We start from the raw sequence: 44,687 nt of genomic DNA, 5'->3' as shown, positions 1-44,687 counted from the left end.
CTACTCCCCTACTCCCCTACTCCCCTACTTCCCCTACCTCAACCAACGTCGAGGACGATCTTGCCGATATGCTCACCCTCTTCCATACGCTCATGCGCCCGCCAGGCTTCGGTCAGCGGAAAGATCATGTCCATGACGGGTGCCACCTTGCGCGTGCCGAGCAGCGGCCACACCTGGGCCTCAAGCGCGGCGGCGATCGCCGCCTTGAACTCGACGGTACGCGGCCTGAGCGTCGAACCCGTGTGGGTCAGGCGCTTGACCATGAGCGTTGCGAAATTGGTGCTTGCGACAGCACCGGCCTGCACGGCGATCTGGACAATGCGCCCCTCGACGGCCGCGGCCTCGTAGTTGCGCGCGACATAGTCGCCGCCGACCATGTCGAGGATGACGTCGACGCCCTTGCCACTGGTCGCATCCTTCACCGCGGCGACGAAATCCTCCTCGCGATAGTTGATCGCCCGGTCGGCGCCGAGCTTGAGACAAGCGTCGCATTTCTCCTTACTGCCTGCGGTGGTGATCACAGTGGCGCCGAAAGCAAAGGCCAGTTGGATGGCGGTGGTGCCGATGCCGGACGAGCCGCCATGGACAAGCAGGGTCTCGCCCTTCTTCAGGCCGCCGCGCTCGAACACATTGTGCCAGACGGTGAAATAGTTCTCCGGCACGGCGGCGGCCTCCGAATAGGTGAAGCCGGCCGGGATCGGCAGCACGCTGCCGGCATGGACTTTGACATATTCGGCGTAGCCGCCGCCCGGCGTCAGCGCGCAGACCCGGTCGCCGAGGCGCCAGCGCGATATCTCGTCGCCGAGCACCGCGACTTCGCCGGCCACCTCGAGGCCGGGCAAGTCCGAAGCGCCGGGCGGCGGCGGATAGGCGCCCTTGCGCTGCTGGACGTCCGGCCGGTTGACGCCGGCCGCATGCACGCGGATCACCACCTCGCCCGGACCAGGCGCGGGCACGTCGCGCGTCTCCGGCTTGAGCACTCTTGGCCCACCGGGCTGCGAGATCGCGATGGCTGTCATCGTCGCCGGAATCTTCTGACTTGCCATGGCTTGCCGTCTCCTTATGTCGATCTGTTGTCGGCCGTTTGCATCGGCGCCCCTGCCCTATGTATTCTGATTGCCAAATCAGGCAAATGGCCAAGCAAGGGAGAAGCGACGATGGCGATCTTCGACGACGAACCCAGGAAGAAGCCGCGCCCGCACGAGATCGGCCAGGACCTCTCGCTGCTTTCCGTCGACGAATTGTCCGAGCGCATTGCGATGCTGCGCGACGAGATCGCCCGGCTGGAAGAGGCACGGGCCGCCAAGGGCGCCACCAAATCCGCGGCCGAGGCGCTGTTTCGCAGAGGATAGTTCCGCCGGCGCGCCAGTCCGCCCCGGAAAAGCCTGATTGCGACTGCCAGACGCTGAAACAGACCTGCGCCCGAAATTCCAGCCGGATCAGCCCATGTTTGCAACCTACAGACCGATCCTCTCGCTGCTGCGCGGCACGGCGTTCCTGCTCGCCGCATCCGGCCTGCATGGACTGCTCCTGCCGCTGCGCGGCCAGGTGGAAGGCTTTTCGACCGCTTCGCTCGGCCTGATGGGCACGGCCTGGGCCGGGGGCTTCGTCGCCGGCTGTTTTTTCGCGCCCCGCCTCGTGCGCCGTGCCGGCCATGTCAGGGCCTTCGGCGCCTTCGCCGCGTCCGGCGCGATTATCGCGCTGCTCACCGGCCTCATCATCGACGAATATGTCTGGATCCTTTTGCGCGCCTTCACCGGCTTCACCATGGCCGGCGCCTTCATGGTGATCGAGAGCTGGCTGAACGAGAAGGCCACCAACGAGAACCGCGGCACCGTCTTCGGCCTCTACATGATGGTCACCTATGCCTCGATCATGGGCGGTCAGATGATCGTCGCCGGCGGCGACGTGCGGTCGGCCTCGCTGTTCATGATCACCGGCATCCTGTTTTGCCTGTCGCTCATCCCGACGGCCGTCTCGACGCAGTCGCATCCGAAGCCCCTGCAGGACGTCAAGCTCGACATCAAAGGCCTCTATGCCAATTCGCCGGTGTCGGCGGTAGCCTGCCTCCTGATCGGCATCGCCAACGGCGCCTGGGGCACGCTCGGCGCCGTCTATGGCGCCCGCATCGGCATCTCCACTGCCGAGATCGCACTGATGATGAGCCTTGTGGTCATCGCCGGCGCCGCCATGCAGCTTCCGGCCGGGCGCCTGTCGGACACGACCGACCGCCGCTTCGTGCTGGCGGGCGCTGCGTTCGGCGCCGCGCTGGTCGCGGTGCTGATCTTCCTGTTCGCGCCGCGTTCGGGCGTCTTCGTCATCGTGATGACCGCCGCCTATGGCGCCTTCGCCTATACGCTCTATTCGATCGCCGTCGCGCATGCCAACGACCACGCCCGCGCCGAGGACTTCGTCAAGGTTTCCGGCGGCCTGTTGCTGCTCTACGGCTTCGGCACCATGATCGGCCCGCTTTTGGCAGCGGCCTTGATGGGTTCGGTACGTCCGGAAGGGCTTTTCCTGGCAACCGCGCTCGCCCATCTCGGCCTCGCCGGCTACACGCTGCTGCGCATCCGCGCCCGCGCGCCGGTGCCCATCGAAAACCGCGATGCCTTCAAGACGCAGCCCGCGGACCGCGCGGTCACGCCCGAGGCGACGCGGCTCGATCCGCGAAGAAAGGTTGAAACCAATAGTTGAGATTCGCAAGACTTTGCCTCACAAATAGAGGCATGATGTTTTCTGACGCCTTCGTGGCGATAGCCGATCCCAATCGGCGCTATCTCTTGGAAGAACTCCGGCGCGGCCCGAAGACGGTGAACGAATTGGCGGCCGGGCTGCCCGTCTCACGCCCGGCGGTTTCCCAGCATCTGAAGGTTCTGCTCGATGCCGGCCTGGTCAACGCCAAGGCCGAGGGCACAAGGCGCGTCTATACTGTCAGCAGCGCCGGCTTCCTGAGACTTAACATCTGGCTCGACCAGTTCTGGGAAACAGCGCCGGGCGAATAGTCCGCCGGCTGGAGGCTCAACTCGCCGCCAGTGCCGTCCCGAGCGCGTCGAGCAACTCGCCGGTGCCGTGCTCGCGGATGGCCGGTGAGTCGATGCCGTCGAAGAAGGCGCCCTGCTCCGTCAGGATCAGCCGCGTACCCTTGCCTTCGGCGATGAGCTCGATCGTCGCGAGCGACACCGAAACCCGGGTCTCGCCGAACAAGAGCTCGTAGCTGTAGACGATGCGCCGGTTGGGCACGATGTCCTGATAGACCGCGTTGTAGAAATGCATCTGCCCATCGCTGGGACAGCCGGCATTCACCTCCTTGCCGCCGACACGGAAGTCCATCTCATGCCGGCTGGGCATCGGGTTGTCGGGATCGAAGAACCAGCGTTTGTTCGCCGCCGAATCGCTCAACGCGAAATAGACCTTCTCCGGCGCCGCGGGATAGACGCGCTCGATGACGAAGGTGGAATGGACGACGGATCGTTCAGTCATGACGGCTTCCTTCAGCTTTCATCCTTGGCTTCAGCGAGAAAATCGCCGAGCCGGTCGGGCCGGCGCTCCCAGGCGAGCCGCCGCTCATTGATCCAGTGCTCGGCGGCCCGAAGCGCCTGCGGCTCGATTTGGCAGGTCCGCACCCGGCCAAGCTTTTCGGTCCTGACCAGGCCGCTTGCCTCGAGCACGTTGAGATGCTGGACGACGGCCGAAAGCGACATCGCCAGCGGTTCGGCCAGTTGGCTGACCGATGCCGGCCCGCGCGACAGGCGGTCTACCATCTGGCGCCGCGCCGGATCGGCAAGCGCCTGGAACATAAGGTCGAGCTGGGCCGGATCGTGCATCATCGCCGGCTAGCCGTTATTATACGGAAAGAACTTGAAATAAGGTCCCGCTTCCTCGATCACGCGGGCGAAGGACGGGCGCGCAAGCAGCCGGTCGTGATAGGCTTTGATCGCCGGAAACTTGTCCCCGAACGGCTCGACCTTGTTGGCATAGAACAGTGCCGGCGAGGCGGCGCAGTCGGCCATGGTGAAGCCTTCGCCTACAGCCCAGATCCTTCCCGCCATCTCCTCTTCGACAATGGCGTAGGAGTTGCGCAATTGCGCACGAGCCTCCTCGACCCCGAACGGATCGGTCTGATCCTTTGGCCGCAGGCGGTCGCCGACGATCTTCTGCATTGGATGCTGCACGTAGAAATCGTAGAAGCGGTCGGCCTGCCGGACTTGCAGGGCAAGATCGATATCGGCCGGAACGAGCGCCACCGGCCCGGGGTAATGCGCGGCGAGATATTCGACGACGATGGTCGATTCCAGCACCGTGCGATCCCGCGCGTCGTCACGCAGCGCCGGCATCTTGCCGGTCGGCGACACCTTCAGGAAAGCCGCGCGGGAAGCTTCGTCGCCGAGATCGACGATGACCGGCTCGAAAGGCGTGTCGTTCTCGTAGAACGCGATCAGCGGCTTCCAGCAGAACGAGGCCAGCGGGTGGAAATGCAATGTCAGGGACATTCTCGCTCTCTTTCGATACTTAAGTACTCACTTCACTATTGCTGCGAACGGCTTGAGTCAAGGCAGCTTCCTATCGGTTAGCCGTGTTCGGCGATGGCTTCGATGATCTGCGGCCAGTCATTGCGGTGCAGTTCGTGGCCACCGCCTTCGATCTTGACCAGCCTTGCGCCGGGAACAGCCTTGGCGAGCGCCTCACCGTGTTCGATCGGGAACAACGAATCGGCGCTGCCGTGGATGACGAGCAGCGGTGCGCGCAGACCCCGCACCGTGCGCTGCGGGCCGCCGCCCTTGAGCAGGAAATGGTTGGTCGCGCTGGCGAGACCGCCGGACCGGTCGTAATCCTCCTCGATCATCTTGCGCGTCCGCTTCTCGTCGAACGGATGCAGCGTGCTCGCGATCACGCGGGCGTCCTTGACCATGAAGTCGAGCACCTGCGACCGCTTCGACCAGTCGACATTGGCGCCTTCCGCCGAATGTTCCCTATAGGCCTCGGTCGTTCCCGGCAGGCCGGACGTATCGAAGCCGAGCGGCGAACAGGAGATCACAGTGAGCGCGCTGACGCGTTCGGGATATTTCAGCGCCATGCTCTGCGCGAGCATGCCGCCCATCGACATGCCGGCGACATGCGCCTTGCCGACGCGATGGTCGTCGAGCACGCGGAGGGCGTCGTCCACCATGTCCTCGAATGTGTAGGGCGGCGCGCCCGGCGGATATTTGGTCGACAGGCCGGTGTCGCGATTGTCGTAGCGGATGACGAAGCGGCCGCGCCCGGCAAGCTGCCGGCAGAAGGCTTCCGGCCACCACAGCATCGACGCCATTGCGCCCATGATCAGAAGGATCGGCGGATCTTTCGGACTGCCAAAGCTTTGCGAAACGATGTCGGGGCGCCGCGTTTCGGGGGTCATCTGCTCCTCCAATCTGATTGCATTTTGCAATCAGTTGCACGATAATAAAACCGATATCATAATGCAACTGGTTTTTCTGGAGAGTGCTATGAGCATCGACCGCCGGTCCGGCTGCCCGATCAATCTGTCGCTCGAGGTGTTCGGCGATCGCTGGAGCCTGATCATCCTGCGCGACATGATCTTCGGCGGCAGGCGTCATTTCCGCGAGTTGCTCAACGGCTCGCTGGAAGGCATCGCCTCCAACATCCTGGCCGACCGGCTGAAGCGGCTGATGGAGCTCGGCCTGCTGACCAAGGCCGACGATCCCAGCCACAAGCAGAAAGCGATCTACAGCCTGACCGAGATGGCGATCACGCTCGTCCCGATCATGGCGCAGGTCGGCGCCTGGGGGCGCGTCTGGCTGCCGGTCACGGAAGAATTGTCGATCCGCGCCGAGCTGCTCGAAAAGGGCGGTCCGCCGCTATGGGAGCAATTCATGGACGAGTTGCGCCATGAGCATCTCGGCGCGCCGTCGAAGACGCCGCCGGGTACGCCGACGGTGCGCCAGCAACTGCGCGCTGCCTACGACGAAGTGGTCGCGCGAAAGGCTGAGATGCCGTCAGTTTAAGTTGATGTCGCGACTGGCCGACCGCATCGACACCGAAAAGCCGGCCAGCACGTCGAACAGCGCGATGATCATCAGCGTGAAGAAGACGGAATGCGCCGCGCCCTTCACCAGCAGGAATTCGACCAGAAAGGCGATGAAGACCAGTGTCGAGAGCAGGTGGTCGAGGATCGAGGCATTGGTCGTGCGCACCGATTTCGAGATCTCGATGAACAGGAAGATCAGCCCGATCAGCACCATCAGGTCGCCGAGCGTCATCGAAAAGACGCCGCCCGACATCATGCGGAAGGAGAACATCTCGATCATCCACGGCTCGTCGCCACCGCCGAACAATCCGAGCAGGCCGAGATTGTAGAGGACGAAGGGCACGATCAGCAGCGGGACGGCACCGAACATCTGGGTGACTCCAATGGGCACCCTTTTGTAAAATCCGCGGCAAGCGCGCCGTCAAGGCTTTTCGCCGGCAACCGCGAACACGCTCTAAGACCTAATGAAATAACGATGTCAGCCGGTTGCCCTGGCTTTTCTGCAGCTCGCGACGCCAACCGGGGCCATACGCAAAAAGACCGGCCCGAGGCCGGTCTTTCGAAAGTCGGAAACCCTTGGAAGCCTCTCAGCTTTCCTTCGGCTCCAGCACCTGGCGGCCGCGGTACATGCCGGTCTTCAGGTCGATGTGGTGCGGGCGGCGCATTTCGCCGGAATTCTTGTCCTCGACATAGGTCGGGGCCTTGAGGGCGTCGGCCGAGCGGCGCATGCCGCGCTTCGACGGAGAGGTTTTTCTTTTTGGAACGGCCATGGATATGCTCCACTACATGGTCAAAATGCCCCGGCAACCCTCGCGAAAGGGCCGCATCGAGGCCATAATCTGAGAAAGTCGGGTGCCTATACACGCCTTGCGCCCTTTTGGCCAGCGCTGGCCGCGAATTTTTTTGAGCCGGCGCCGCTTCGTCCTAATCCAGGCAACCGACATACGCGCCTGAGCGACTGGCGCGCCGCTCGATCAGCGAGGCCAACCGCCGCAATCCCGGCCCGGGCTTCGCCGGATTGCGCGCGATGGGATTGGGCAGGCTGACGGCGAGCAGCGCCGCCTGCCTTCGCGACAATTGCTTGGCCGAGACGCCGAAATGATGCCGGGCGGCGGCCTCGATGCCGTAGATGCCCGGCCCCCATTCGGCGATGTTGAGGTAGATCTCCATGATCCGCCGCTTCGACATCACCGCGTCGAAATAGATGGCTAAAGGCAGCTCGACCACCTTTCGCACGCTGCCCAATGGCCGCGACCACAGAAAAAGGTTCTTCACTGTCTGCATGGTGATGGTGGAGGCGCCACGCGTCGCCTCGCCGGCCAGCGCATCGTCGACCACGCCGCGCAATTCGCCGAGGTCGACGCCGCGATGGAAGCAGAACTGCCCGTCCTCCGACATGATCACCGAATGCGCCAGCACCGGCGCTACGTCGTCGATCGACACCCAGCGCCGGTCGTAGCCCGAAAAGGTCACGAGGTCCTTCAGCATCAGCGTCGAGACCGGATGCACGAAGGACGGCAGGTAAAGGAAGGTGAGCACGACCGGTATGGCCGCCAAAACGATGGCGACGACCAGGCAGCGCCGGCCGAGGCGCCTCAGACCGGCGCGGTTCAGGCGCCGCGGCCGCGCCATGTCCAGCCCTTCGCTTCCATGTTCGACGATCGGTTCCGTCACGCCGTCCCACCCGTGCCTCGCCCCCATCGGCATAAAGGCGCGCGCCTGCTTGCGCAATGTCTGAGTGTCGGCTACCGGTCCCGGCCATGAGCAAAGACGACCAGATCGCCTTCGAAACCGCGCTTTTCATGCGCGCCGCCGCCGTCGAGACCGAGCTGCGCCGGATCCTCGACGCGCGTCCGCTCGCCGGCGAGATCGCGCGGCCGGAGCGCCTGATGGCGGCGATGCGCCACGGCGTGCTCAATGGCGGCAAGCGGCTGCGGCCTTTTCTGGTCCTGGAAAGCGCAGCTCTTTTCTCCGCCGATGGCGAGGCGGCGCTCCGTGTCGCCGCCGCGCTCGAATGCGTGCATTGCTACTCGCTGATCCATGATGACCTGCCTTCCATGGACGACGATGATCTGCGCCGCGGCCAGCCGACGGTGCACAAGGCCTTCGACGAGGCGACCGCGATCCTCGCCGGCGATGCGCTTTTGACTTTGGCCTTCGACATCATCGCCGACGAAGCGACCGCGCTGTCGGCCGAACGCCGCGCCACCCTCATTCTCGCACTTGCCCGCGCGGCCGGCGCCGGCGGCATGGTCGGCGGCCAGACGCTCGACCTTGAAGCCGCGCGCAAACGGCCGGACGAGGCCGGCATCATCACCCTGCAGGCGATGAAGACCGGCGCGCTGATCCGCTTCGCCTGCGAGGCCGGCGCGATCCTTGCCGGCGTGGCGCCCGCCGACCGGGAGAGGCTGGCGGAGTTCGGCTCGGCGATCGGCCTTGCCTTCCAGCTCGCCGACGACCTTCTCGACCTCACCGCCGACGCCAAGCAGATGGGCAAGGCGACCAACAAGGACGCCGCCGCCGGCAAGGCGACGCTTGCCGCGCTCAACGGCCCCGGCTGGGCGCGCGAGCAGCTCCACGGCCTGATCGAGCAGGCGCATGCCCTGCTCGAGCCCTATGGCGAAGCGGCCGAACTGCTCAAGCAAGCGGCGACCTTCGTGGCGACGCGCAGCAGCTGAACTGCGGCACGGGCGGGCGGCCGATGCCGACCCGGCACTAATCCTCTGCCCTCGGCGAGAATGCGCGATGCCGGCTTCCGGAAAGCGTAGCCACGAAGGAGCTGCCGGCTCTGTGTAGAGGCCGACAAAGGCTCCGATTGTTCGCTCCAGCCGAATACTGCTGTCGATAGCCGGGTGATTATCCGGGATCGGCAGCAGTCTATATCCGCTCCAGGACAACGAACGGAGATCGGTCCGGCCGATGACGCCTCGCCGGCCGCCTTCGTCCGGAGCTGTGATATCCAACCCGAAAGGAACCTGGAAATGCCCTTCGCCAACTTCAAGATGCCTGAGGCCGCCCTCACAAAGGCGCAGAAGGAGGACCTCGTCCACAAGACCACGCAGATGTTCGTCGACTATTTCGGCGAAGGCGTGCGTCCCTACACCATGGTGCTGATCGAGGAAGTTCCCGACGGAGGCTACGGCCGCGCCGACGAGGTCTTCATTCTTCCCGACGCCTACCGGGCCAAGGATAATGCCTGACTTGAACCGGGCGAGTCGCTTGCCGAGCAGCACGCCCAACTTTCCGTGTCGGGGCCGATACTCGCTTTGCCTCGGATCAGCTCTGGTTCGGCAAGCTCTGGAGGAAATCGATCATCGCGGCGTTGACCTCGTCCGGCCGCTCCTGCTGGGTCCAATGCCCGCATCCCGGCAGCATGAGGGTATCGCGGATTTGCGGGACGAAATTCCTGAGATTGGCCAGCAGTTGATCCATGCCGGGGAAGGCGACCACCAGGTCGCGGTCGCCCGCAATGTAGAGTGCTGGAACCCTGACCCGCGCGCCTGCAAAGGGCGCCATCAGTTCCCAGTTCCGGTCGATGTTGCGGTACCAGTTGAGACCCCCGGCAAAGCCGGTGCGCCGAAACTCGCCGGCGTAGAAATCGATGTCGCCTTCATTGAGCCAATGCGGCAGGCTCGCAGGCGCCTCGAGGGCTTGCAGAAGACCTCCGCCGTGCGGGACCATGGCCATTCCTGCGCCGCCGTCTGACGCATCTCCCGACACAGCGTAGAGCATGGTGCGAACCGTGGCCCGCGGGTCTCGTTCCAGCTCTGCCTCGGCAACGCCGGGCTGTTGGAAATAAAGCTGGTAGAATTGGGAATCCGCCGTTCGCGGCATGAGGCTGGTCGGGCGCGCCTTGGCGCGCGGCCGGAACGGCACGCTGAGGCCGATGACGGCGCGGAAGCGGTCCGGTCGCAGCAGCGCCGCATGCCAGGCCACGGCCGCGCCCCAGTCGTGGCCGACGATGACGGAGGTGGAGGCGTCGAGGGCGTCGAGAAGGCCCACCATGTCGCCGACCAGATGAAAGAGCGTGTACTGGTCGATCGCTTCCGGCCGATCGCTCTTGCCGTAGCCCCGCATGTCGGGGGCGACGGCGCGAAAGCCCGCCGCCGCAAGCGCGCTCAACTGATGGCGCCAGGAATACCAGGATTCGGGAAAGCCATGGCACAAAAGCACAAGAGGCCCGTCTCCGAGCTCCGCGATGTTGAGGCGGATGCCGTTGGTCTCGACTATTCGCTGTGCAGGTTCGCTCACGGCCGCCTCGCGTGCTGGTTTCCACCTCCGATACATGGCGGCTGGCCAGAGGCCGCAACGGCCGGCTGACCAATGGCGTGCCAAGTTTCGGAGGAGCGCATCTTGTTTGACTGTCTCAGGGACGGTCGCGGCAGTCAACGTCCGGTGTCAGGGAGCGCCAGGACGTCCATACGCTCGAATGGGTCTGGTGCTGCGCATCCATTCGTGCAAGATCGCCGGCTGACAAATGCCGGAGGATGCCGGGAACCAATGCTTAAGCTGCAAGCCTGGCTGGCCGACTATTGGGTCATTGGTGCAGGGTTCATGGCAGCATCGCTTATGGCGGCCGCGCCTGTTGTATCCCTTCCTCTGCCGGTGTTCCTGATCTTCCTGCACAGCCCGGTCTACATGGCCCATCAGGTCGAAGAGCACACCGGCGACCGGTTCCGCAAATTCGCGAACGAGCATGTCTTCAGCGGCCGCGACGCCCTTACCGTCGCCTCCGTTCTCGTCATCAACCTGCCGTTTGTCTGGGGCATCAACCCCTTGGCTCTTTATGCGGCATTCCTATGGGGACCCGCTTGGGGCCTGGTTGCCCCCTATGTCATGGTCGTGAACGCGCTCGCGCATCTCGTCACATCGGCGCGGCTCGGCAAATACAATCCCGGCCTCGTCACCAGCGTCGTTTTGTTTTTGCCGCTGGGCGTCGCAACGATCTGGATCATCGGCTGGACGGAAGGTCTTGCCCCGCCATTGGTCGGTGCAGCGCTCGCGATCCTGCTTCACCTGGCGATCATTGCGGTGGTGGCCGCCCGATACCGCTCTCTTGTCGCCGCCTCGTAGCATCTCCGGCGACGTCCAGCGCAGCAGCCCGGCCGATCAGCCTTGATCCCCGGCAAAACGTCCCTTTGTCCTCAATGGCACCACATTCGCGCTGGCCGGCTGTGTTGGCTCCGCGCCCGGTGCGGCGGCCGCCATATCGGCCCGCGGCAAATAGATCGTCACGGTCGTGCCCTTGCCAACTTCGCTGTCGATCGTGACCGCGCCGCCGGACTGCTGCGCGAAACCGTAGACCTGTGCGAGGCCGAGGCCTGTGCCCTTCTCGGGCCCTTTGGTCGTGAAGAACGGTTCGAAAACCTGCGGAAGCAGGTCTGGCGCAATTCCGATGCCTGTGTCGGTCACCCGTAATGCGACGAATTCGCCTTGCAGGCCGGCTGCGTTGTCGCCGCCGGATAGCAGCATGTTCTCCGCCGTGATCGTTACCAGGCCACCGTCAGGCATGGCGTCCCGCGCATTGAAGGCAATGTTGACGAGACCAAGCTCCAGTTCGCCAGGGTCGACCTTCACTGGCCAGGTTTCGGGTCCGACAGCGGCAACCAGCTTCACCGACTTGCGCATGGAGCCCGCTATCATTCCACGAACGGCTTCCACCCGCTCTGCCAGTGATACGACCTCGGCGCGGGCAGCATGCTTGCGCGAGAAGGCCAGCAGCTGGCGCGTCAATCCGGCGCCGCGCTGGAGCGCAAGCTCCACGGATTCGGTCGCCCGCTTCATTTCGGGATCGACGCCGGCGTTCTTCACCTTGCGGACGTAGCTGTCGACCACCGTGAGCAGGTTGTTGAAATCATGCACGATGCTGCCGGTCAATTGACCGAGCGCATCCATTTTCTGGGCATGAGCGCGTTGCGCTTGCGCCTGCCGGAGTGCGACCTCCGCATCGCGTCGACCAGTGATGTCGCGCGTGATCTTGGCAAAACCGATCAGCTCTCCTCGCTCGTCGCGGATCGGATCGATCACGACATTCGCCCAGAACAGCGTCCCGTCCTTGCGGACGCGATGGCCCTCGGTTTCGAAGCGTCCGTCGCGCGTTGCCGTATAGAGCGCGCGGCCAGGTAAACCGGCGGCGCGATCATGCTCCGTGTAAAAACGGGAGAAGTGCTGACCGATGATTTCTTCGGCCGTATAACCCTTGATGCGCTCCGCACCGGCGTTCCAGCTGGTCACCAGCCCGTTGGGATCCAGCATGAAAAGCGCGTAGTCGGTCACGCCGCTCACCAGGAGGCGGAACTGGCGCTCGCTTTGACGCAATGCTTCGTGCGCCGCACGGCGTTCGGTGATGTCGCGCGTAACCTTGGCGAATCCTTCGAGCTGGCCTGCGTCGTTATGAATCGGGGTAACGACAACCGACGCCCAGAAATGGCTGCCATCCTTGCGTACGCGCCAGCCCTCGCCTTCATACCGCCCGTTCTGCATGGCTGCTTCGAGGACGCGGAGCGGCGTGCCTTTTGCGCGTTCTTCACGGGTATAGAATTTGGAGAAATGCTGCCCCACGATTTCCTCGGCGGTGTAGCCTTTCAGCCGCTCGGCGCCAACGTTCCAATTGGTGATCGTGCCGCTTGGATCAAGCATGTAGATGGCATAGTCGGTCACGCCGTCGACTAGGATGCGGAAGCGCCGCTCGCTCTGCAGCAGCGACTGATGCGCGGCCACCCGCTCGGTGATGTCTCGCGTGATCTTCGCGTAGCCCAGGAGAACGGCGTTCCGGTCCACGACCCGTTGAACAACGCTACTCGACCAGAATCTGGTCCCGTCCTTGCGCACCCGCCAGCCCTCGGCCTCGTACCTTCCCTCCTCCTTTGCCGCGGCAAGCATCTTGTCAGGAACGGCGTTCGCCTGATCTTCGGCCGTGAAGAACCGGGAAAAATGCTGCCCCAGGATCTCCGGGGCCGCATAGCCCTTTATTTTCTCGGCGCCGGCGTTCCAGCTGGTGATGAAGCCCTCCGCATCAAGCGTATAGATCGCATAATCGGCAACAGCGTCGATGAAGAATTCGAGGCGATGGCTGTCGGAAAGATGTTGCGCGTCGGTTGTGGTCAGTGGCATTGTCCAACCCGCGTTCTACGCTCGCATAAGCAGTTCGTCCGATGACGCGTCAGCACCATAGGCGCGCCTATCCGGCATAGCAACAGGCTTGGACAATGGCGACACATTCATCCGCTCTCGCATCCAACCTGAGAAACCCGGGTTATTTGTACAGCTTTGCTCCGGAAAACGAGCCTGGAGACGAAGACGAGAATCCCGTCCCCCATGAACTCGGATCTGCCGAGCATGACGAACTCCCGTATAGGGTCGAGTTGTGGAACGCCGCCAAGAACGGGGTCGAACAAGTTCTTGCTGTCACGGCCAATGCCAGCATCGGCTACGCCGCTTACTACGCAGCGACGCGTGAGCATCCGGACCGCTACGTCACTTTACGACACAAGAACAATTTCGTTTCGAGATGGAACGGTCCGACGAATTAGGCAGAGGCCTGTCTATGACACGGAGCGCCAACTCTTCCCGTTCGGCAGAAGCGCTGCCCTATCGTGTCGAACTCTGGCACGCCGAAAGCCACGAGATCATCGAACGGGTTCTTGCACGCGCCGTTACAGCCCAGCTTGCCCGCGCCATTTTTCAAGCTGCGAGAGACGAGCATCCTCAACGGCGGATCACACTGCGCAAAGGAAACCGGATCCTCTCCGATACGTTGGATTGACGATCCGCCGGCCGGCTGCAAAGCACTGCCCGGATTCGCAATACGCCTGACTAGCCTGTCGCGGAAGCGATCCGTCGCCTTTGTATCGAGAAGCTGCAAGGGTCCGCCGCCCTGCCACACCAACGAAATCTTAATGTAAATCAAGCGTAATCCCGGCCATTAAAATTGTGCGTATGTGTTGGGGTTGCGCATGCCGGAATATTCTTCCTTTCTCCGGTCGATCCGGATCCGCTACATTTCGGGACTGCTTGTCTTCGCGCTGGCCTCGGCCGCCATCATGTTCGCGCTCAACCGTGTGAATTCGTACCGTCACGAGGTCGATGCCCTCAGCGGCAATTTCGTCATCTTCGCCCGCGACCTGCGCAACGCCACCAATTTCGCCGAGACGACCGGCACCGCCTGGCGCAGCGAGACGCGCGATGCGTTGACCGCCGCCGCGCGCGGCCATTCCGAACGCCTGATGGCCGAGATAGGCATCCTGAACGCCCAGCTTGCCACGATCAGGCCGCGCCTGTCGAAGGGCACCCTGAACGCGCTCGATACGTCTTCGGTCAACGGCGACCTGTTCTGGTCGGCGCGCGACATGGTGCGCAACTTCAACCTGATGGCGGTCGCCCAGAAAGTCGACGAGTGGAGCTACCGCGAAATCCGCAACCAGAACGACCTTTTCGCCCAGCCTATGCTGGTGAAGGTACGCACCGCGCTGGATGAGGAGCGTCGCCTCGCCGATGCCTCCAGCGACCGGCTGCTGCTGTGGGCGAGCGGCCTTTTGTTCGCCGTGCTCGCCATCGCGGCGGTTCTGATTTTCCGGCCGATGGAGAACGCTATCCGCCGCGCCTTCGCCGAGACCGCTGCGTCCTTGTTCAAGGCCGAGGCCGCCGACCGCGCCAAGTCGGAATTCCTCGCCAATATGAGCCATGAGATCCGCACGCCGATGAACGGCGTGCTCGGCATGGCCGAGCTGCTTGCCAAGACGGATCTGACGCCGCGCCAGAAGACCTTTACCGACGTCATCGTCAAATCCGGCAACGCGCTGCTCACCATCATCAACGACATCCTCGATTTCTCGAAGATCAATGCCGGCCAGCTGACGCTCGATCTCGCTCCCTTCCGCCTCGCCGAAGCGGTCGAGGACGTGGCGACGCTGGTATCGGCGCGCGTCGCCGAAAAGAACCTCGAGCTCATCGTGCGCGTCGACCCGCGCCTGCCGGCCTTCGTCGTCGGCGATGCCGGGCGCTTCCGCCAGATCGTCACCAACCTGCTCGGCAACGCCGTGAAATTCACCGAAAAGGGTCATGTCCTGGTCGATGTCGGCGGCGATGTCGTCGACGGCGTGGTCCAGCTCAAGGTCCGCGTCGAGGACACCGGCATCGGCATCCCGGCCGAAAAACTACAAAGCGTGTTCGAGAAATTCGCCCAGGTCGACGGCTCCTCGACCCGCCGCCACGAAGGCACCGGGCTTGGCCTCGCCATATCCGCCCGTCTCGTCGACCTGATGGGCGGCAAGATCGGCGTCGAAAGCGAGATCGGCCGCGGCTCCGTGTTCTGGTTCGCCGTGCCGCTGCCGGCGCACAGCCAGCAGTCGCGCGACGAGCTCGTGCCGGTCGACGTCACCGGCGCCCGGGTGCTGGTCATCGACGACAACCCGGTCAACCGCGAGATCCTGCTGGAGCAGCTCAGAAGCTGGAGCTTCGACTGCGCGGCGGCCGAAAGCGGTGCCGTCGGCCTCGCCTTCCTCGACCGCGCCTGCCAGCTCGGCGCCTCAGTCGACTGCATCATCCTCGACTATCAGATGCCCGGGATGAACGGCGCGGATGTCGCGAAAGCCATCGCCGCCGACAGCCGGCTTTCCTCCATCCCCGTCGTGCTGCTCACCTCGGTCGACCAGGTCGATTTCGGCAGGATGGTCATCGATTTCGGCATCGTCGCGCATCTCACCAAGCCGGCGCGTTCGGCGGTGCTGCTGGGCACCGTGATCTCCGCCATCCAGAAGGCGCGCACCCAGGGCGCCAAGGCGCATTTCGTGCGCGAGCCGGCCGCGGCGCAGGCGCCGCCGGCCTTCACCGTCATCCGCGGCCCGGCGGTGCCCGTGCCGGCGGCGCCGGAATCGACCGCCGCGCCGAGCGGTCCGATCGACATCCTGATCGCCGAGGACAATGAGGTGAACCAGCTGGTCTTCGGCCAGATCCTCAACGGCTTCGGCCTTAGCTACCGCATCGCCGGCAATGGCCGAACGGCGGTCGAGATGTATCGCTCGCTGCGCCCCCGCCTGGTGCTGATGGACGTCTCCATGCCGGAGATGAACGGCTATGAGGCGACCCGCGCCATCCGCGCCATCGAAGAACGGAGCGGCGATCACACGCCGATCATCGGCGTCACCGCGCATGCGCTGAAGGGCGACCGCGAAAAATGCATCGAAGCCGGCATGGACGACTATCTGCCCAAGCCGGTCTCGCCCGACCGCCTCGGCGCCAAGATCGGCACCTGGCTCAGCGAGACGGTGGCGGCGAAGACGGCGTAAATTGCCTCCATCGCATAATACTTACTGGCCAACGATCAAACGCAGAGTTCCTTCGCGCCCGGTTGCGCTGCCAGCGCCTCCAATATCCTCGCGACGCGAGCTATCGGTTGCGCATCACCACACACGCTCCGCCGACGCTTTGCAGCTTGTTGCAGATGCCGTTGGCCTCGGCCCGCGAGTCGGCGCCGATCCTGACCGCATAGATGCCACGCCGGCCGATCGGCGTGCGCACCCGGCTCACCACCGGGTCATGGCTGGCGAGCAGCGCCGGGAACCGGCTTTTGACCCTTAGCCATTGGCCGATCGCCGCCGAGCGGCGGAAATTGCCGGCCACCTGCACGCCCCACGGCTTGACGTTGATCGATGCCATGGCGACGGTCCGTGACATGATCACGGGCAGCCGGCGGCAGGCGACCGCGAAGCTCATCTTCGGATCGAGCGGCTGGACGGTGCCGGCATAGGATTTGTCGGAAAACTTGTCGACGGGCTCGCCCATGATGTCGAAGACATAGCTTTCCGTCTCCATCGGCAGAAAGCCGCCGGAGGCGAGCCAGCGCGATACACGGTTCTCGCCGGCATTATAGGCCGCCGCCGCGAGGCCGAGATTGCCGTAGCCTGCCTTCATCTCGGCGAGATATTTCGCCGAGGCGGGGATCGCCTGCTCGATATCGAAGGAATTGGCAAGTCCGCGCATCTTGGCGGTGCCGGGCATGAATTGCGCGATGCCTTCGGCGCCGACCGGGCTCACCGCATTCGGGTCGAAGCGGCTTTCCTTCCAGATCAGCCTGGCGAAGAAATCCTTGGGCAGGCCATTCTGTTGGGCCTGGGTTTCGATCAGATCGCAGACACGGTTGATCAGCCGTTTGGCAGCCGATTTCGACTGCGGCGGGTCGGCGGATGCCGCCGCCACCCAGCTCAAGGTGCAAAGCAAGGCCAGGATCACCGCGAGGAAGCGCTGCATCGGCCTACTCGGCCGCTGCTTTGCCGTGCCCGTAGCGCTGCTCGATATAGTCGGCGACCATCTTCTCGAAATCCTGCGCGATCGAGGGGCCGCGCAGCGTCGCCGCCTTCTTGCCGTCGATGAAGACCGGCGCCGTCGGCGTCTCGCCGGTGCCGGGCAGCGATATGCCGATATCGGCATGCTTGGATTCGCCGGGGCCGTTGACGATGCAGCCCATCACCGCGACCTTGAGGTTCTCGACGCCGGGATATTTCTCGCGCCACACCGGCATGTTCTTGCGGATGTCGGCCTGGATGCTCTGGGCGAGCTCCTGGAAGACAGTGGACGTGGTGCGGCCGCAGCCGGGGCAGGCCGCGACGATCGGCACGAACTGCCGGAAGCCCATGGTCTGCAGCAGTTCCTGCGACACCTGCACCTCGCGGGTGCGGTCGCCATTCGGCTCCGGCGTCAGCGAGATGCGGATCGTGTCGCCGATGCCCTGCTGCAGCAGGATGCCCATCGCCGCCGAAGAGGCCACGATGCCCTTGGTGCCCATGCCGGCTTCGGTGAGACCGAGATGCAGCGCGTGGTCGGAGCGGGTGGCGAGCTCGGTGTAGACGGCGATCAGGTCCTGCACACCGCTGACCTTGGCCGACAGGATGATCTTGTCGCGGCCAAGCCCGATCTCTTCCGCCATCTCGGCCGACAGGATCGCCGACTGGACGATCGCCTCGCGCGTGACCTCCTGCGCGGTGAGCGGTGAGCCCTTCGCCTGGTTGTCGTCCATCAGCCGGGTCAAAAGCTCCTGGTCGAGCGAGCCCCAATTGACGCCGATGCGCACCGGCTTGTCGTGTTTGATCGCCGTTTCGACGATCGCCGCGAACTGGCGGTCCTTCTTTTCCTTGAAGCCGACATTGCCGGGATTGATGCGGTATTTGGCCAGCACCTCGGCGCAGGCCGGATGGTCGGCGAGGAGCTTGTGGCCGATATAGTGGAAGTCGCCGACCAGCGGCACGTCGATGCCGAGCCGTAGCAGCCGCTCATGGATGCGCGGAACCGCGGCCGCGCTCTCGTCGCGGTCGACGGTGATGCGCACGATTTCCGAGCCGGCGCGGTGCAGCGCCGCGACCTGGGCGACGGTCTGGTCGACATCGGCCGTGTCGGTGTTGGTCATCGACTGCACGACGACCGGGGCGCCGCCGCCGACGATCACGCCGCCGACCGACACACCGACCGACATTCGCCGCGGGAAGGGAGAGGAAAAATATCCGGTCATGCCGGCCGCCTTCATCTGAAAGTTCCGGGCATGAGGTGGCGGAGCAAAGATGGCTTGTCAATGGCAAGCGCCGGGCAAGGCCAGCAAATCCGCTGCTCCCGATCGGCCGCCATGCGGCTCGAAGGAGCATCGGGTCACGAGATACGCGCCCAAAACGGTGAGGAGATTCAGTACAAATCACCAAGCCGGTGGCATTTCTTGCCACCGGGGAGGCTGCACCGCGGCGGGAGCGGTTATGGTGCCTAGAGGAGTTTCAGTGTGCGGTCGGTTTCGCCTTCAGCTTTTCAATCTCGTCCTTGATTGCCAACTTGCGCCGCTTGAGAGTGGCGATCTCGAGGTCGTCTACCGAAGGATGGTTCATCGCGTCGATAAGTTCGCGCTCGATATCGCCGTGCTTTCGCTGCAGCTCATCAAGATGGGATGCAAGAGACATGATTGGTTCTCCCTTTCATGGTTTCCTCGATTGCAGCCGTCACAGGCACGTCCACCGCAGGTTGCGACTGTGACGGCACCATGACAGTTTGCCACCAACCGATCTCGATGTCGAATGCCACGTGGTAGCATTCCACGACAAAGTGAAATGTGATAAGGGCTGCGCGCCGGCTACAAACAGACACACCGGCCCCGCCCAGACAGCCCGCTTGGGCGATGCATACGCAGACGGTAGATAATGTCCGAACAGGAACAGGCTGAAATACGCCTCGAATATTCCCGGCTCAAACAGGAACACGCCGATTTCGACGCCGCCATCAACGCGATGATCGCCACAGGCTGTGACCCGCTTCAGATCCAGCGCATGAAGAAAAAGAAGCTGATGCTGAAGGACCGGCTGTCGGCGCTGGAAGACCGCATCATTCCCGACATCATCGCCTGAGCGGGCAGCTTCCCCGCTCTCCGCCTAGCAATTCCAGGAAAAGTGTGAGCGGTTTCCGTTCGGAATTGCGTAAAAACAAGGAGATAGAGCGGTTAGCCGTTTCCGTGAAACGGTGAAACGCTCTAAGAGATAGAAAGCCGGGCGGCGCGTTCACGCAGCAGCGCGACCAATTCGCCGGTCCGCGCCTCCGATGTGTCGATCGGGACCACCAGGCACATCGTCGCCTCGACCTTGCCAGGCGCCGAGAACACGGGCGCCGCCAGGCATTTGGTATAGGCGTCGACCAGGCCTGACGTGACGCAATAGCCGGTGACGCGCGCCCGCGCTATGTCGTCGATGAAGTCATCGAGCTCGACCTTGCGGCCGTCCGGCAGCACGAGATCGTCTTCCGTGACCATCGCTTCGATCCGGCTGCGATCAAGACCGGCCAGCAGCAACCGGCCGGACGCTGTCCATGGCAGCGGGATCTGCAGGCCGGTGGCCGAGCTGATGCGGAACGGCCTGGTGCCCGGGCTTGAATGGATGATGGTGTATCGGCCGGTCTGCAGCATGCAGAGCTCGGACGTCTCACCGGTCTCGCGCGACAGCGCGTCGACCTCCTGGCGGCCCCGCCTGAGCAGGTCGTTGCCGCGCATATAGGCCATCCCATAGAGATAGAGCTTCTTGCCGAAATAGACGCGATTGCCGTCTCCGGCCATTTCCAAGAGCCCGGCTTCGACCAGCTCGCGCACCAGCGTGTAGGTGGTCGAGCGCGGCGCGTTCAGCCCCTTTGCCAGTTCGCCGATGGCGATCGCGCGCTGGTTGGCGTGCAGGAACTCCAGCATGTTCAGGACCCTGTTGAGACCCTTCTCGCGCGAGCCCGCCGGCCGCTCTTCGCCCGCGCCCTCGCTCGGCCACCCGGTCAGCGCTTCACTCTCTTGCATTGTCGATTCCTGGTGCTAGTATCTGTCTTGTACAGGATACACACGTCTCTTGTAAGAGACAATCGCTGATTGCGGTGCGTATTTCTGTTGCATTGGGGAACACATCATCAAAGGAGGTCGCCGTGAACGACACATCCGGCAGACGTGATTTTCTGAAACTGGGAATGGCGGGGCTGGCCACCGCCGGCGCGCTCACCGCCGTCAGCGCCGAGAAGGCCGCCGCGCAAGCCGCGTCCGACAGCGTGCTGCGCACCGCGCTCGATCGCGGCAAGCTGATCGTCGGCACCGGCAGCACCAACGCGCCGTGGCATTTCGAGAACGACGCCGGGGAATTGGTCGGCATGGACATCACCATGGGCCGCATCCTCGCCAAGGGCCTTTTCGACGACCCGACCAAGGTCGAATTCGTCACCCAGGACCCGGCGCAGCGGATCCCGAACGTGACGACCAACAAGGTCGACATCACCATCCAGTTCATGACCATGACCGCGCAGCGCTCGCAGCTGATCCATTTTTCGCGACCCTACTATGTCGAAGGTGTAGCGCTGCTGACGCTGCCCGGCTCCGAAAACAAGACCTTCGACAAACTCTTGGCGAATGGCGCCAACACGCGCATCTCGATCCTGCAGAATGTCGACGCCGAAAGCTCGGTGCATTTCGCCCTGCCGCAGGCGCAGGTGATGCAGATCGACACCCAGGCCAACGTCCTGCAGGCGTTGGAATCCAAGCGGGTCGACGCCGCCGCTGTCGATCTGTCGACGGTACGCTGGCTCGCCTCGCGCAATCCCGACAAGTATTTCGACGCTGGCAAGAGCTGGTATTCGATGCTTTACGGCGCCGCCGTCAGGCAAGGCGACCTCGACTGGCTGACCTATGTCAACCAGACCTTCACCATCGCCATGTTCGGCCACGAGACGGCGCTCTATGACGCCGCCTTCAAGGAATATTTCGGCCAGGAGCCGCCGCCGCGCCATCCGGGCTTCCCGGTCATCTGACCGGGCGGAATGACAAAGCCGGCGGAAGGGCGTTTACCGCGCTTCCGCCTGTTTCTCCTCGACTCGGCCGTGGGGTGACGAAACCTGTCTTCGTCGCCACGAGCCATTGAGACGGATGCATGGGCTACACGCTCAATTTCAACCTGATCTGGCGGCATTTCGACAAGCTGTGGGGCGGGCTCTTGCTCAGCCTCGAGCTTGCCGTCATCTCGATCGCCATCGGTATCGTCATCGGCCTGGTGCTGGCCGTCTGGTATGTCTCGGCCGGGCGCGTCGTGCGCGCCATCATCGCGGCTTACGTCGAATTCATCCGCAACGTACCGTTGATCCTGCTGGTCTACCTCGTTTTCTACGGCGTGCCCACGGTCATAGACTTGGCCTACAGTGCGCCCACCTCTTTTGTCCTGACGCTATCGGTCTATAGCGGCGCCTATCTGGTCGAGGTGTTCCGCTCGGGCCTGGAAGCCGTGCCGCGCGGCCAGCTCGACGCCGGCAAGGCGATCGGCCTTACTCCATGGCAGCGCCTGATCCATGTACGCCTGCCGACGATGCTGCGTATCACCCTGCCGGCACTGTCCAACACCTTTATCTCGCTGTTCAAGGACACCTCGATCGCCTCGGTGATTTCGGTACCCGAGCTCACTTACGGGGCCCAGTGGATCAACTTCAACACCTTCCGCATCGTCGAGGTCTATCTGGTGACGACAGCGATGTATCTGGTGACCGGCTATACCTTGCTGTTTGCGCTCAGGCTGGTCGAGCGCCGGTTCAGGACGGCGCGCTGAGATGCTGAGCCAGATCCTTTATGCCCTGCCGTTCCTTGCCGAAGGCTTCGCCGTGACCCTATGGGTCTCGCTGCTGGTCGTGGTCCTGTCTTTGATAGCCGGAGTCCTGCTGGGCGTCGGCCTGGTCTACGGGCCGGCGCCGCTGCGCTGGGTGGTTCGCATCTTCTCGGACACCATCCGCGGCATCCCGATCCTGGTGCTGATGTTCTTCGTCTATTACGGCCTGCCCGCGGTCGGCGTGCATCTTCAGTCCTTCTGGGCCGCGGTGCTGGCGCTGACCTTGTTCAAGACGGCACAAGTCGTCGAATATGTCCGCGGCGCCGTCGCGTCGATTCCAAAAGGCCAGTCGGAAGCGGCGATGGCGATCGGCCTCACCTTCCGCCAACGCCTCACCTCGGTGATCTTCCCGCAGGCCTTCCGCCGCTTCCTGCCGCCCTGGATCAACGGCGTTACCGATGCCGTGAAGGGCAGTGCGCTGGTGTCGCTGCTCGGCATCACCGACCTGATGCAGGCGATCAATCAGGTCATCGGCCGCACCTATGAGGCAATGCCGCTCTATATCCTCGGCGCCCTGATCTATTTCGCCGTCAATTATGCGCTCTCCTATGCCAGCCGCAGGCTGGAGCGGCGCTTCGCCTTCATCCGGGACTAACGCCATGGCCACCAGCTCCAACAACAGCCCAGCGCTTCTCGACATCGCCGAGGTCTCGAAATCCTTCGGATCTGTCGCCGTGCTGCGTTCGGTCAGCTTGCAAGTGGCCAAGGGCGAGGTGGTCACCATCATCGGCCCTTCCGGCAGCGGCAAGACCACGCTGCTGCGCTGCGTCAACTTCTTGGAAAGCTATGACAGCGGCTCCATCCGCATCGACGGCAAGGAGGTCGGCTTCCGCCCCGGTCCTGCTCGCAACTCCGGCACGCGCCAGCGGCGCAGCGAACGCGATTTGGCCGCCATGCGCGCGGAGACGGGCATGGTGTTCCAGAGCTTCAACCTGTTTCCGCATCTGACGGCGGCCGGCAACATCATGCTCGGGCTGACCAAAGTGCGTGGCAAGAGCCGTTCGGAAGCGCGCTCGATCGCCGAGCATTGGCTGGGCCGCGTCGGCCTCGCCCACAAGGCCGACAGCCTGCCCGCCGAACTGTCCGGCGGCCAGCAGCAGCGCGTCGGCATTGCCCGCGCCGTCGCCATGGAACCGAAGATCCTGCTGCTCGACGAGATCACGTCGGCGCTCGATCCGGAGCTCGTCGGCGAGGTGCTGGCCGTGGTGAAGAGCCTCGCCGAGGACGGCATGACGATGGTGATGGTAACGCATGAGATGGCCTTCGCCCGCGACGCCTCCAGCCGCATCGTCTTCATGGCCGATGGCGGCGTCTCGGCGGTCGGGCCGCCGAAGGAGATCCTGGCTGCGGAGACCACCAACGAGCGCCTCCGCACATTTCTGGCGCGTTTCCGCGCCTCGCAGTTCTGAAAGCGGATGGCTGGCCATCCAGGGAGTACCCTTTCCATGTCGCCTTACATACGGCTCACCGAACTCGGCCTGACGCTGCCCGAGCCGCCCACGCCTATCGCCAATTTCGTAACCCATGCCGAGAGCGGCCGGCTGATCTTCCTCTCCGGCCAGGGGCCATTGCGCGCCGACGGCACGCTTTGCACCGGCAAGGTGGGCGATGACGTCACCGTCGAGCAGGCCTATGAGCATGCCCGCCTCACCGGCCTCAACCTGCTCGCCGTCATGCATGCCGCGGCAGGCGATCTCGGCCGCATCGTGCGCGTGGTGAAGCTCCTCGGCTTCGTCAACGCGACGCCGACCTTCAGCGACCACCCCAAAGTGGTCAATGGCTGCTCTGACCTCTTTGCCGATGTCTTTGACAAGATCGGCGGCCATGCCCGCTCGGCGATCGGCGTCGGCTCGCTGCCGCGCAACATCACCGTCGAAATCGAAGCGGTCGTCGAGATCGCCGCCTGACTTAACGGAGTCCACTCACATGAAAACCTATTCCGACGCAGGCTCCAACACCACCATCCGCGAGCGGCTGGGCTTGAGGCCTATCATCAATGTCTCGGGCACGATGACGGCGCTGGGCGCCTCGATCATCGTTCCCGAAGCGATCAGCGCCATGGCCGAGATGGCCTCGCAATGGGTGGAGATGGACGATCTGCAGCGAGCCGCGAGCGCGGTGGTCGCGCGCCTCACCGGCGGCGAGGCCGGCTTCATCACCGCCTGCTGCGCCTCGGGCATCACCATGGCGATCGCCGGCGCGATGACCGGTACCAATCTTCTGGCCATCGAGCGGCTGCCGGACGACACGGAAGGGCTGAAATCGGAAGTCGTCATCCAGCTCGGCCATATCGTCAACTATGGAGCGCCGATCGACCAGTCGATCCGCCTCGCCGGTGCCAAAGTCATTCCGGCTGGCACCGTCAGCGTCACCCAGGATTATCATGTGCGCGAGGCGATCAATGAGCGCACGGCGGCCGCCCTCTATGTCGTCGCCCACCACACCGTGCAATACGGCATGCTCTCGCTTGAGGAGTTCTGCGAAATTTGTCACGCCAAAAATATTCCGGTGATCGTCGACGCGGCCTCGGAGTATGACCTGCGCGGGTTCCTCGCGCGCGGCGCCGACATCGTCGTCTATAGCGGCCACAAATTTCTGAGCGGCCCGACCAGCGGCATCGTCACCGGCCGCAAGGACCTGGTCCGCGCCGCCTATCTGCAGAACCGCGGCGTGGCGCGCGCCATGAAGGTCGGCAAGGAAAGCATCGCCGGCACAATGGCGGCGCTCGACGCCTGGGAGAAACGCGACCATGCCGGCATCCGCCGCCGCGAGGAGGCAGCGCTCAATCTGTGGAAGGACGCGCTCCAGGGCATTCCCGGCATCGGTGCTGAGATCATCCCCGACCCGACGAACAATCCTCTCGACCGCCTGCAGGTCTTCGTACGCCCGGAAAGCCGCTTCACGGCCGCCGGGCTCGCTTCCGCCCTCGCCGCCGGCGCGCCGCCTGTCATCGTGCGCAATCACGAGGTCGAGCGCGGCCACTTCTTCCTCGACCCCTGCAACCTCCATCCGGGCGAGGCCGAGATCGTCGCCGAGCGGTTGCGCGCCGTGCTCACTGCGAAGGACCGGCCGGCCGACGCGATGAAAGCGGCCCGCAAGGATTCCTCAGGCGCGCTGCGCTGGCCGGACTAGCACGGACGCATCGACAATCCTTGCGGCTACCGCCGAATTCCGCTAAGGCGCGCCTTTGCCGCCGGGGAGTGGAACCTTGACCGATCAGCGTGCCGACGTCGCCATCATCATGGGCAGCCAGTCCGATTGGGCGACGATGCGCCAGGCCGCGGAAACGCTGGAGGCGCTGGGCGTCCCGCACAAGAGGCTGATCATCTCGGCGCACCGCACGCCCGACCGTCTCTATGAGTTCGCCAAGGGCGCCAAGGCCGCCGGCTACAAGGTGATCATCGCCGGCGCTGGCGGAGCGGCGCATCTGCCCGGCATGACGGCGGCGATGACGCCGCTGCCCGTGTTCGGCGTTCCGGTCGAGTCCAAGGCGCTGTCGGGCCAGGATTCGCTGCTTTCCATCGTGCAGATGCCGGCCGGCATTCCGGTCGGCACGCTGGCCATCGGCAAGGCGGGTGCTGCCAATGCAGCGCTTCTCGCCGCCGCGGTCCTGGCGCTCAACGATGACAAGCTCGCTGCCCGGCTCGACGCCTGGCGCGCGGCGCAGACCGCCAAGGTTGCCGCCGAGCCGACGGACGCGCCGTGAGCCTGGCGCCCGGATCGACCATCGGCATCATCGGCGGGGGCCAGCTTGGCCGCATGCTGGCGATGGCCGCCGCCCGCCTCGGTTACCGCATCGTCGTGTTGGAGCCCCAGCCCGACTGCCCGGCCGCGCAGGTCGCGAACCACCAGATCGTCGCCGCCTATGATGATCCGGCGGCGCTCGCCGACCTGGCCGCCGCCAGCGCCGTCGTCACCTATGAATTCGAGAATGTCCCGGTCGCGGCGGCCGAAACGCTGACGGCAACGGTCCCGGTCTATCCGCCGGCCGGCGCGCTCGAAGTCGCGCAGGATCGCCTCACCGAGAAAAGCTTCCTCAACGGCATCGGCATCCCGACGGCGGAGTTCCAGCCGGTCGACAATGACGACCAGTTGACCGAGGCGCTGAAGAAATTCGACGGCACCGGCGTGCTGAAAACCCGCCGCATGGGCTATGACGGCAAGGGCCAGCGTGTCTTCCGGAATATGCCGACCGGCGGTTTTGCCGGGGTCTGCGAGGCGATGGGCAATGTGCCGCTGATTCTGGAATCGCTGGTCGCTTTCGAGCGCGAGATCTCGGTGATTGCCGCGCGTGGGCTGGACGGCTCGGTCGCGGCTTACGATCCGGCCGAAAACGTTCACCGCGAAGGCATTCTGCGGACATCGACCTTGCCGGCCGGCATCGGGCCGCAAACCGCTTCGGCGGCAAAGGATGCGGCCGCGAAAATCCTCTCCGCGCTCGATTATGTCGGCGTCATCGGCGTCGAGTTTTTCGTGCTTGCCGACGGCTCGCTTCTGGCCAACGAGCTGGCGCCGCGCGTGCACAATTCCGGCCACTGGACGGAAGCAGCCTGCGTCGTCTCGCAATTCGAGCAGCATATCCGCGCCGTCGCCGGCCTGCCGTTGGGCTCGCCTGCCCGCCATGCCGATTGCGTGATGGAAAACCTGATCGGCGACGACATGCTGAAGGTGCCGGCGCTGCTCAACGAGCCCGAGCTGATGCTGCACCTTTACGGCAAGGCCGAGTCGCGCCCCGGCCGCAAGATGGGCCATTTCACGCGCCTCATCAGGCCCCGATAAGCGTCCCTTACTGCATGTTCTGGTCGTCGGCCGCGTCCGAGCCGGCGCAGCTCGGATCGCTGAGCTTGCAATTGGCGTCGGAGGTGAGTTGCTTGATGCGCTCGTTGGTGAGCTTCGTCAGGCACTGCGAAACCTCCATCGGATGGATGGAGCCGCCCTCGCTGTCGGCGGTCGAATAGGCGCATTCGGCATCGCGAAAAGCGATCCAGGCGCGTTGCGCCGTCTGCAGCAGCTTGTTCGAGGCCTGATCGTTGCTGCCGACGATGTTCTTGTAGGCGGCATTGAGCTTGGCATCGGCCGCCTGATAGTCGGCATCGGCGCAGATGTTCAGCATCGACTGGCTGTCGTCGTTGCGGTCGCAGTCCTGCGCCCCAGCGGCCGGGACTGTCGCAAGCAAGACCAGACAGACAGGCAAAAGCAGGCGGCGCATTGCAATCCCCGGTCGTTTCGCACGGATCGCACCATTCCAGCGACCCTTGAGTCGCGCAATGCCGCGCCGCGCGGATGGCAGATATTTTGATATGCCGCGCCACTTGTGGCATTCGGGCATCGTCACGTGGTTGACACGGACAACGCTCCTCGTTTATGAGCCACGCCAAGTTCAAGGGCGCGCTTTTTCCGGGCGCGCCTTTAAAATTCGGCCCGGGACGGGCCCTGACCGAACAGGCAAGACCATGAAGATCAAGAATTCGCTCAAGGCGCTCAAGGCGCGTCACCGCGACAACCGGCTGGTTCGCCGCAAGGGACGCATCTACATCATCAACAAGACCGCTCCGCGCTACAAGGCGCGCCAGGGCTGAGCCTTGCGCGCGGCTTGATGCATGTCGCCCGAAAGGAAGCGGCATGCGAAGAGACCAGGCCGCGCTGATGTCGAATGCCGGTTCGCCGGCGCTCTCACGCTAAAATCACTTTGACGATCCGCCGTCGGGGACTAGATTCCGGCGATGCGGATTCTTTTTGCGTTTTTCACGGCCTTTTTGCTTTCCGGCACGGCTTTGCCCGCAGGGGCTGAAGAGGTGCCAGGCGCGCTCCCTCCGGATGCCGCTCCGCCGCCAGCCGCCACGCCGCCACCGGCCGCCCCGACCAAGCAGGGCCGCCTCGACCAACTCTTCAGCGAGTTGAAGCGCGAGCGCAACGAAAAGGCCGCCGAGCGCATCGCCGGACGCATCTGGAACGAGTGGAACCAGTCGGGCAGCGCCTCGATCGACCTGATGATGCAATGGGCGCAAAAGGCGACGGAAGACCAGAAATTCGACGTCGCCCTCGACTTCCTCGACCAGGTCGTGACCTTGCAGCCCGACTATGCCGAAGGCTGGAACCGCCGTGCCACCGTGCATTTCCTGATGAAGAATTACGGGAAGTCGATGGCCGACATCGACCGCACCTTGCAGCTCGAGCCGCGCCATTTCGGCGCGCTTTCGGGCCTCGCCCAGATCATGGCCGAGACCGGCCACAAGCAGTCGGCGCTGGAAGCCTGGCAAAAAGTGCTGGCGATCTACCCGATGATGCGCAGCGCCCAGAACCAGGTCTCGACGCTTTCGGAAGAGCTGGCGGGTGAGGGGATTTAAAGTAGGGCAATAAGGGAGTAGGGCAGTAAGGCAATAGGGAAAGTGGCACCCCTACTGCCCTACTGCCCTAAAGTAATTCCGCTCCGCTCCCGTATCTCCCCCGCATGAACCTCACCTGCGCTGCCCTCCTCGTCCTCGTCGCGTTCCTCTTCGCCCTCGCCGGCGTCACCCGCGCCGGCGTCCGGTCGATCGAGCGCCGCAACCCGCCTGTCGGCGCATTCGCCGAGATCGAGGGCGCGCGCATTCACTACGTCCATGTCCCGGCGCCGGTCGGCGCGGACCTGCCGCCGGTCGTGTTCATCCACGGCGCCAGCGCCAATCTCAAGGACCAGATGCTACCGCTGAAGCCGCTGCTCGAGGGCCGCGCCGAGATGCTGTTCTTCGACCGCCCGGGCTTCGGCTGGTCGGAGCGCGGCGACAATGAGACACTTGCCGCGCAGGCGGACACGATCGCCGCGCTGACGGACCGCTTGGGCATCGCAAGGGCGGTCGTCATCGCCCATTCCTTCGGCGGCGCGATCGCTACCGCCTTCGCCCGCCGGCATCCCGAGAAGACGCAAGGGTTGGTCTTTCTCTCGCCCGCAACACATTCCTGGCCGGGCGGCGCAACCGCCTGGTATTACAAGCTGACGGCCATTCCGGTAATCGGCTGGCTGTTTTCCGAAACGCTCGCCTATCCGGCCGGCATGCTGCGGATCGGCGATGCCACCGCTTGCGTCTTTTCGCCCAACAAAGTGCCGGAGTTCTATATCGACGACGCCTCGATCCCGCTGGTGCTCAGGCCATCCGCTTTCCGCGCCAACGCCCGCGATGTCGCCCAGCTCTATGACTATGTCCGCGCCGCCGCGCCTGCTTATCGCGAGATCAAGGCGCCGACCATCGTGATCTCGGGCGATCGCGACAAGGTGGTCTATGCCACGATCCATTCCGTCGGCCTCGAGCGCGACATTCCCGGTGCCGAGCTGGTCTGGGTTGCAAATCTCGGCCACAAGCCCGACTGGATCGCGCCCGACCTCGTCGTCGGCGCCGTTGCGAAAGTGGCCGGCGCGCCGATCGACCTGCAAGCCGTGGCCAGCGTTGTGGAAAGCCGCATCGCCGGTGACGCGCAAGGAGCCGGCAGGTACCCGGAACTCAAGGTGCCGGACGCGGAGCTGGCGCCAGGCTGATGCTACGGATCAATGCGTGTCCGACCCCACATACGCAATCCGCAGCATATTGGTCGAGCCTGGCGTCCTCAGCGGCACGCCGGCCGTGATGATGACGCGATCGCCGGGCTTGCCGAAACCTTCCTCCAGCGCGATGCGGCAAGCGCGGTCGACCATGTCGTCGAGGTCGGTCGCGTCCTCCGAGACGACGCAATGCGTGCCCCATAAGAGCGACAGCCGGCGCGCAGTGTTGAGGATCGGCGACAGCGCCACGATCGGCACCTGCGGTCGCTCTCGCGCGGCGCGCAAGCCGGTGGTGCCGGACGCGGTGTAGGAGATGATGGCTGACAGTTTCAGCGTCTCGGCGATCTCGCGTGCGGCGAGCGAAATGGCATCGGCCCCGGTGGCTTCGGGCTCCGAGCGCTGGGCGTTGATGATACCGGCATAGGTTGGGTCGGTTTCGACCTTGGTGGCGATGCGGTTCATCATGCTGACCGCCTCGACCGGATAGGCGCCGGCCGCGGATTCGGCGGAGAGCATGATTGCGTCCGCGCCTTCGAAGACGGCGATCGACACGTCGGAGACCTCGGCCCGGGTCGGCACGGGCGCGGTGATCATCGATTCCAGCATCTGCGTGGCGATCACCACCGGCTTGCCGGCGCGGCGCGCCGCGCGGGTGATCTGCTTCTGGATGCCAGGCACGGCCTCGACCGGCATCTCGACGCCGAGATCGCCGCGGGCGACCATCAGCGCGTCGGAGAGCTCGATGATTTCGGCGAGCCGCGCCACCGCCTGCGGCTTCTCGATCTTGGCCATGATCAGCGCGCGGCCGCGCGCGATCTTGCGCGCCTCGGCCAGATCCTCCGGCCGCTGCACGAAGGACAGCGCCACCCAGTCGACGCCGGCGGCGAGCACCGCGTCGAGATCGGCGCGGTCCTTCTCGGTCAAGGCGCCGACCGGCAGGTCGGTGTCGGGCAGGCTGACGCCCTTCTTGTCGGAAATTCCCGAGCCGGCGACGACCGTGCAGGTGATCGACTTGCCGTCGGCCTTCACCGCCTTCAGCTCCAGCTTGCCGTCGTCGATCAAAAGTCGGTGACCGGCTTCGACCGAGCTCAGGATTTCCGGATGCGGCAGGTACACACGTTTGGACGTGCCGGGTTCGGGATTGTCGTCGAGCGTGAAGCTCTGGCCGACAGCCAGCGCTTCCTTGACGTTGGCGAATTTGCCGACCCTGAGCTTCGGCCCCTGCAGGTCGGCGAGGATGCCGATCGGCCGGCCGACGGCGGCTTCGACCGTGCGGATGCGCCCGACCAGCGTGCGCATAAGCTCGTGGTCGGTATGGCTCATATTGATGCGGAAGACATCGGCGCCGGCTTCGAAAAGCTTCCTCAGCATTTCCTCGGAAGAGGAAGCCGGACCGATGGTGGCGAGGATCTTGACCTTGCGGTTACGTCTCATTGACTGTTTGTTCCCGGAGCGGGGGCCGCTGCTGGCGCGCCTCCCGTTGCGGGCTCGTCGGTCAGCTGGACCATCCAGCTGGCCTGCTCGCCCGTGTCATATTCCTGAAATCCGGCGCGCTGGAAGCCCCGGGCGACGCAATCATTCACGCCGGCGATCTTGAACTCTTTTTCGGCGACGCACATGTTGATCGGGCCGTCCCAGCGCCCGCCGCGTTCGGCGTCTTCTGCATAAAGATAATAAAACCTTGATGACAGCGGACCCTCGATCAGCGTCTTGCAGGTCGATCCTTCGATGTGCCACCAACCCTCGGTGATCCAGCCGGCCTTGGCACGATAGCCGATGCCGACGCCCACCAGATTTTGCGTTGCGTTGCAAACGCGGAAGTCGGCCCGGGCCGGCGAGGTCGCGGCTATAGCGAAAAATCCCGCGCCGACGATCAGCAACGGCACGGCCAGGCGCTTGCGCAACCGGCCGGCAAAACCCATCGCAGATCCCCTTGCGAACCACATTTGCATCTCTCGAAGCCCCTTTTCAGCAAACTCCGGTCGCATGTCAACGCGCCGTTTTGTTCAATTCCAATCGATTTAGAAGGGCCCGGCGCGCAACTTCACGTCCCATCGGGGATTCTTTGCAGAAACCTTGGCCAAACAACGGCATTGCGCCGACGTCCTCTTCGTGGAATGACGATACCACATCGCAGCCGCCATCCCCTTTTCAGCCGATGACCCGATCCACAGTTTTCACGCCGTTCGACATTGTCGAGGGCGACCGCAAGAAAGGCGTCGTGCTTCTGGCCGACCATGCCCGCCGCGATCTGCCGGAGGAGTATGACAGCCTGGGTTTGCCGGCGTCCGAATTCGATCGCCACATTGCTTATGACATCGGCGTCGAGACGGTGACGCGCGAGCTCGCGGCAGCGCTCGACGCGCCCGCCGTGCTGGCCGGCTTCTCGCGGCTGTTGATCGACCCCAACCGGGGCGAGGATGACCCGACCATGATCCGTCAGCTCTATGACGGAACCGTGGTACCGGGAAACTATCCGATGGCGGCCGAGGAGCGGGAGAAGCGGCTCGACCGCTTCTATCGGCCCTATCACGACGCCGTCGGCGCCATGATCGCCTCCGTCGCTCACGCCTCGGGCAAGGCGCCGCTCATCTTCTCGGTGCATTCCTTCACGCCGGTCATGCAGGGTTTTGTCCGACCCTGGCATGTCGGCGTCCTGTGGGACCGCGACGACCGCGTCGCGCGGCCGCTGATCGACATGCTGGCCGAAGACAAAAGCATCGTCGTCGGCGACAACGAGCCCTATGACGGCGCACTGCGCGGCGACACCATGTTCCGCCACGCCATCGTCAACGGCTACGCGCATGCGCTGATCGAGATCCGCCAGGACCTGATCGCCGACCGTGCCGGCGCCCTCGCCTGGGCCGAGCGGCTGGCGCCGATCGTTGACGCCATCGACCGGCGCCCCGATATACATCAGGTGAAGATGTTCGGCTCGCGCACCGGACCGGTATGACGAGACCGACAGCCGGGAGTTCCCCAATGACCGAACTCGACGACGACCAGAAACGCGATTTCGAGGCAGCCGCCTTCCGCCGGCTGGTGGCGCATTTGCGCGAACGCGGCGACGTCCAGAACATCGACCTGATGAACCTCGCCGGCTTCTGCCGCAACTGCCTGTCCAATTGGTACCGCGAAGCCGCCGAGGCCGAAGGCGTCGCGCTGTCGAAGGACGAGTCGCGCGAGATCATCTACGGTATGCCCTATGCCGAATGGCAGGCGCTGAACCAGACCGAGGCCTCGGAAGCCAAGAAGGCCGAGTTCGAGGCGAAGCGGCCGAAGGATCATTAGCGCTGTCGAAAGCCTTCGCGACTTCGTCATTCCAGGGCGGAGCAAGGAGCGAAGCGACGCGCGCAGACCCTGGAATCCATGCCGTTACGGCTGTCGAAGAGCGCAGCGGTCCAGAAAGAGGATCATACCGATGGCGCTGCGGCGCGCCAATGCCTGCACCGCAGCAGCGCTCGGAAGTCACGGAATGGATCCTCGGGTCTGCGCGCGTCGCTTCGCTCCTTGCTCCGCCCGTGGATGACGAAAGAAGGGGCGTCTCGACTAATCTCCAAAAGTGGGGCCGGCCCATTCCTCACAAGTTTGCCCGCGCCTTGGTCCAAGCACTTCTCCAATGCGGTCCTTGACTGGCAATTGAATCGATCTAATTTGCCGCCCGAAATCCACCGGCGCACCGGGTTCGAAGAATGACCTTGCAAACCACGATGCAGGCCGCGACGCGCGGCCGCTGGGCCGTCGCCGGCATTTTCCTCGCCAATGGTTTTTTGACCGGGAGCTGGGCGCCGCAGATCCCGGTGTTCCTCACCAGGCTCGACATCACCCGATTCACGCTCGGCCTGCTGATCCTCCTGTTCGGCGTCGGTGCCGTGATCTCCATGACCTGGTGCGGCCATCTCATTTCCAGGCATGGCTCGCGCACCGTGACGCGTTGGTTCGGCGTCTGCGGCAGCTTCGGCCTGCTGATCGTGGCGCTCGCGCCCAACGTTCCCCTGGCGGCCATCGCCATGCTCATCTTCGGCGGCTCGATAGGCGGCATGGATGTCGCGATGAACTCGAATGCTGTGGTGGTGGAAAGAAGACTTTCGCGGGCGATCATGTCGTCCTCGCACGGCTTCTGGAGCCTTGGCGGCTTCGCCGGCGGCGCGCTCGGCGGCTACTCGATCCAGAACTACGGCTATCTTCCCCATGCCGTCGCGGTGACGGTGATCGCCTTTGCCGTGATCGCCTTTGCCATTCGCCATCTCGTCGCCGAGGACCGGCCGCAGGCCGTCGAGCACCAGAAATTCACGCTGCCGCGGCACGCGGCCGTCTATCTGGTCGGGCTGATGGCGCTGCTCACCATGATCTCGGAAGGCGCGGTGCTCGACTGGGCGGCGCTCTTCCTGCATCAGGAGCTGGGCGCCGATCTCGCGGTCGCCGGCCTCGCCTATGCCGCCTTCTCCGGCGTCATGGCGCTGATGCGTTTCCTGGGAGACGGCGTGCGCAACCGCTTCGGCGCCGTGGCGACCTTGCGCGGCTCGGCGCTGGTGGCCGCGGCCGGCATGCTGGTCGCCGGTCTTTCGCCGTCGCCCTATCTTGCGATCGCCGCCTTCGCTTTCTGCGGCTTCGGCATCGCGAACATGGTGCCGATCATCTTTTCGGCCGGCGGCAACCAGGAAGGCATGTCGTCGGGCACCGGCATGAGCGTCGTCACCACGATGGGCTATTCCGGCATATTGGTGGCGCCGTCCGCGATCGGCTTCGTCGCCGAGCATTCGAGCTTCGGGCCGATCTTCGTCGCGCTGTCCGGGCTGCTGGTCATCGTGTTCCTGATGGCCGGGCTTGCTCACCGGGCCGAATTCGCTCCCGAACCTGTGCCGGCCGAATAGCGCTTCAGCTCCTCATGCAGGAAATCCGCCACGCGGCGGATGCGCATGCTCGTGCGCACGTCGCGATGCATGGCGAGCCAGACCGGCAGGTTCGGCAAAGGCACGCCGGGCAACAGCTTTTCCAGGTCCGGATCGCGGTCGGCCAGCGGCTCCTGGCCGATGCCGATGCCGTTGCCGGTCCGCACCGCCTCCCACAGCACGATCTGGTTGTCGGTCCTGAAGCGGAAATGGCTGCGGCCGACCGGAATGCCGAACGATGTGAAGCCGCGAATGATCTCGTCGCTGCGGTCGAAGCCGACCAGAGCGTGGTCGGCAAGATCGGCGGGGGTTTCCGGCCGGCCGCGCCGGTCGAGATAGGAGCGGGCGGCGCATAGGCAGAGCGGAATGTCGATGACCTTGCGCGCCACCAGTTCGTTTTGCGCCGGCCTCACCATGCGGATGGCGATGTCGGCGTCGCGGCGCAAAAGGTTCTCGACCTGGTTGGAAGCGACGATCTCGACCTCGACGCCCGGCTCTTCCTCGCCGAGACGAGCCATCATGGCCGGCAGCACAAAGGCGGCGACAACCTCCGAGGCGGCGATGCGCACCGTACCCTCGATCGCCTCGACCGAACCCATCGCCAGCAGCGAGAACGCATTGGCCTGCTCGCTGACCGCCCGCCCGCGCTCATAGAGCGTGCTGCCGGCTTCTGTCAGCTCGTAGCCGCGCCGCCCGCGCCGGAACAGCGTGACGCCGAGCGCTGCCTCCAGCTCGGCAATGTGGCGGCCAAGCGTCGGCTGGCTCGCCGCCAGCCTGCGCGCCGCGCCCGAAAGGCTGCCGGTTTCTGCGACCGCAACAAAACTCTTGATCAGGTTCCAGTCGAACTCTTTCATTCATTTTTGAATAACAAATCGCGGAAATAGGTCAATTTCAATTCGTTTGTGAGTGCATCAGATTGGCCAGGCAAACGCAAACAACGGAGAGACAGATGACCAAAATCGCAATCCTCGGCGCCAATGGCCGGCTCGGCCGTGTGGTCGGCAAAGCCTTCATCGACGCCGGCTTCGACGTCCGCGCCGTCACCCGGACCGGCAAGGTGCCGGCGGAACTGAAAGGTGCAACTGCGATTGCCGGCGACGCGCTCGACCGCGACTCCCTGATCCGCGCCACCCAAGGCGTCGACATCGTCTTCAACGGCCTGAACCCTATCTACACCGACTGGGGCAAGTGCATGCCGATGGCTGAAAACGTCATGGCCGCCTGCCGCAAAAACGGCGCGCTGCACCTCTTCCCGGGCACGGTCTACAATTACGGCTCGCCGACGCCGCAGGTGATCACGGAAGCGACGCCGTTCCACCCGACCACCGAGAAGGGCCGCATCCGCTGCGCCATGGAGGAGCTCTTCCGCGGCGAGGCCGAGGCCGGCCGGGTGCGCACCATCGTGCTCAGGGCGGGCGACTTCTTCGGCGGCACCGGTTCGGGCTCCTGGTTCGATCTCGTCGTCGCCGCCAAGATGGAGAAAGGCGTCTACACCGCGCCCGGCCCGGCCGACCTGACGCATGAGTGGGCCTACCTGCCGGACTTCGCAGTCGCCTTCGTCGGCCTGGCGAAGAACCTCGACAAAACGGGCTTCTTCGAAGCCATCAACTTCCCCGGCCACGCCATCACCGACCTCGACATGAAGGCCGCCGCCGAGAAGGCGCTCGGCCGCAAGCTGAAGCTCTCCTTCATGCCCTGGTGGGTGCTGCGCGCCGGCAGCCCGTTCGTGGCCATGTGGCGCGAGATCGTCTCGATGTCCTATTTGCGTTTCGAGGCGCATCGGCTGGTTTCGACGCGGCTGGAAGAGGTCATCGGCGAAATCCCGCACACGCCGCTCGACCAGGCGGTGAAGGAGGCCTTGCAGGATATCGGCGTCGCCGCGGAGCCGTCGCGCCTCGCCGCCTGACAAGACCGAGCAGAAATGAGCCGGCCGGGCTCAAGCCCGGCCGCAATCGTTTGGGGTCAGATCCGGCCCATCAACAAAAGGATCAGCAGCACGATCAGGATGACGCCGACGATGCCGGACGGCCCGTAGCCCCAGGAGCGCGAATGCGGCCAAGCCGGCACGGCGCCGATCAGGATCAGAATCAGGATAATTACGAGAATTGTGCCGATCGTCATGAAAAACCCTCGCCGTCTGGTTGAACTTCGAGGGAACAATGCAAAAAGCCGCCCGGTTGTTCCCGGGCGGCTTCTGATCTTTGGGGTTGCGAAACCGCTCTATTCCGCGGCTTTCGGGAAGGTGACCGCTGGTTCGGCGGCGGCTTCCTGGGCCGCCTCGCCCGTCGAGACCTCGCCCTTGCCGCGCCGGAACAGGCGGCTGAGCCAGTTGCGCCGCTGGCCGGGCTTCACCTTGGCGCGGGTGAACACCATCAGCATCGACGGCGTTACCACGAGCGTCAGCAGCGTGGCGAAGGACAGGCCGAAGACGATCGCCGAGGACAGCGATATCCACCATTGCGTCGACGGCGCGTTGATCGTCGTCTCGTGATGGAAGATTTCGAGGCCAAGGCCGAAGGCGATCGGCAGCACGCCGAGGATGGCCGACACCGCGGTCAGCACAACCGGGCGGGCGCGCTCGCGGCAGGTCTGCAGCACCGCGTCCATCTTGTCCCAGCCTTCCTCGCGCAGCCGGTCATAGGTGTCGATGAGCACGATGTTGTTGTTCACCACCACGCCGGCCAGCGCGATGACGCCGATGCCCGACATGACGATGCCGAAAGCCTCGCCTGTCAGAAGCAATCCGAGGAACACGCCGATCGTCGCCATGACCACGCAGGACAAGACAAGCCACACGCTGGTGAATTTGTTGAATTGCGCGAGCAGCACCAGGAAGATCAGGAAGATCGCCGCGCCGAAGGCCTTGCCGAGGAAGGCGCTGGCTTCCGCGCTGTCCTCGTTGGAGCCGGCGAGCTTCCAGCGGATGCCGCTGCCGAGATCCATGTCGGCGACGGCCTTGGTGACCTGTTCCTGCACCGCCGCGACCTGTGCTCCGGCGCTGACATTGGCCTGCACGACCACGGTGCGCGCGCCGTCGATGCGGTTCAGGATGCCGACGGTCGGCTCGGGCTTCCTGACGACGAAGTTGGAGATCGGCACCGACCCTTGCGAGGTCTGCACGCGCAGCTCGTCGAGCGTCGAGAGCGTGCGGCGGTCTTCCGGCAGGCGCAGCCGGATGTCGACCGCGTCGTCGGCGCCGGCCGGCCGGTACTCCGACAGCTTGAGGCCGTTGGTCACCAGCTGCACCACCGTGCCGACCGAAGTCGGGCTGATGCCGTATTGCGCCGCCTTGGCGCGGTCGACCTCGATCGCCCAGTCGACGCCGGGCGGCGGCAGGCCGTCCGAAATGTCGATGACGTTGGGTATCTTGGCGATGCGTGCCGCGACCGCGCGCGCCTTGTCGTCGAGCCCGGCCGGATCGGCGGCCGACAGCCGGATCTGGATTGGCTTGCCGGTCGGCGGGCCGGCTTCCGGCACGCGCACTTCGACATCGACGCCTGGAATGCCGGCCATCACGCCGCGCAGGTCATCAAGGATCTGGTTGGCGGATTTGCGCTCGCGCCAGTCGACGAACTCGTACTGGATCACGCCGACCACGTCTTCGGGAATGTCCTGGCCGCCGCCCTGCGTCTTGCCGACACGGGTGTAGACCGACTTCACGCCCGGCCAGCCGAGCAGCCGGTTCTCCGCCGTCTTGGTCGCGGCGTCCATTTCCGCCAGCGAGAGATTGCCGCGGGCATGCACGTAGAGCAGGCCGTAATCCGGCTCGACGCTAGGGAAGAACTCGACGCCGGCGCCATATTTCGAATAGGCGAAGCCGACGCCGACCAGAAGGCCGACGGTGAGCAGGATGACGGTGATCGGGAAGCGCACCGCTTGCTTGACGACCGCCATGTACCAGCCCTCGCGATTGCCCTCGTCATGATGCTCCGGCGCCTTGGCGAAGATCGCGCCCAAAGTCGGCGCAAAGACCAGCGCGTAGAGCATCGAGGCCGACAGAGTCACGATCAGCGTGATCGGCATATACTTCATGAAGTCGCCGATGATGCCTGGCCAGAAGAGCAGCGGCGAGAAGGCGGCGATGCGCGTCATCGTCGCCGCGATCACCGGGCCGGCCATGCGCTTGGCAGCCAAGGCGAAGGCATCCGCCTTCGGCATGCCCTCGCTCATGCGCCGTTCCGCGAATTCGGTGACGATGATGGCGTCGTCCACCAGCATGCCGACCGCCAGGATGAGGCTGAACAGCACGATCATGTTGATCGTGTAGCCCATCATGGCGAGCAGCAGGATGCCGATCAGGAAGGATGAGGGGATGGCTAAGCCGATGAGCAGCGAGGCGCGGCCCGACAGCGCATAGAGGATGACGATGAACACCAGGATGACGGCGATCATCACATGGTTCTGCAGGTCGCCGAGCAGTTGGTTGACGAAGACCGACTTGTCCTGCGTGTAGGTGACGTGCATGCCTTCGGGCATCGTCTTGATGAAATTGTCCGACACCTCCCGGACATGGGTCAGCGTGTCGATCAGATTGGCGCCGATGCGCTTCTTCACTTCGATGGCGATGGCCGGCTTGCCGTCGAGGCGGGTCACCGTCTCGGCGTCCTTGAAGGTTGAGCGGATCGTAGCGATGTCCTTGGCCTGGACCACGGCGTTCGGCGTGGCGACCACCGGCAGGTTGGCGACATCCTCGGGGGTCTCGATCAGCGACGGGACCTTGACCGCGTATTTGCCTTCCGAGCCTTCGAGATTGCCGGCCGCGACCAGGCTGTTGGAGGAAGCGACGCCCTGGATCACCTGGTCGAGCTGCAGCCCGTAGGAAGACAGCTTCACCGGGTCGACGACCACCTCGACCAAATCGTCACGCGCGCCCTGCAGCGAGCCTTCGAGCACGCCGGGCACTTCCTCGATGCGGTCGCGCAGCTCACGCGCGGCCGATGTCAGCACGCGCTCCGGCACATCGCCCGAAAGTGTCACGACCAGAACCGGGAATTCCGAAACGTTGACTTCGTTGACCGTCGGCTCCTCGGCCGCCTGCGGCAGGTCGGCCTTGGCATCCTGCACCTTGCTGCGCGTATCCTGCAGCGCCGTCGCGAGATCCGTCTGCGGCTGGAACTCGACCAGCACATAGCCGCCGCCCTGGAAGGCGGCCGAACGCATCTCCTTGAGCCCCTTGAGACTCTTGAGCTTGCTTTCCATTGGCCTGAGCAGCAGCCGCTCGGAATCCTCCGGCGAGATGCCCTGATAGATCAGGCTGACATACATCATCGGAATCGGAACGTCGGGCTCCGCTTCCTTCGGCGTCGACTGATAGGCGACCCAGCCCGCGACGAGCAGGAACAGCAGCGCCGATATGGTGAGGCGCGCATTGTTGATGGCGAGTCTGACGATATCCATGACTTCGGCCTGCTATGCTTCAAAGGCTGCGGACTGCCACCGCCGGGTTGGTCCCGGCGACGGACGCGTCTTGCTTTACTGCGTGCCGGCGGTGGCTTCGCCGATCAGCTTGTTGATGGTCGCCTGGTCGGCCTCGACGGGCTTCACCGGGTCGCCTTCCTTCACCAGCTCCTGGCCGGCGACGATGATGCGCGCATCTTCCGGAATGCCGCCCAGCACCAGGCCGTGCGGCGTGTCGTCGACCAGGTCGATCGGGAAGAACGCCACCTTGTCGTCCTTGCCGACGGCGCGGATGCCGAGGTCGCCCTTGTCGCCCAGCGTCACCACCGAGCGCGGCAGCATGACCGCATTGGTCGGCTCGGCGCTGAGCGTGATCTCGGCCGTCATGCCGGCGGGGATGGAGCCGTCGGCATTGGGGATCGCCACTTCGACGCGGAAGGTACGGGTCTGCGCCGAGGCATCGCGGCTGATGTAGCGGACCGTGCCGGTGACCTTCTGGTCGTTGACCAGGCGCACATCGGCCTTGTCGCCGATCTTGACGTAGCGCAGGTCGCGCTCGCTGATCTCGCCGCGCGCGATCACTGGGTCAAGCTTCAGGATCGTCGCCACCTCGCCGCCCTGCATCACCGAGCTGCCGAGCTCCACCGGGATGCGGTCGATGACGCCGTCGAACGGCGCCTTGACCTCGTTGCGGTCGAGCTCGGCCTGCGCGGTGTCGAGCTGCGATTGCGCGAGCGTCAGGTTCGAACGGGCGGTGTCGAGCTGGAGCTTCGGCAGGTTGCCGGTCTTGGCCAGGCGCTCGGCGGCATCGAGCTCGGCCTTGCGCTGCGCCAGGAGCTGCTTGGCGTTGTCGACGTTGGATATCTTCTCTTCGGCCGCGAGCATCAGCACCAGATCGCCGGTCTTGACGCGGTCGCCCTGCTTGACCGGCAGCTTCTCGATGACGCCGGCGACGCGTGTCGCCAGCACGGCGCGTTTGTCGGCCTCGGTCAGGCCGGAGATGCGGATGGCGCGCGCGAAGGTCTTGCGCGGCGGGGTGACCACCGCGACGGTACGCGGTGCAGCCTTGGGCTCGGCTTGCGCCGTGTTCGGCTTGGCTGCTTCCGGCTTCGCGGCATCGGGCTGCGCCGGCTTGCCCGCGTCAGCGGGCTTGTCCGCCGCGCTGCCGACGGACGAGAACTCGCCCGTCCCCATCCAGGCCGCGAAACCGATGAGCACGGCAATGGCTGCAAGCTTGTGAAACCTGATTTTCGGCATCGTCATTTTTCCGTTGCAGGACCTGGCGAGGTCGGCGCTTCCGACTCGGGCGCGCGGCCGATATGGGTGTGCGCGGGGCCTAGTTCAATTTGCCGTGATCGGCGGACGCGCGCTTCTACCTGAAAGTTGCGGCGCAATATAGTCGGAAAAGTTGCGGGAGCATTGCATCTTGGAAAGCAGTTCCTCGACAAATGCGTGCTTTTCTGCCAGCCGACTGGCGCCTTTCCGGCGCGCCGACGGGTTTCCCCAAGGTTACTGGCAGCAGCCGTCAGCATGATGCGAAAAGCCTTGCATAATCGACGCAACCGCCCGGTTGGGGCGCGCTCGCGCCCCGCTATGTTCGGGTTGAAGCTGTCAAGTGATGAGCTTGAGCAGCCGGAAGATACGCTCGAATGTCCTGCCATAAGGCGGGCGCAGCAGGCCGCCGGCGCTGAGCTTCGACTGGATGAAGATCGGCTTTTCCTTGCTGAAGGTGCGGAACCCCCATTCGCCGTGATAGGCGCCGGTGCCGCTCTCGCCGACGCCGCCGAAAGGCTGCCGTTCCTGCACCAGATGCAGCATGCAGTCATTGATCGTGACGCCGCCGGCCACCGTCTCGCGCATCACCCTTTGGCGGTTGGCGCTGTCGCTGCCGAACCAGTAGAGCGCCAGCGGCCGCTCGCCCCGGTTCACATGCTCGATGGCCTCGTCGACCGTGCCATATTCGACGATCGGCAGCACCGGCCCGAAGATCTCCTCGCGCATCAGCCGCAGATTGTCGCCCGCATTGCGCACCAGCACCGGCGCCATCTTGCGGTCGCTGACGCCGAGCGTCTCGTTCCCCGGGTTGATCTCGGTGATGTCTGCGCCGCTGTCGCGCGCCTCGGCGACCATGTCGCCCAGCCGCCGGCGGTGCCGCTCGCTGACGATCGCCGTATAGTCGGGATTGTCGCCGAGGCGCGGATAGAGCTTGGCGATTGCCGCGGCGAGCTTTGCCGCGATCGCCGCGCCTTGGCCCTGCGGGACCATGAGATAGTCGGGCGCGATGCATGTCTGGCCAGCGTTGAGTAGCTTGCCATAGGCGACACTGGCGACGGCCGCGTCGAGATCGCAGGAGGGATCGAGGATTGCCGGCGACTTGCCGCCGAGCTCGAGCGTCACCGGCGTGAGATTGGCCGCGGCGGCCAGCGCCACCTGGCGGCCGACCGCGGTCGAGCCGGTGAACAGGAGATGATCGAAAGGCAGCGATACGAACGCCTTGCCGACATCCGCGTCGCCCACCATCACGCACATCTCGTCAGGCGTGAAATGCTGCTCGACCAGACGTGCCAGAAGGTCCGAAAACTTCGGCGTCAGCTCCGACGGCTTGATCATGACGCGGTTGCCGGCCGCGAGTGCCGCGGTCGCCGGCGCGACGGCGAGCTGGAACGGGTAGTTCCAGGGCGAGACGATGCCGACGACGCCGAGCGGCTGCGGCAGGAGGCGGTTGCGTCCCGGCAGGAATGGCAGGCTGGTGGCGACGCGGCGTTCGCGCATCCAGGCGCCGAGATGCGACAGCGCATGCCTGATGCCGGTGCGCACCACGAACAATTCGGCAAGCCGCGTTTCCTGCGCCGAGCGGGCGGAAAAATCGCTGTCGATCGCAGCGCATATCTCGGCCTCGTGCTTTTCGGTGAGCGCCAGCAGGCGCTTCAGCCGATCCTTGCGCACCGCAAGCGTCGGGAACGGCTCCTTCTCGAAGGCCCTGCATTGCGCTTCAAACCTGACTCCGAGAGCGTTCTGTCTGGTATGCAGCATCGCGACCTCCCGTTTACGTTCAGGTAAGCTACATCGCCCGGACAGCCGAATCCAGCATTGCCCGGGTTCCGCTGGGGAAGATGCTGGCAGCCGGAACGGACTTGCTGACAGGTATGGAAGACCTCAAGCCCGACGTCGCGCGGATTCCGGCTTGATGCGCGCGGCGAGGAACTCCTTGACGCGACGCCCGGGCGCTGGGCCGCGCAGCGGCTTGAAGCCGTCGTCGAGCTCGCCCGAGAGATCGAGCGTGGCGCGCTGGCCGACGGCGTCGTAATTCTCTTCCAGCCAGTCGCTGGCGGCACTGCGGCCGAGGTCGCGCAGATAGGCGATGAAAGCCCATTCGGCATTGACCTTGGACGACGCGGAGAGGTCCTTGAAGGCCTCGTCGGCATCGATGCGGTGCATGCGGATGTCGCGATATTCGCCGTTCGGCAGGCGTCCGGCCGCGATCAGTTCCTTGACGAAGGCGATCGAGCGGAATTCACGCAGCAGCCCGGCGTTGAAGGTGATCTCGTCGATGCGGTTCTGGATCTCGTTGGCGCTTTTCGGCGTGCCTTCGCGCACCACCGGATTGATCTGCACCAGAAGCACGTCCTCGGTCGCCGCCGTCTTGAAGAAAGGATAGAGCGCGGGGTTGCCGCCATAGCCGCCATCCCAATAGGGCACGCCCTTGATCTCGACGGCGCGGAACAATTGCGGCAGGCAGGCCGACGCCATCACCGTGTCGAGGTCGATCTCGCCGTCGGAGAAGACGCGCTGACCTGTCTCGACATTGGTCGCCGAGATGAACAGCTCGATCGACTTGCAGGCGCGCACATTGTCGAAGTCGATCTCCTTCGCCACCACGTCGCGCAGCGGATTGAGGCCGAGCGGGTTGGCGATATAGGGCGAGAAAACCCGCGACATGGTGTCGAAGAAGACGTAGCCGGGCGTGTTCTCGATCGACCAGTTGCCCCAGACCACGTCCCAGGGCATGCGCTGCACCGGGCTGAAGCGGCCCTTCGAAGCCACCGCCCGCCAGAAATTGTCGAGCTTCTTGCGCGCGCCTTCCACGCCGCCCCGGACAAAGCCGTCGGCCAGCGCCACCGCGTTCATGGCGCCCGCGCTGGTGCCGGACACCGCCGCGATCTCCAGTCGGCCATCCTCCAGCAAACGGTCGAGCACGCCCCAGGAAAAGGCGCCATGCGAGCCGCCGCCCTGGAGCGCGATGTTGATCTTCTTCTTTTCCTCCGCCTTGCCGTTCTTCGCCATGGCGTTCCTGTCTCGATGCGCCGCCCTGCCGCCGCGTCATTTGGACGGAGCCGGCGCAGTCAGCCTATGTTGCAGTGCAGCATATAAGGGCGGACCAAGGCAAGAACACGAACACACAAGCGTGATCATGGAATTTTCCTCGCCCCACGAAGTGGGTTAGGCCATGCACACATTTACTGTGACTGGCGTGACTGATCAGGCCGAGGCTTGATTGCCACGTGGTTCCCCCAATCCGTCGCTGCTTCGCAGCGCCACCTTTCCCCCTCCGGAGGGAAAGGAAGGGAGCGTTGCTGGCCGAGCGTTGATGGCAAAAAAGCTTGGCGCCTTTCCTCTACCCCGTCGATCGGGGGAGAGCGACTATCTGGGCTGTCAAGTTGCATTTGCGAACTCGGTTCTCGCGTCGCGTGCTTTTGCGTTGAGGATGACGAGAAGTTTTC

Annotated in this window: 49 protein-coding genes; 26 read left to right on the top strand and 23 right to left on the bottom strand. The window is 64.5% G+C overall.

Annotated features, from left to right (window positions below; genetic code table 11):
- Positions 1 to 38 precede the first annotated feature (38 nt).
- Positions 39 to 1,046 carry an NAD(P)H-quinone oxidoreductase gene (locus P9273_RS31040; protein ID WP_278052366.1) on the bottom strand — a complete coding sequence of 336 codons (1,008 nt, stop codon included), beginning with the start codon at positions 1,044 to 1,046 and terminating at the stop codon, positions 39 to 41.
- A gap of 111 nt (positions 1,047 to 1,157) precedes the next feature.
- Between P9273_RS31040 and P9273_RS31035 the strand changes: the two genes are divergently transcribed.
- The 3 genes from P9273_RS31035 (at position 1,158) to P9273_RS31025 (ending at position 3,002) form a co-directional block, all read left to right on the top strand.
- Positions 1,158 to 1,352, top strand: coding sequence for a DUF1192 domain-containing protein (locus tag P9273_RS31035; protein ID WP_040998812.1), 195 nt, complete (start codon positions 1,158 to 1,160; stop codon positions 1,350 to 1,352).
- Between the two features lie 94 nt (positions 1,353 to 1,446).
- The gene (locus P9273_RS31030) at positions 1,447 to 2,694 is read left to right on the top strand and encodes an MFS transporter (protein ID WP_040998814.1); all 1,248 of its coding nucleotides are present in this window, start codon (positions 1,447 to 1,449) and stop codon (positions 2,692 to 2,694) included.
- Positions 2,695 to 2,726: 32 nt separating this feature from the next.
- The gene (locus tag P9273_RS31025) at positions 2,727 to 3,002 is read left to right on the top strand and encodes an ArsR/SmtB family transcription factor (protein WP_040998815.1); all 276 of its coding nucleotides are present in this window, start codon (positions 2,727 to 2,729) and stop codon (positions 3,000 to 3,002) included.
- A 16-nt stretch (positions 3,003 to 3,018) separates the two neighbouring features.
- Here P9273_RS31025 and P9273_RS31020 read toward each other — a convergent pair whose 3' ends face one another.
- The 4 genes from P9273_RS31020 to P9273_RS31005 all read right to left on the bottom strand — a co-directional run bounded on the left by P9273_RS31020 (position 3,019) and on the right by P9273_RS31005 (position 5,395).
- Complete coding sequence (locus tag P9273_RS31020) at positions 3,019 to 3,480, bottom strand: SRPBCC family protein (RefSeq protein WP_278052365.1); 462 nt, start codon at positions 3,478 to 3,480, stop codon at positions 3,019 to 3,021.
- 11 nt (positions 3,481 to 3,491) lie between these two features.
- Positions 3,492 to 3,827 carry an ArsR/SmtB family transcription factor gene (locus P9273_RS31015; protein WP_278052364.1) on the bottom strand — a complete coding sequence of 112 codons (336 nt, stop codon included), beginning with the start codon at positions 3,825 to 3,827 and terminating at the stop codon, positions 3,492 to 3,494.
- A gap of 6 nt (positions 3,828 to 3,833) precedes the next feature.
- Positions 3,834 to 4,490, bottom strand: a complete 657-nt coding sequence (locus tag P9273_RS31010; protein ID WP_278052363.1) for a glutathione S-transferase family protein — start codon at positions 4,488 to 4,490, stop codon at positions 3,834 to 3,836.
- Positions 4,491 to 4,567: 77 nt separating this feature from the next.
- Positions 4,568 to 5,395 (bottom strand): alpha/beta fold hydrolase, encoded by an 828-nt coding sequence (locus tag P9273_RS31005; RefSeq protein ID WP_278052361.1) that lies wholly within the window; start codon positions 5,393 to 5,395, stop codon positions 4,568 to 4,570.
- A gap of 88 nt (positions 5,396 to 5,483) precedes the next feature.
- Here P9273_RS31005 and P9273_RS31000 point away from each other — a divergent pair, with 88 nt between their 5' ends.
- Entirely contained in the window at positions 5,484 to 6,002 is a 519-nt protein-coding gene (locus P9273_RS31000) for a winged helix-turn-helix transcriptional regulator (RefSeq protein ID WP_278052359.1), read from the top strand.
- On the opposite strand, the gene P9273_RS30995 is transcribed toward P9273_RS31000, so the two are convergent.
- The 3 genes from P9273_RS30995 to P9273_RS30985 form a co-directional block, all read right to left on the bottom strand.
- Positions 5,994 to 6,395 (bottom strand): hypothetical protein, encoded by a 402-nt coding sequence (locus P9273_RS30995; protein WP_278052358.1) that lies wholly within the window; start codon positions 6,393 to 6,395, stop codon positions 5,994 to 5,996. The genes P9273_RS31000 and P9273_RS30995 overlap by 9 nt on opposite strands.
- 217 nt (positions 6,396 to 6,612) lie before the next feature.
- On the bottom strand, positions 6,613 to 6,795 hold the full coding sequence (rpmF, locus tag P9273_RS30990; protein ID WP_006203806.1) for a 50S ribosomal protein L32: 183 nt from the start codon (positions 6,793 to 6,795) through the stop codon (positions 6,613 to 6,615).
- Positions 6,796 to 6,949: 154 nt separating this feature from the next.
- On the bottom strand, positions 6,950 to 7,657 hold the full coding sequence (locus tag P9273_RS30985) for a biosynthetic peptidoglycan transglycosylase (RefSeq protein ID WP_278052369.1): 708 nt from the start codon (positions 7,655 to 7,657) through the stop codon (positions 6,950 to 6,952).
- Between the two features lie 128 nt (positions 7,658 to 7,785).
- Here P9273_RS30985 and P9273_RS30980 point away from each other — a divergent pair, with 128 nt between their 5' ends.
- Positions 7,786 to 8,703 carry a polyprenyl synthetase family protein gene (locus P9273_RS30980; protein ID WP_442920278.1) on the top strand — a complete coding sequence of 306 codons (918 nt, stop codon included), beginning with the start codon at positions 7,786 to 7,788 and terminating at the stop codon, positions 8,701 to 8,703.
- A 303-nt stretch (positions 8,704 to 9,006) separates the two neighbouring features.
- Positions 9,007 to 9,225, top strand: coding sequence for a tautomerase family protein (locus P9273_RS30975; RefSeq protein WP_040998830.1), 219 nt, complete (start codon positions 9,007 to 9,009; stop codon positions 9,223 to 9,225).
- Between the two features lie 76 nt (positions 9,226 to 9,301).
- Here P9273_RS30975 and P9273_RS30970 read toward each other — a convergent pair whose 3' ends face one another.
- Positions 9,302 to 10,276 carry an alpha/beta fold hydrolase gene (locus P9273_RS30970; RefSeq protein ID WP_278052339.1) on the bottom strand — a complete coding sequence of 325 codons (975 nt, stop codon included), beginning with the start codon at positions 10,274 to 10,276 and terminating at the stop codon, positions 9,302 to 9,304.
- A 249-nt stretch (positions 10,277 to 10,525) separates the two neighbouring features.
- On the opposite strand from P9273_RS30970, the gene P9273_RS30965 reads away from it, so the two are divergent.
- Positions 10,526 to 11,098 (top strand): HXXEE domain-containing protein, encoded by a 573-nt coding sequence (locus P9273_RS30965; protein ID WP_278052338.1) that lies wholly within the window; start codon positions 10,526 to 10,528, stop codon positions 11,096 to 11,098.
- Positions 11,099 to 11,134: 36 nt separating this feature from the next.
- Here P9273_RS30965 and P9273_RS30960 read toward each other — a convergent pair whose 3' ends face one another.
- A complete protein-coding gene (locus tag P9273_RS30960) occupies positions 11,135 to 13,138 on the bottom strand; it encodes a hybrid sensor histidine kinase/response regulator (RefSeq protein WP_278052337.1) in 2,004 nt (667 codons plus the stop codon).
- 95 nt (positions 13,139 to 13,233) lie between these two features.
- Here P9273_RS30960 and P9273_RS30955 point away from each other — a divergent pair, with 95 nt between their 5' ends.
- The 3 genes from P9273_RS30955 (at position 13,234) to P9273_RS30945 (ending at position 16,311) form a co-directional block, all read left to right on the top strand.
- A complete protein-coding gene (locus P9273_RS30955; protein ID WP_082045150.1) occupies positions 13,234 to 13,557 on the top strand; it encodes a hypothetical protein in 324 nt (107 codons plus the stop codon).
- A 14-nt stretch (positions 13,558 to 13,571) separates the two neighbouring features.
- The gene (locus P9273_RS30950; RefSeq protein WP_278052336.1) at positions 13,572 to 13,790 is read left to right on the top strand and encodes a hypothetical protein; all 219 of its coding nucleotides are present in this window, start codon (positions 13,572 to 13,574) and stop codon (positions 13,788 to 13,790) included.
- A 190-nt stretch (positions 13,791 to 13,980) separates the two neighbouring features.
- The gene (locus P9273_RS30945; protein WP_278052334.1) at positions 13,981 to 16,311 is read left to right on the top strand and encodes a response regulator; all 2,331 of its coding nucleotides are present in this window, start codon (positions 13,981 to 13,983) and stop codon (positions 16,309 to 16,311) included.
- Between the two features lie 100 nt (positions 16,312 to 16,411).
- Here the strand turns inward: P9273_RS30945 and P9273_RS30940 are convergent, their stop codons facing one another.
- From P9273_RS30940 to P9273_RS30930, 3 genes are all read right to left on the bottom strand, one after another.
- On the bottom strand, positions 16,412 to 17,272 hold the full coding sequence (locus P9273_RS30940; RefSeq protein ID WP_278052332.1) for a lytic transglycosylase domain-containing protein: 861 nt from the start codon (positions 17,270 to 17,272) through the stop codon (positions 16,412 to 16,414).
- A 4-nt stretch (positions 17,273 to 17,276) separates the two neighbouring features.
- Positions 17,277 to 18,527 carry a flavodoxin-dependent (E)-4-hydroxy-3-methylbut-2-enyl-diphosphate synthase gene (gene ispG / locus P9273_RS30935; RefSeq protein ID WP_278052330.1) on the bottom strand — a complete coding sequence of 417 codons (1,251 nt, stop codon included), beginning with the start codon at positions 18,525 to 18,527 and terminating at the stop codon, positions 17,277 to 17,279.
- Between the two features lie 253 nt (positions 18,528 to 18,780).
- Positions 18,781 to 18,960 carry a YdcH family protein gene (locus P9273_RS30930; RefSeq protein WP_040998838.1) on the bottom strand — a complete coding sequence of 60 codons (180 nt, stop codon included), beginning with the start codon at positions 18,958 to 18,960 and terminating at the stop codon, positions 18,781 to 18,783.
- Between the two features lie 237 nt (positions 18,961 to 19,197).
- Here P9273_RS30930 and P9273_RS30925 point away from each other — a divergent pair, with 237 nt between their 5' ends.
- Complete coding sequence (locus tag P9273_RS30925; RefSeq protein ID WP_040985243.1) at positions 19,198 to 19,401, top strand: YdcH family protein; 204 nt, start codon at positions 19,198 to 19,200, stop codon at positions 19,399 to 19,401.
- Between the two features lie 122 nt (positions 19,402 to 19,523).
- Here P9273_RS30925 and P9273_RS30920 read toward each other — a convergent pair whose 3' ends face one another.
- Entirely contained in the window at positions 19,524 to 20,324 is an 801-nt protein-coding gene (locus tag P9273_RS30920) for an IclR family transcriptional regulator (protein ID WP_278052325.1), read from the bottom strand.
- A gap of 122 nt (positions 20,325 to 20,446) precedes the next feature.
- On the opposite strand from P9273_RS30920, the gene P9273_RS30915 reads away from it, so the two are divergent.
- From P9273_RS30915 to P9273_RS30880, 8 genes are all read left to right on the top strand, one after another.
- Positions 20,447 to 21,319 carry a transporter substrate-binding domain-containing protein gene (locus P9273_RS30915; protein ID WP_040998842.1) on the top strand — a complete coding sequence of 291 codons (873 nt, stop codon included), beginning with the start codon at positions 20,447 to 20,449 and terminating at the stop codon, positions 21,317 to 21,319.
- Between the two features lie 119 nt (positions 21,320 to 21,438).
- A complete protein-coding gene (locus tag P9273_RS30910) occupies positions 21,439 to 22,104 on the top strand; it encodes an amino acid ABC transporter permease (RefSeq protein ID WP_040998844.1) in 666 nt (221 codons plus the stop codon).
- A gap of 1 nt (position 22,105) precedes the next feature.
- Entirely contained in the window at positions 22,106 to 22,756 is a 651-nt protein-coding gene (locus tag P9273_RS30905; protein WP_278052322.1) for an amino acid ABC transporter permease, read from the top strand.
- A 4-nt stretch (positions 22,757 to 22,760) separates the two neighbouring features.
- The gene (locus P9273_RS30900) at positions 22,761 to 23,570 is read left to right on the top strand and encodes an amino acid ABC transporter ATP-binding protein (RefSeq protein WP_278052321.1); all 810 of its coding nucleotides are present in this window, start codon (positions 22,761 to 22,763) and stop codon (positions 23,568 to 23,570) included.
- 36 nt (positions 23,571 to 23,606) lie between these two features.
- Positions 23,607 to 24,068 carry a RidA family protein gene (locus tag P9273_RS30895; protein WP_278052320.1) on the top strand — a complete coding sequence of 154 codons (462 nt, stop codon included), beginning with the start codon at positions 23,607 to 23,609 and terminating at the stop codon, positions 24,066 to 24,068.
- A gap of 19 nt (positions 24,069 to 24,087) precedes the next feature.
- Positions 24,088 to 25,293: an aminotransferase class V-fold PLP-dependent enzyme gene (locus P9273_RS30890; RefSeq protein WP_278052318.1), complete on the top strand. Its 1,206-nt coding sequence runs from the start codon at positions 24,088 to 24,090 to the stop codon at positions 25,291 to 25,293.
- A gap of 76 nt (positions 25,294 to 25,369) precedes the next feature.
- Positions 25,370 to 25,867, top strand: a complete 498-nt coding sequence (purE, locus tag P9273_RS30885; RefSeq protein WP_278052316.1) for a 5-(carboxyamino)imidazole ribonucleotide mutase — start codon at positions 25,370 to 25,372, stop codon at positions 25,865 to 25,867.
- Positions 25,864 to 26,940: a 5-(carboxyamino)imidazole ribonucleotide synthase gene (locus tag P9273_RS30880; protein ID WP_278052314.1), complete on the top strand. Its 1,077-nt coding sequence runs from the start codon at positions 25,864 to 25,866 to the stop codon at positions 26,938 to 26,940. The genes purE and P9273_RS30880 overlap by 4 nt, the downstream gene beginning before the upstream one ends.
- A gap of 7 nt (positions 26,941 to 26,947) precedes the next feature.
- Here P9273_RS30880 and P9273_RS30875 read toward each other — a convergent pair whose 3' ends face one another.
- A complete protein-coding gene (locus P9273_RS30875; protein ID WP_278052313.1) occupies positions 26,948 to 27,370 on the bottom strand; it encodes a lysozyme inhibitor LprI family protein in 423 nt (140 codons plus the stop codon).
- A gap of 244 nt (positions 27,371 to 27,614) precedes the next feature.
- Here P9273_RS30875 and ykgO point away from each other — a divergent pair, with 244 nt between their 5' ends.
- From ykgO to P9273_RS30860, 3 genes are all read left to right on the top strand, one after another.
- Complete coding sequence (gene ykgO, locus P9273_RS30870; RefSeq protein ID WP_040974291.1) at positions 27,615 to 27,740, top strand: type B 50S ribosomal protein L36; 126 nt, start codon at positions 27,615 to 27,617, stop codon at positions 27,738 to 27,740.
- A gap of 144 nt (positions 27,741 to 27,884) precedes the next feature.
- Complete coding sequence (locus P9273_RS30865) at positions 27,885 to 28,508, top strand: tetratricopeptide repeat protein (protein ID WP_278052303.1); 624 nt, start codon at positions 27,885 to 27,887, stop codon at positions 28,506 to 28,508.
- 104 nt (positions 28,509 to 28,612) lie between these two features.
- Positions 28,613 to 29,674, top strand: coding sequence for an alpha/beta fold hydrolase (locus P9273_RS30860; RefSeq protein ID WP_278052302.1), 1,062 nt, complete (start codon positions 28,613 to 28,615; stop codon positions 29,672 to 29,674).
- Between the two features lie 9 nt (positions 29,675 to 29,683).
- Here the strand turns inward: P9273_RS30860 and pyk are convergent, their stop codons facing one another.
- Positions 29,684 to 31,111, bottom strand: a complete 1,428-nt coding sequence (gene pyk / locus P9273_RS30855; RefSeq protein WP_278052300.1) for a pyruvate kinase — start codon at positions 31,109 to 31,111, stop codon at positions 29,684 to 29,686.
- The gene (locus P9273_RS30850) at positions 31,108 to 31,599 is read right to left on the bottom strand and encodes a DUF1036 domain-containing protein (RefSeq protein ID WP_041000871.1); all 492 of its coding nucleotides are present in this window, start codon (positions 31,597 to 31,599) and stop codon (positions 31,108 to 31,110) included. Before P9273_RS30850 ends, pyk begins: the two co-directional genes overlap by 4 nt.
- A 236-nt stretch (positions 31,600 to 31,835) precedes the next feature.
- On the opposite strand from P9273_RS30850, the gene P9273_RS30845 reads away from it, so the two are divergent.
- From P9273_RS30845 to P9273_RS30835, 3 genes are all read left to right on the top strand, one after another.
- The gene (locus P9273_RS30845) at positions 31,836 to 32,633 is read left to right on the top strand and encodes an N-formylglutamate amidohydrolase (RefSeq protein ID WP_278052297.1); all 798 of its coding nucleotides are present in this window, start codon (positions 31,836 to 31,838) and stop codon (positions 32,631 to 32,633) included.
- 26 nt (positions 32,634 to 32,659) lie between these two features.
- The gene (locus P9273_RS30840) at positions 32,660 to 32,968 is read left to right on the top strand and encodes a DUF1244 domain-containing protein (RefSeq protein ID WP_278052296.1); all 309 of its coding nucleotides are present in this window, start codon (positions 32,660 to 32,662) and stop codon (positions 32,966 to 32,968) included.
- Between the two features lie 401 nt (positions 32,969 to 33,369).
- Positions 33,370 to 34,551, top strand: a complete 1,182-nt coding sequence (locus P9273_RS30835; protein ID WP_278052295.1) for an MFS transporter — start codon at positions 33,370 to 33,372, stop codon at positions 34,549 to 34,551.
- On the opposite strand, the gene P9273_RS30830 is transcribed toward P9273_RS30835, so the two are convergent.
- Positions 34,509 to 35,423 (bottom strand): LysR family transcriptional regulator, encoded by a 915-nt coding sequence (locus P9273_RS30830; protein WP_278052294.1) that lies wholly within the window; start codon positions 35,421 to 35,423, stop codon positions 34,509 to 34,511. The genes P9273_RS30835 and P9273_RS30830 overlap by 43 nt on opposite strands.
- A 95-nt stretch (positions 35,424 to 35,518) precedes the next feature.
- Between P9273_RS30830 and P9273_RS30825 the strand changes: the two genes are divergently transcribed.
- Positions 35,519 to 36,475: an SDR family oxidoreductase gene (locus P9273_RS30825; RefSeq protein ID WP_278052292.1), complete on the top strand. Its 957-nt coding sequence runs from the start codon at positions 35,519 to 35,521 to the stop codon at positions 36,473 to 36,475.
- 56 nt (positions 36,476 to 36,531) lie between these two features.
- Here the strand turns inward: P9273_RS30825 and P9273_RS30820 are convergent, their stop codons facing one another.
- The 5 genes from P9273_RS30820 to P9273_RS30800 form a co-directional block, all read right to left on the bottom strand.
- A complete protein-coding gene (locus P9273_RS30820) occupies positions 36,532 to 36,690 on the bottom strand; it encodes a DUF3309 family protein (protein WP_041000854.1) in 159 nt (52 codons plus the stop codon).
- A 99-nt stretch (positions 36,691 to 36,789) separates the two neighbouring features.
- Complete coding sequence (locus P9273_RS30815; protein ID WP_278052289.1) at positions 36,790 to 39,966, bottom strand: efflux RND transporter permease subunit; 3,177 nt, start codon at positions 39,964 to 39,966, stop codon at positions 36,790 to 36,792.
- 75 nt (positions 39,967 to 40,041) lie between these two features.
- Positions 40,042 to 41,223: an efflux RND transporter periplasmic adaptor subunit gene (locus P9273_RS30810; RefSeq protein WP_278052287.1), complete on the bottom strand. Its 1,182-nt coding sequence runs from the start codon at positions 41,221 to 41,223 to the stop codon at positions 40,042 to 40,044.
- A 354-nt stretch (positions 41,224 to 41,577) separates the two neighbouring features.
- The gene (locus P9273_RS30805; protein ID WP_278052286.1) at positions 41,578 to 42,999 is read right to left on the bottom strand and encodes a coniferyl aldehyde dehydrogenase; all 1,422 of its coding nucleotides are present in this window, start codon (positions 42,997 to 42,999) and stop codon (positions 41,578 to 41,580) included.
- A gap of 123 nt (positions 43,000 to 43,122) precedes the next feature.
- Positions 43,123 to 44,250, bottom strand: a complete 1,128-nt coding sequence (locus P9273_RS30800) for a patatin-like phospholipase family protein (RefSeq protein WP_278052285.1) — start codon at positions 44,248 to 44,250, stop codon at positions 43,123 to 43,125.
- Between the last annotated feature and the right edge of the window lie 437 nt (positions 44,251 to 44,687).

This window comes from Mesorhizobium sp. WSM4935, assembly GCF_029625735.1.
GTDB lineage: Bacteria > Pseudomonadota > Alphaproteobacteria > Rhizobiales > Rhizobiaceae > Mesorhizobium.
Note: the sequence above shows the minus strand (reverse complement) of the source record. Positions and strands in the feature narration are given on the sequence as shown.

Bases quoted from the DNA above. Each gene is read 5' to 3' on its own strand.
- P9273_RS31040 (WP_278052366.1), bottom strand. From the start codon at position 1,046: ATGGCAAGTCAGAAGATTCCGGCGACGATGACAGCCATCGCGATCTCG.
- P9273_RS31035 (WP_040998812.1), top strand. From the start codon at position 1,158: ATGGCGATCTTCGACGACGAACCCAGGAAGAAGCCGCGCCCGCACGAG.
- P9273_RS31030 (WP_040998814.1), top strand. From the start codon at position 1,447: ATGTTTGCAACCTACAGACCGATCCTCTCGCTGCTGCGCGGCACGGCG.
- P9273_RS31025 (WP_040998815.1), top strand. From the start codon at position 2,727: ATGATGTTTTCTGACGCCTTCGTGGCGATAGCCGATCCCAATCGGCGC.
- P9273_RS31020 (WP_278052365.1), bottom strand. From the start codon at position 3,480: ATGACTGAACGATCCGTCGTCCATTCCACCTTCGTCATCGAGCGCGTC.
- P9273_RS31015 (WP_278052364.1), bottom strand. From the start codon at position 3,827: ATGATGCACGATCCGGCCCAGCTCGACCTTATGTTCCAGGCGCTTGCC.
- P9273_RS31010 (WP_278052363.1), bottom strand. From the start codon at position 4,490: ATGTCCCTGACATTGCATTTCCACCCGCTGGCCTCGTTCTGCTGGAAG.
- P9273_RS31005 (WP_278052361.1), bottom strand. From the start codon at position 5,395: ATGACCCCCGAAACGCGGCGCCCCGACATCGTTTCGCAAAGCTTTGGC.
- P9273_RS31000 (WP_278052359.1), top strand. From the start codon at position 5,484: ATGAGCATCGACCGCCGGTCCGGCTGCCCGATCAATCTGTCGCTCGAG.
- P9273_RS30995 (WP_278052358.1), bottom strand. From the start codon at position 6,395: ATGTTCGGTGCCGTCCCGCTGCTGATCGTGCCCTTCGTCCTCTACAAT.
- rpmF (WP_006203806.1), bottom strand. From the start codon at position 6,795: ATGGCCGTTCCAAAAAGAAAAACCTCTCCGTCGAAGCGCGGCATGCGC.
- P9273_RS30985 (WP_278052369.1), bottom strand. From the start codon at position 7,657: ATGGCGCGGCCGCGGCGCCTGAACCGCGCCGGTCTGAGGCGCCTCGGC.
- P9273_RS30980 (WP_442920278.1), top strand. From the start codon at position 7,786: ATGAGCAAAGACGACCAGATCGCCTTCGAAACCGCGCTTTTCATGCGC.
- P9273_RS30975 (WP_040998830.1), top strand. From the start codon at position 9,007: ATGCCCTTCGCCAACTTCAAGATGCCTGAGGCCGCCCTCACAAAGGCG.
- P9273_RS30965 (WP_278052338.1), top strand. From the start codon at position 10,526: ATGCTTAAGCTGCAAGCCTGGCTGGCCGACTATTGGGTCATTGGTGCA.
- P9273_RS30960 (WP_278052337.1), bottom strand. From the start codon at position 13,138: ATGCCACTGACCACAACCGACGCGCAACATCTTTCCGACAGCCATCGC.
- P9273_RS30955 (WP_082045150.1), top strand. From the start codon at position 13,234: ATGGCGACACATTCATCCGCTCTCGCATCCAACCTGAGAAACCCGGGT.
- P9273_RS30950 (WP_278052336.1), top strand. From the start codon at position 13,572: ATGACACGGAGCGCCAACTCTTCCCGTTCGGCAGAAGCGCTGCCCTAT.
- P9273_RS30945 (WP_278052334.1), top strand. From the start codon at position 13,981: ATGCCGGAATATTCTTCCTTTCTCCGGTCGATCCGGATCCGCTACATT.
- P9273_RS30940 (WP_278052332.1), bottom strand. From the start codon at position 17,272: ATGCAGCGCTTCCTCGCGGTGATCCTGGCCTTGCTTTGCACCTTGAGC.
- ispG (WP_278052330.1), bottom strand. From the start codon at position 18,527: ATGACCGGATATTTTTCCTCTCCCTTCCCGCGGCGAATGTCGGTCGGT.
- P9273_RS30930 (WP_040998838.1), bottom strand. From the start codon at position 18,960: ATGTCTCTTGCATCCCATCTTGATGAGCTGCAGCGAAAGCACGGCGAT.
- P9273_RS30925 (WP_040985243.1), top strand. From the start codon at position 19,198: ATGTCCGAACAGGAACAGGCTGAAATACGCCTCGAATATTCCCGGCTC.
- P9273_RS30920 (WP_278052325.1), bottom strand. From the start codon at position 20,324: ATGCAAGAGAGTGAAGCGCTGACCGGGTGGCCGAGCGAGGGCGCGGGC.
- P9273_RS30910 (WP_040998844.1), top strand. From the start codon at position 21,439: ATGGGCTACACGCTCAATTTCAACCTGATCTGGCGGCATTTCGACAAG.
- P9273_RS30905 (WP_278052322.1), top strand. From the start codon at position 22,106: ATGCTGAGCCAGATCCTTTATGCCCTGCCGTTCCTTGCCGAAGGCTTC.
- P9273_RS30900 (WP_278052321.1), top strand. From the start codon at position 22,761: ATGGCCACCAGCTCCAACAACAGCCCAGCGCTTCTCGACATCGCCGAG.
- P9273_RS30895 (WP_278052320.1), top strand. From the start codon at position 23,607: ATGTCGCCTTACATACGGCTCACCGAACTCGGCCTGACGCTGCCCGAG.
- P9273_RS30890 (WP_278052318.1), top strand. From the start codon at position 24,088: ATGAAAACCTATTCCGACGCAGGCTCCAACACCACCATCCGCGAGCGG.
- P9273_RS30875 (WP_278052313.1), bottom strand. From the start codon at position 27,370: ATGCGCCGCCTGCTTTTGCCTGTCTGTCTGGTCTTGCTTGCGACAGTC.
- ykgO (WP_040974291.1), top strand. From the start codon at position 27,615: ATGAAGATCAAGAATTCGCTCAAGGCGCTCAAGGCGCGTCACCGCGAC.
- P9273_RS30865 (WP_278052303.1), top strand. From the start codon at position 27,885: ATGCGGATTCTTTTTGCGTTTTTCACGGCCTTTTTGCTTTCCGGCACG.
- P9273_RS30860 (WP_278052302.1), top strand. From the start codon at position 28,613: ATGAACCTCACCTGCGCTGCCCTCCTCGTCCTCGTCGCGTTCCTCTTC.
- pyk (WP_278052300.1), bottom strand. From the start codon at position 31,111: ATGAGACGTAACCGCAAGGTCAAGATCCTCGCCACCATCGGTCCGGCT.
- P9273_RS30850 (WP_041000871.1), bottom strand. From the start codon at position 31,599: ATGGGTTTTGCCGGCCGGTTGCGCAAGCGCCTGGCCGTGCCGTTGCTG.
- P9273_RS30845 (WP_278052297.1), top strand. From the start codon at position 31,836: ATGACCCGATCCACAGTTTTCACGCCGTTCGACATTGTCGAGGGCGAC.
- P9273_RS30840 (WP_278052296.1), top strand. From the start codon at position 32,660: ATGACCGAACTCGACGACGACCAGAAACGCGATTTCGAGGCAGCCGCC.
- P9273_RS30835 (WP_278052295.1), top strand. From the start codon at position 33,370: ATGACCTTGCAAACCACGATGCAGGCCGCGACGCGCGGCCGCTGGGCC.
- P9273_RS30830 (WP_278052294.1), bottom strand. From the start codon at position 35,423: ATGAAAGAGTTCGACTGGAACCTGATCAAGAGTTTTGTTGCGGTCGCA.
- P9273_RS30825 (WP_278052292.1), top strand. From the start codon at position 35,519: ATGACCAAAATCGCAATCCTCGGCGCCAATGGCCGGCTCGGCCGTGTG.
- P9273_RS30820 (WP_041000854.1), bottom strand. From the start codon at position 36,690: ATGACGATCGGCACAATTCTCGTAATTATCCTGATTCTGATCCTGATC.
- P9273_RS30815 (WP_278052289.1), bottom strand. From the start codon at position 39,966: ATGGATATCGTCAGACTCGCCATCAACAATGCGCGCCTCACCATATCG.
- P9273_RS30810 (WP_278052287.1), bottom strand. From the start codon at position 41,223: ATGCCGAAAATCAGGTTTCACAAGCTTGCAGCCATTGCCGTGCTCATC.
- P9273_RS30805 (WP_278052286.1), bottom strand. From the start codon at position 42,999: ATGCTGCATACCAGACAGAACGCTCTCGGAGTCAGGTTTGAAGCGCAA.
- P9273_RS30800 (WP_278052285.1), bottom strand. From the start codon at position 44,250: ATGGCGAAGAACGGCAAGGCGGAGGAAAAGAAGAAGATCAACATCGCG.